General features: G+C 70.4%; 53 protein-coding genes, 1 tRNA gene and 1 pseudogene (1 of these 55 only partly in view). 25 read left to right on the top strand and 30 right to left on the bottom strand.

Annotated elements, in window-relative coordinates:
* Window positions 1–328, bottom strand: a pseudogene (locus CJZ98_RS02220) (hypothetical protein); the annotation flags it as partial.
* A gap of 69 nt (window positions 329–397) precedes the next feature.
* Between CJZ98_RS02220 and CJZ98_RS02225 the strand changes: the two are divergent.
* Together CJZ98_RS02225 and CJZ98_RS02230 are read left to right on the top strand one after the other, a co-directional pair.
* Window positions 398–1,393: a ribose-phosphate pyrophosphokinase gene (locus CJZ98_RS02225; RefSeq protein ID WP_094587933.1), complete on the top strand. Its 996-nt coding sequence runs from the start codon at window positions 398–400 to the stop codon at window positions 1,391–1,393.
* A 14-nt stretch (window positions 1,394–1,407) separates the two neighbouring features.
* On the top strand, window positions 1,408–2,619 hold the full coding sequence (locus tag CJZ98_RS02230; RefSeq protein WP_390625474.1) for a glycoside hydrolase family 10 protein: 1,212 nt from the start codon (window positions 1,408–1,410) through the stop codon (window positions 2,617–2,619).
* 39 nt (window positions 2,620–2,658) lie between these two features.
* On the opposite strand, the gene pepN is transcribed toward CJZ98_RS02230, so the two are convergent.
* The 4 genes from pepN to CJZ98_RS02250 form a co-directional block, all read right to left on the bottom strand.
* On the bottom strand, window positions 2,659–5,400 hold the full coding sequence (gene pepN, locus CJZ98_RS02235; RefSeq protein ID WP_094587935.1) for an aminopeptidase N: 2,742 nt from the start codon (window positions 5,398–5,400) through the stop codon (window positions 2,659–2,661).
* Between the two features lie 27 nt (window positions 5,401–5,427).
* Window positions 5,428–5,889 (bottom strand): glycine zipper 2TM domain-containing protein, encoded by a 462-nt coding sequence (locus CJZ98_RS02240; RefSeq protein ID WP_094587937.1) that lies wholly within the window; start codon window positions 5,887–5,889, stop codon window positions 5,428–5,430.
* A gap of 162 nt (window positions 5,890–6,051) precedes the next feature.
* On the bottom strand, window positions 6,052–6,639 hold the full coding sequence (locus tag CJZ98_RS02245; RefSeq protein WP_108723271.1) for a hypothetical protein: 588 nt from the start codon (window positions 6,637–6,639) through the stop codon (window positions 6,052–6,054).
* Window positions 6,640–6,686: 47 nt separating this feature from the next.
* Window positions 6,687–7,265 (bottom strand): hypothetical protein, encoded by a 579-nt coding sequence (locus CJZ98_RS02250; protein ID WP_198537433.1) that lies wholly within the window; start codon window positions 7,263–7,265, stop codon window positions 6,687–6,689.
* A gap of 181 nt (window positions 7,266–7,446) precedes the next feature.
* Here CJZ98_RS02250 and CJZ98_RS02255 point away from each other — a divergent pair, with 181 nt between their 5' ends.
* Together CJZ98_RS02255 and CJZ98_RS02260 are read left to right on the top strand one after the other, a co-directional pair.
* Complete coding sequence (locus CJZ98_RS02255; RefSeq protein WP_094587939.1) at window positions 7,447–8,628, top strand: histidine kinase; 1,182 nt, start codon at window positions 7,447–7,449, stop codon at window positions 8,626–8,628.
* Window positions 8,629–8,808: 180 nt separating this feature from the next.
* Window positions 8,809–8,881, top strand: a tRNA-Glu gene (locus CJZ98_RS02260).
* A 108-nt stretch (window positions 8,882–8,989) separates the two neighbouring features.
* Here the strand turns inward: CJZ98_RS02260 and CJZ98_RS02265 are convergent.
* The gene (locus CJZ98_RS02265) at window positions 8,990–9,550 is read right to left on the bottom strand and encodes an SRPBCC family protein (protein WP_232756121.1); all 561 of its coding nucleotides are present in this window, start codon (window positions 9,548–9,550) and stop codon (window positions 8,990–8,992) included.
* Between the two features lie 126 nt (window positions 9,551–9,676).
* Here CJZ98_RS02265 and CJZ98_RS02270 point away from each other — a divergent pair, with 126 nt between their 5' ends.
* From CJZ98_RS02270 to CJZ98_RS02295, 6 genes are all read left to right on the top strand, one after another.
* Entirely contained in the window at window positions 9,677–10,831 is a 1,155-nt protein-coding gene (locus CJZ98_RS02270) for an FAD-binding oxidoreductase (RefSeq protein WP_094587941.1), read from the top strand.
* Window positions 10,832–10,999: 168 nt separating this feature from the next.
* Window positions 11,000–12,523: a glucose-6-phosphate dehydrogenase gene (gene zwf, locus CJZ98_RS02275; protein ID WP_094587943.1), complete on the top strand. Its 1,524-nt coding sequence runs from the start codon at window positions 11,000–11,002 to the stop codon at window positions 12,521–12,523.
* 70 nt (window positions 12,524–12,593) lie between these two features.
* On the top strand, window positions 12,594–13,895 hold the full coding sequence (locus CJZ98_RS02280) for a glucose-6-phosphate dehydrogenase assembly protein OpcA (protein ID WP_094587945.1): 1,302 nt from the start codon (window positions 12,594–12,596) through the stop codon (window positions 13,893–13,895).
* Window positions 13,896–13,926: 31 nt separating this feature from the next.
* Complete coding sequence (locus tag CJZ98_RS02285) at window positions 13,927–15,537, top strand: cobyrinate a,c-diamide synthase (RefSeq protein WP_094587947.1); 1,611 nt, start codon at window positions 13,927–13,929, stop codon at window positions 15,535–15,537.
* Window positions 15,486–15,788: an acylphosphatase gene (locus CJZ98_RS02290; protein ID WP_094587949.1), complete on the top strand. Its 303-nt coding sequence runs from the start codon at window positions 15,486–15,488 to the stop codon at window positions 15,786–15,788. Before CJZ98_RS02285 ends, CJZ98_RS02290 begins: the two co-directional genes overlap by 52 nt.
* 83 nt (window positions 15,789–15,871) lie before the next feature.
* Window positions 15,872–16,558: a GAP family protein gene (locus CJZ98_RS02295; protein WP_094587951.1), complete on the top strand. Its 687-nt coding sequence runs from the start codon at window positions 15,872–15,874 to the stop codon at window positions 16,556–16,558.
* 40 nt (window positions 16,559–16,598) lie between these two features.
* Here CJZ98_RS02295 and CJZ98_RS02300 read toward each other — a convergent pair whose 3' ends face one another.
* From CJZ98_RS02300 to folD, 4 genes are all read right to left on the bottom strand, one after another.
* On the bottom strand, window positions 16,599–18,086 hold the full coding sequence (locus tag CJZ98_RS02300; RefSeq protein ID WP_094587953.1) for an AAA family ATPase: 1,488 nt from the start codon (window positions 18,084–18,086) through the stop codon (window positions 16,599–16,601).
* Window positions 18,087–18,090: 4 nt separating this feature from the next.
* Window positions 18,091–18,720: a divergent PAP2 family protein gene (locus tag CJZ98_RS02305; protein WP_094587955.1), complete on the bottom strand. Its 630-nt coding sequence runs from the start codon at window positions 18,718–18,720 to the stop codon at window positions 18,091–18,093.
* Window positions 18,717–19,685 carry a geranylgeranyl diphosphate synthase CrtE gene (crtE, locus tag CJZ98_RS02310; protein ID WP_198537435.1) on the bottom strand — a complete coding sequence of 323 codons (969 nt, stop codon included), beginning with the start codon at window positions 19,683–19,685 and terminating at the stop codon, window positions 18,717–18,719. Before crtE ends, CJZ98_RS02305 begins: the two co-directional genes overlap by 4 nt.
* A gap of 116 nt (window positions 19,686–19,801) precedes the next feature.
* Window positions 19,802–20,710 (bottom strand): bifunctional methylenetetrahydrofolate dehydrogenase/methenyltetrahydrofolate cyclohydrolase FolD, encoded by a 909-nt coding sequence (gene folD / locus CJZ98_RS02315; RefSeq protein ID WP_094588265.1) that lies wholly within the window; start codon window positions 20,708–20,710, stop codon window positions 19,802–19,804.
* A gap of 102 nt (window positions 20,711–20,812) precedes the next feature.
* Between folD and CJZ98_RS02320 the strand changes: the two genes are divergently transcribed.
* Together CJZ98_RS02320 and CJZ98_RS02325 are read left to right on the top strand one after the other, a co-directional pair.
* Entirely contained in the window at window positions 20,813–22,912 is a 2,100-nt protein-coding gene (locus tag CJZ98_RS02320) for an HDIG domain-containing metalloprotein (RefSeq protein ID WP_094587957.1), read from the top strand.
* A gap of 46 nt (window positions 22,913–22,958) precedes the next feature.
* A complete protein-coding gene (locus CJZ98_RS02325) occupies window positions 22,959–24,266 on the top strand; it encodes an aromatic ring-hydroxylating dioxygenase subunit alpha (protein WP_094587959.1) in 1,308 nt (435 codons plus the stop codon).
* 87 nt (window positions 24,267–24,353) lie between these two features.
* Here the strand turns inward: CJZ98_RS02325 and CJZ98_RS02330 are convergent, their stop codons facing one another.
* The 4 genes from CJZ98_RS02330 to CJZ98_RS02345 form a co-directional block, all read right to left on the bottom strand.
* A complete protein-coding gene (locus CJZ98_RS02330) occupies window positions 24,354–26,126 on the bottom strand; it encodes a DUF2207 domain-containing protein (protein WP_157910837.1) in 1,773 nt (590 codons plus the stop codon).
* 122 nt (window positions 26,127–26,248) lie between these two features.
* Complete coding sequence (locus tag CJZ98_RS02335) at window positions 26,249–26,797, bottom strand: LemA family protein (protein WP_094587963.1); 549 nt, start codon at window positions 26,795–26,797, stop codon at window positions 26,249–26,251.
* Window positions 26,798–26,895: 98 nt separating this feature from the next.
* Window positions 26,896–27,507 carry an RluA family pseudouridine synthase gene (locus tag CJZ98_RS02340; protein ID WP_232756122.1) on the bottom strand — a complete coding sequence of 204 codons (612 nt, stop codon included), beginning with the start codon at window positions 27,505–27,507 and terminating at the stop codon, window positions 26,896–26,898.
* A 23-nt stretch (window positions 27,508–27,530) separates the two neighbouring features.
* Complete coding sequence (locus CJZ98_RS02345) at window positions 27,531–28,526, bottom strand: GGDEF domain-containing protein (protein ID WP_094587965.1); 996 nt, start codon at window positions 28,524–28,526, stop codon at window positions 27,531–27,533.
* 102 nt (window positions 28,527–28,628) lie between these two features.
* Between CJZ98_RS02345 and CJZ98_RS02350 the strand changes: the two genes are divergently transcribed.
* A complete protein-coding gene (locus CJZ98_RS02350; protein ID WP_094587967.1) occupies window positions 28,629–29,006 on the top strand; it encodes a hypothetical protein in 378 nt (125 codons plus the stop codon).
* 14 nt (window positions 29,007–29,020) lie between these two features.
* On the opposite strand, the gene CJZ98_RS02355 is transcribed toward CJZ98_RS02350, so the two are convergent.
* On the bottom strand, window positions 29,021–30,472 hold the full coding sequence (locus tag CJZ98_RS02355) for a type I glutamate--ammonia ligase (RefSeq protein WP_232756123.1): 1,452 nt from the start codon (window positions 30,470–30,472) through the stop codon (window positions 29,021–29,023).
* A gap of 72 nt (window positions 30,473–30,544) precedes the next feature.
* Between CJZ98_RS02355 and CJZ98_RS02360 the strand changes: the two genes are divergently transcribed.
* Window positions 30,545–31,201 carry a cysteine hydrolase family protein gene (locus tag CJZ98_RS02360; RefSeq protein ID WP_094587971.1) on the top strand — a complete coding sequence of 219 codons (657 nt, stop codon included), beginning with the start codon at window positions 30,545–30,547 and terminating at the stop codon, window positions 31,199–31,201.
* On the opposite strand, the gene CJZ98_RS02365 is transcribed toward CJZ98_RS02360, so the two are convergent.
* Window positions 31,179–31,769 carry a hypothetical protein gene (locus CJZ98_RS02365; RefSeq protein WP_157910838.1) on the bottom strand — a complete coding sequence of 197 codons (591 nt, stop codon included), beginning with the start codon at window positions 31,767–31,769 and terminating at the stop codon, window positions 31,179–31,181. The genes CJZ98_RS02360 and CJZ98_RS02365 overlap by 23 nt on opposite strands.
* 224 nt (window positions 31,770–31,993) lie before the next feature.
* On the opposite strand from CJZ98_RS02365, the gene CJZ98_RS02370 reads away from it, so the two are divergent.
* From CJZ98_RS02370 to CJZ98_RS02385, 4 genes are all read left to right on the top strand, one after another.
* The gene (locus tag CJZ98_RS02370; protein ID WP_232756124.1) at window positions 31,994–33,103 is read left to right on the top strand and encodes an efflux RND transporter periplasmic adaptor subunit; all 1,110 of its coding nucleotides are present in this window, start codon (window positions 31,994–31,996) and stop codon (window positions 33,101–33,103) included.
* Between the two features lie 78 nt (window positions 33,104–33,181).
* Window positions 33,182–36,646, top strand: coding sequence for an efflux RND transporter permease subunit (locus tag CJZ98_RS02375; RefSeq protein ID WP_094587977.1), 3,465 nt, complete (start codon window positions 33,182–33,184; stop codon window positions 36,644–36,646).
* Window positions 36,643–36,906 (top strand): hypothetical protein, encoded by a 264-nt coding sequence (locus CJZ98_RS02380; RefSeq protein WP_094587979.1) that lies wholly within the window; start codon window positions 36,643–36,645, stop codon window positions 36,904–36,906. The genes CJZ98_RS02375 and CJZ98_RS02380 overlap by 4 nt, the downstream gene beginning before the upstream one ends.
* The gene (locus tag CJZ98_RS02385) at window positions 36,899–37,507 is read left to right on the top strand and encodes a GUN4 domain-containing protein (RefSeq protein WP_094587981.1); all 609 of its coding nucleotides are present in this window, start codon (window positions 36,899–36,901) and stop codon (window positions 37,505–37,507) included. The genes CJZ98_RS02380 and CJZ98_RS02385 overlap by 8 nt, the downstream gene beginning before the upstream one ends.
* Here the strand turns inward: CJZ98_RS02385 and sulP are convergent.
* The gene (sulP, locus tag CJZ98_RS02390) at window positions 37,458–39,182 is read right to left on the bottom strand and encodes a sulfate permease (RefSeq protein ID WP_094587983.1); all 1,725 of its coding nucleotides are present in this window, start codon (window positions 39,180–39,182) and stop codon (window positions 37,458–37,460) included. The genes CJZ98_RS02385 and sulP overlap by 50 nt on opposite strands.
* A gap of 236 nt (window positions 39,183–39,418) precedes the next feature.
* On the opposite strand from sulP, the gene CJZ98_RS02395 reads away from it, so the two are divergent.
* Window positions 39,419–40,324: a polyphosphate kinase 2 family protein gene (locus CJZ98_RS02395; protein WP_094587985.1), complete on the top strand. Its 906-nt coding sequence runs from the start codon at window positions 39,419–39,421 to the stop codon at window positions 40,322–40,324.
* Window positions 40,325–40,327: 3 nt separating this feature from the next.
* On the opposite strand, the gene CJZ98_RS02400 is transcribed toward CJZ98_RS02395, so the two are convergent.
* From CJZ98_RS02400 to CJZ98_RS02425, 6 genes are all read right to left on the bottom strand, one after another.
* Window positions 40,328–40,558: a hypothetical protein gene (locus CJZ98_RS02400; protein ID WP_094587987.1), complete on the bottom strand. Its 231-nt coding sequence runs from the start codon at window positions 40,556–40,558 to the stop codon at window positions 40,328–40,330.
* Entirely contained in the window at window positions 40,555–43,773 is a 3,219-nt protein-coding gene (locus CJZ98_RS02405; RefSeq protein WP_094587989.1) for an efflux RND transporter permease subunit, read from the bottom strand. Before CJZ98_RS02405 ends, CJZ98_RS02400 begins: the two co-directional genes overlap by 4 nt.
* 177 nt (window positions 43,774–43,950) lie before the next feature.
* Window positions 43,951–44,244 carry a hypothetical protein gene (locus CJZ98_RS02410; protein ID WP_094587991.1) on the bottom strand — a complete coding sequence of 98 codons (294 nt, stop codon included), beginning with the start codon at window positions 44,242–44,244 and terminating at the stop codon, window positions 43,951–43,953.
* Between the two features lie 50 nt (window positions 44,245–44,294).
* Window positions 44,295–44,597, bottom strand: a complete 303-nt coding sequence (locus tag CJZ98_RS02415) for a hypothetical protein (protein ID WP_094587993.1) — start codon at window positions 44,595–44,597, stop codon at window positions 44,295–44,297.
* An 82-nt stretch (window positions 44,598–44,679) separates the two neighbouring features.
* Window positions 44,680–44,931, bottom strand: a complete 252-nt coding sequence (locus CJZ98_RS02420) for a DUF3136 domain-containing protein (protein WP_094587995.1) — start codon at window positions 44,929–44,931, stop codon at window positions 44,680–44,682.
* A 158-nt stretch (window positions 44,932–45,089) separates the two neighbouring features.
* On the bottom strand, window positions 45,090–45,395 hold the full coding sequence (locus CJZ98_RS02425) for a hypothetical protein (RefSeq protein WP_094587997.1): 306 nt from the start codon (window positions 45,393–45,395) through the stop codon (window positions 45,090–45,092).
* A gap of 91 nt (window positions 45,396–45,486) precedes the next feature.
* On the opposite strand from CJZ98_RS02425, the gene CJZ98_RS02430 reads away from it, so the two are divergent.
* Window positions 45,487–45,819 (top strand): hypothetical protein, encoded by a 333-nt coding sequence (locus CJZ98_RS02430; RefSeq protein WP_198537439.1) that lies wholly within the window; start codon window positions 45,487–45,489, stop codon window positions 45,817–45,819.
* On the opposite strand, the gene feoB is transcribed toward CJZ98_RS02430, so the two are convergent.
* Genes feoB through CJZ98_RS02445 form a run of 3 tightly spaced genes read right to left on the bottom strand, consistent with a single transcriptional unit; the run spans window position 45,816 to window position 48,630 of the window.
* Window positions 45,816–47,696 (bottom strand): ferrous iron transport protein B, encoded by a 1,881-nt coding sequence (gene feoB / locus CJZ98_RS02435; RefSeq protein ID WP_255082249.1) that lies wholly within the window; start codon window positions 47,694–47,696, stop codon window positions 45,816–45,818. The two genes, CJZ98_RS02430 and feoB, sit on opposite strands and share 4 nt — an antisense overlap.
* Window positions 47,693–47,941, bottom strand: a complete 249-nt coding sequence (locus CJZ98_RS02440) for a FeoA family protein (protein ID WP_094588001.1) — start codon at window positions 47,939–47,941, stop codon at window positions 47,693–47,695. Before CJZ98_RS02440 ends, feoB begins: the two co-directional genes overlap by 4 nt.
* 59 nt (window positions 47,942–48,000) lie before the next feature.
* Window positions 48,001–48,630, bottom strand: coding sequence for a DUF3598 family protein (locus CJZ98_RS02445; RefSeq protein ID WP_094588003.1), 630 nt, complete (start codon window positions 48,628–48,630; stop codon window positions 48,001–48,003).
* Between the two features lie 47 nt (window positions 48,631–48,677).
* Here CJZ98_RS02445 and CJZ98_RS02450 point away from each other — a divergent pair, with 47 nt between their 5' ends.
* The 3 genes from CJZ98_RS02450 to CJZ98_RS02460 all read left to right on the top strand — a co-directional run bounded on the left by CJZ98_RS02450 (window position 48,678) and on the right by CJZ98_RS02460 (window position 49,963).
* Window positions 48,678–49,247, top strand: coding sequence for a rhomboid family intramembrane serine protease (locus CJZ98_RS02450; protein WP_232756146.1), 570 nt, complete (start codon window positions 48,678–48,680; stop codon window positions 49,245–49,247).
* Between the two features lie 89 nt (window positions 49,248–49,336).
* Entirely contained in the window at window positions 49,337–49,522 is a 186-nt protein-coding gene (locus tag CJZ98_RS02455) for a hypothetical protein (RefSeq protein WP_094588005.1), read from the top strand.
* Window positions 49,523–49,546: 24 nt separating this feature from the next.
* A complete protein-coding gene (locus CJZ98_RS02460) occupies window positions 49,547–49,963 on the top strand; it encodes a hypothetical protein (protein ID WP_094588007.1) in 417 nt (138 codons plus the stop codon).
* 65 nt (window positions 49,964–50,028) lie between these two features.
* Here the strand turns inward: CJZ98_RS02460 and CJZ98_RS18710 are convergent, their stop codons facing one another.
* Window positions 50,029–50,274: a Nif11-like leader peptide family RiPP precursor gene (locus tag CJZ98_RS18710; RefSeq protein ID WP_198537440.1), complete on the bottom strand. Its 246-nt coding sequence runs from the start codon at window positions 50,272–50,274 to the stop codon at window positions 50,029–50,031.
* 172 nt (window positions 50,275–50,446) lie between these two features.
* Here CJZ98_RS18710 and CJZ98_RS02470 point away from each other — a divergent pair, with 172 nt between their 5' ends.
* Window positions 50,447–50,905, top strand: coding sequence for a hypothetical protein (locus CJZ98_RS02470; RefSeq protein ID WP_094588011.1), 459 nt, complete (start codon window positions 50,447–50,449; stop codon window positions 50,903–50,905).
* Window positions 50,902–52,116 carry an aminotransferase class I/II-fold pyridoxal phosphate-dependent enzyme gene (locus CJZ98_RS02475; RefSeq protein WP_232756125.1) on the top strand — a complete coding sequence of 405 codons (1,215 nt, stop codon included), beginning with the start codon at window positions 50,902–50,904 and terminating at the stop codon, window positions 52,114–52,116. The genes CJZ98_RS02470 and CJZ98_RS02475 overlap by 4 nt, the downstream gene beginning before the upstream one ends.
* Before the next feature lie 140 nt (window positions 52,117–52,256).
* Here CJZ98_RS02475 and CJZ98_RS02480 read toward each other — a convergent pair whose 3' ends face one another.
* The 3 genes from CJZ98_RS02480 to CJZ98_RS02490 form a co-directional block, all read right to left on the bottom strand.
* Window positions 52,257–52,772, bottom strand: a complete 516-nt coding sequence (locus CJZ98_RS02480; RefSeq protein WP_094588013.1) for a hypothetical protein — start codon at window positions 52,770–52,772, stop codon at window positions 52,257–52,259.
* A gap of 221 nt (window positions 52,773–52,993) precedes the next feature.
* Window positions 52,994–53,833, bottom strand: coding sequence for a carbohydrate ABC transporter permease (locus CJZ98_RS02485; RefSeq protein ID WP_094588015.1), 840 nt, complete (start codon window positions 53,831–53,833; stop codon window positions 52,994–52,996).
* Window positions 53,830–55,116, bottom strand: the 3' portion of a protein-coding gene (locus CJZ98_RS02490; protein WP_094588017.1) for a 2-isopropylmalate synthase. 354 nt of this gene lie beyond the right edge of the window; the window shows 1,287 of its 1,641 coding nt (coding positions 355–1,641); the start codon falls outside the window, past its right edge — the gene reads right to left on this strand; its stop codon occupies window positions 53,830–53,832. The genes CJZ98_RS02485 and CJZ98_RS02490 overlap by 4 nt, the downstream gene beginning before the upstream one ends.

Below are 55,116 nucleotides of genomic sequence, written 5' to 3' on the forward strand. Positions count from 1 at the left end.
CCAGCAGGGCCCGGTAGGCCGCCGGCGGCCCCGCCAGGTCCGCTTCCGGCAGCAGCAGCAGGGTGGCCTGGCGCCAGGCCCCCAGGGCCTCGGCCCAGCTGCCGGCAGGCCCCAGCCAGGCGCCGGGATCGAGGGCCAGGGGCACCAGCCCGCCGGCCCCCTCCGCGTGGGCGGCCAGCACCGAAGCGGGATCGAGGGCGGGATCCGCCACTGCGGCCTGCAGGGGGAGGGACAGGGCGGCGGCCATGGCGGCGGCGGCCGGGGGAGTCACCCCGCCGGGGGCCGTGAGCACCAGGGTCGGGGCCCGGGGGCGGGGCGAAGGATTCATGGTTGTTTGCACTGCCTGGACCAGGCGGCTTCTACCATCGGGGCTCAAGAGATCACGCCAGCGCCCGCCGTGACCAGTTTTCTGACCGCTGAACGGGTCGAGCAGGCTGGCGTGGCCCACGACACTCGGCGATTGCGGCTGTTCAGCGGCACCGCCAACCCGGCCCTGGCCCGTGAGATCGGCGCCTACCTGGGCGTGCCCGACGGCCCTCGGGTGATCAAGCGCTTCGCCGACGGCGAGCTCTACATCCAGATCCAGGAATCGATCCGCGGCTGCGACGTGTTCCTGATCCAGCCCACCTGCGCTCCGGTGAACGATCACCTGATGGAGCTGCTGATCATGGTGGACGCCTGCAAGCGGGCCTCGGCCCGGCAGATCACCGCCGTGATCCCCTACTACGGCTACGCCCGCGCCGACCGCAAGACGGCGGGCCGCGAGTCGATCACGGCCAAGCTGGTGGCCAACCTGCTGGCCAAATCCGGCGTGGACCGGGTGCTGGCCATGGACCTGCACTCCGCCCAGATCCAGGGCTACTTCGACATCCCCTGCGACCACATCTACGGCTCGCCCGTGCTGGTTGACTACCTGCGGACCCGCGACCTGGGCGAAGTGGTGGTGGTGTCGCCGGATGTGGGCGGCGTGGCCCGGGCCAGGGCCTTCGCCAAGCAGATGAACGATGCGCCCCTGGCGATCATCGACAAGCGCCGCTCCGGCCACAACGTGGCCGAGAGCCTCACGGTGATCGGTGACGTGGCCGGTAAGACGGCGATCCTGATCGACGACATGATCGACACCGGCGGCACCATCTGCGCCGGGGCCCGGCTGCTGCGCGAGCGCGGCGCCACCCGCGTGCTGGCCTGTGCCACCCACGCCGTGTTCTCACCGCCGGCGGTGGAGCGGCTCTCGGAGCCAGGGCTGTTCGAGGAGGTGATCGTGACCAACAGCATCCCGCTCAACGATCAGCGTTGCTTCCCCCAGCTGCAGGTGCTCTCGGTGGCCAACATGCTCGGCGAGGCGATCTGGCGCATCCACGAGGAGAGCTCGGTGAGCTCGATGTTCCGCTGAACTCCCCGCACCGATTGAGATCCGCCCATCGGCTGGCCGGGCCCCTGCCGCGGCGGGTGCGGCTGAAGCGCGCCCTACCGGCCCTGCTCACCGGGCTGCTCACCGCCGGCCTGCAACTGGTCGGAGCCCTGGAGGCCCGCTCAGCGCCGCTGCGGGTGGGCGTGTGGCTCACCAACAGCCCCAGCCCCCTCTATTACGAGCCCGCGCGCATTGATCGGGCCATGGCGGAGCTGGCCGAGGCGGGCTTCAACACCGTGTATCCCAACGTCTGGAGCCGGGGCGCCACCTTCCACCGCAGTCGCTGGGCGCCGATGGAGCCGACCCTGGCCGAGCGCAATCCCAACCTCGACCCGATCTGCCGGATCAGCAAGGCCGCCCGTCGCCGCGGGCTCAAGGTGATCCCCTGGTTCGAATACGGCCTGATGGAGCCTGCCGGGGCGGCGGTGGTGCGCAACAACCCCGAGTGGGTGCTGCAGAAGGCCGATGGCAGCAGCACCGTGACCCTGCACGATCGCCCGATGGCGTGGCTGAACCCGGCCCACCCGGGGGTGCGCCAGCGCTTCATCGGCCTGATCAGCGAGATCGTGCAGCGCTGCGGCGTCGATGGCATCCAGCTCGACGACCACTTCGCCTGGCCGGTGGAACTGGGCTACGACCCCTACACCCGCGCCCTCTACCGCCAGGACACCGGCCGCGAGCCCCCCGCCAACACCACCGACCGGGCCTGGATGACCTGGCGGCGCCACCAGCTCACGGGCCTGCTGCGGGAGCTGCGCGAGACCCTCAAGGCCAAGGGCAATGGCAGCCCCTACGTGAGCCTCTCGCCCGGCCCCTTCCGCTTCGCCTACAACCACTGGCTGCAGGACTGGGAAATCTGGGCCCTTGGCGGCCTGATCGAGGAGCTGATCGTGCAGAACTACGCCTATTCGGTTGCCGGCTATGCGAAGGACCTCAACCAGCCCGCCCTGGTCAAGGCCCGCAGCTGGGGCATCCCGGTGGAGATCGGCCTGCTGGCCGGCTTCGGGGGCCGCACCACGCCGATGCCGGTGTTGACCCAGAAGGCGCGGCTCGCCGCCGAGCGGGGCCACGGCGTGATCTATTTCTACTGGGAGGGGCTGTGGGGCCAGTTCGCCGGTCCGGAGGGGGGCGAGGCCCGGCGGGCCGGGTTCCGCCGGCTGCACGAGGCGAGCTTCCCGGACCCCTACCCGCGACGCGGTCGGCCCTGAGGCCGCCGCCCCGCCAGGAGCGATCTCAGCCTGGCCGCCTCAGGCCTGGCCCAGGCACTGGCCCACCACCTCGGCGGTGTTGGCCGAGAGCGGGGCTGCCGCCAGCTGCTCCAGGGCCTCGCGCATGCGGGAGCCGCGATCGGGACCGTAGCTCTGCCAGCGGCTGAACACCTTGGCGAAGCGCGAGGCGGTGATCGGATTGCGCCCATCCACCAGGGCGATCTGCTCGGCCATGAAGCGATAGCCGCTGCCATCGGCGGCATGGAACACCGGCGCGTTGCCGGCCAGGCCACCGAGCACAGCCCGCAGCGAATTGGGGGCAGCCGGGTCGAAGCGGGGATGTTCCAGCAGGCCCCCCACCCGGGCCAGGCCATCGCCGAAGGGGGCCGAGGCCTCGAGGGCGAACCAGGCATCGAGGATCACGGGTCGCTCCTGCCAGCGCCCATAGAAGGCCGCCACGGCCTGGGCCCGCTCCGGAGTGTCGTGGCACTGCAGGGCCCGCAGGCCGGCGCGGGCCAGGGTCATCGAGGGGCCCACCACGGCCGCCGCGGCCTCGGCCCGCACCGCCGCGTCGCCGGCAGCGGCCCGCCAGGCCCAGATGGTGGCGGTGAGCAGGCGCTCGCCGTTGCCCTGGGGCCAGGCCAGACCCCACTGGGGCCGGCAGCGCGCCAGGGCCGCGGCCAGGGGCTGCTCCAGGGCCGCGCCGAAGCGGGCCTGCAGGGCCAGGAGGGCTGCGAACAGGGCCGGCGGATCCGGCTCGGCCTGGGCATCCTCCAACTCGGGCAGCCCCGGCAGGGCCAGCAGCAGGGCACGGTTGGCATCCCCGAGGGAGCCATCCGCCAGGATCCGCTCGAAGGCCGCGATCAGACCCTCCTCCAGCGCCTCGTCGGGCCGGCCGGCGGCCCGCTCCAGCACGGCCTGGCGCAGCAGGGTCTGGCCGGCATCCCAGCGGGCGAAGGGATCGGAATCCCAGGCCAGCAGATGCAGCAGCTCGGCGCCGGAGCGCTCGACCTGCAGCCGCACCGGCGCCGAGAAGCCGCGCAGCAGCGACAGGGCCGGCGGGTGACTGTGGGGCTCCAGACCCTCGAAGCGCAGGTGATGCTCGGGGCGGTCGATCACCAGCAGGCGGCTGGCCTGGCCCCAGCCGGGATCCAGGCTGGCGGCCGCCGCCTGGGCCGGGGACTCACCGGCCAGGCGCAGCGGCAGGGGGGCGCCGCCCTGGTTCACCAGGCCCAGGGCCAGGGGGATCACCAGGGGCTGCTTGTGGGGCTGGCCCGGCGTGGGCGGGGTGCTCTGGCGGATCGTGAGCTCAAGAACGCCGGCCTGCCCATCCCAGCGCCGGTCCACCTCCAACAGGGGGGTGCCGGCCTGGACGTACCAGCGGCGGAACTGGGCAAAGTCGAAGCGGGGGCGGGAGGCCACGACCCGGGTCTCGCCGACCTGCGCGTCCGCCGTTCGCCCTTCGGCGGCCCAGGCCTCGGTGGCGGCATCCTCCATGGCCTGCACGAAGTCGGCGCAGGTGGCGGCGGTGCCGTCGTGGCGCTGCACGTAGAGAGCCATGCCGCGCTGGAACGTGACCTCCCCCAGCAGGGTATGCAGGCAACGGATCACCTCCGCGCCCTTCTCGTAGATCGTGGTGGTGTAGAAGTTGTCGATCGCCTGGTAGTGATCCGGCTGGATCGGATGGGCGGTGGGTCCGGCATCTTCGCGGAACTGGGTGTTGCGCAGCAACGAAACATCCTCGATCCGCTTCACCGCCGGTGAATGCAGATCGGCCGTGAAGCTGGCGTCACGGAACACGGTGAGGCCCTCCTTGAGGGAGAGCTGAAACCAGTCGCGGCAGGTGATGCGGTTGCCGGTCCAGTTGTGGAAATACTCGTGGGCGATCACGCTCTCGATCCGCTCAAGCTCGCCATCGGTGGCGGTGGCGGCATCGGCGAGCACCAGCTTGGAGTTAAAGATGTTGAGGCTCTTGTTCTCCATCGCGCCCATGTTGAAATGGCGCACCGCCACGATGTTGAACTCATCGAGGTCGTACTCGAGGCCATACACACGCTCATCCCAGGCCATCGAGCGCTTCAGGGAGGCCATGGCGTGGGCCGTGTAGGGCAGATCCCCGGGCTCCACGTGGATGCGCAGGGCCACTTGGCGGCCGCTGGCGGTGGTGAATCGGTCCGTGGCCTCCTCCAGCCGGCCGGCCACCAGGGCAAACAGGTAAGAGGGCTTGGGGAAGGGGTCGTCCCAGACGGCGAAGTGGCGACTGGGATCACCCGCCAGTGGTCCGGCTTCGATGCAGTTGCCGTTGGAGAGCAGTACTGGACAGCTCTCCCGGTCTGCCTCGATCCGCACCCGGAAGCGGCTGAGCAGATCGGGGCGGTCGGGGTGGAAGGTGATGCGGCGGAAACCCTCGGCCTCGCACTGACTGGTGAACATCCCACCGCTCACGTAGAGCCCCTCGAGGCTCGTGTTGGTCTCGGGGTGGATGCGCACCCGGCTCTCCAGCCGGAAGGGGTGCCGGGGCGGATCGAGCAGCAGCAGCCTGCCGGGCTCGAGGCGGTAGGCCGCCGCCGCCAGGGGTTCCCCGTCGCAGCGCAGCTCCAGCAGCTCCAGCTCCTCGCCGCGCAACTCAAGCGGTTCGGCGTCCCCGGCCGCCGCCGGATTGGGGGTGAAGGCCAGGGTGGCCTCCACCAGCGTGTGGTCCGCGAACAGCTGGAACCGCAGGTCGGTGCGTTCCAGCAGGAACGGCGCCGGGCGGTAATCGGCAAGGCGGACGGTGCTCATCGGGCGGGACTCAGGGGGCAGGAGGGATCACCAGGGCACAGGACCGCGGCCGGCGGAGACGTTGCAGCCCACCTGGGTCCCCAGCAGGGCGCCGAGGGGCACGGCCCAGGCCCGCCCATCCTGGCGGGACATGGCGTAGCCGAGGCCGCCACCGACGATGCCACCCACCAGGCGGCCGGTCTGGCAGCGCTGGGCGATCTGCTCGGCGGTGAGCAGGGGGGTGGGGGCGCCGTAGGGCACGGCCGAGACCGGGGGCAGGGGCTGGACGCCGTCGCTGTAGGTATCGCCATAGGCCCAGGGGTTCTGGGGGCGGGCGTAGGGGTCCACGCCGACCGGCCGGGGTGCCGGAGCCCAGCCGTAGCGATCGCCCCAGGCCAGGGCGGGCAGGGGCACGAGGGTGGCCGCAGCGGCCAGGGCCGCGCCGCCGGCACTGGCCAGGGCCAGCAGGGCACGGCGCGGGGAGCGGAGCAGGGAGTTGGCGGTGGCCATGGCGGTGGAGGGTGTGAGGACATCCCCCGAAGGGGCTGACCACAGCAAAGCCAGCAGCTGCAACCGAATCCCAACTGGCCCGGGCCCCAGATGCGACCAACTGCAACAGGGCCCTCAGCCGGGCGCTCCGGATCCCGAAGCCCCAGGGCTGCGGGGGCCGGCTCAGGGGGCCTTGGTGGGAGCTTTGAGCACGTCCTGGGCCTTCTGCAACACGTCGGCGGGCACCTCCTTGGGGCAGACCTCCACGGCCCCGAGCACGGCGGAGTTGATCGAGCCCTTGCGCAGCTCATCCATGCTCAGGGCCTTCGTGCCCACCTGCTGGATCACGCCCCCATGCTGGCCCTGGATCACCTGGGCGATGGTCTCACCGGCAATGGCCACCGCCTTGCCGAACTCCACCCCACCAGAGCGGGCGATGCAGACGTTCAGGGCGGCGATGCGCGTGTAGAGGCCCATGTCTTCCTCACTGGCGCCGGCGCCGGCCTGGGCCGGCCGTGCCGTGGGGCGGGACGGGGCGGGGCGGGCCGTGGCGGGCCGTGCCGAGGCCGGGGCCGTCAAGGGGGCAGCGGATGGGGCCGGCGCAGAGGTGGCCGGCGCCGCTGGGGCCGCCGCGGGCAGCAGCAGCACCAGGGGAAGCAGCAGGGCGGCCGGCCTCAGCCAGCGCCTGCGGCTGAACGGGAGGCCCACGCAGATCGAGAACACACGGATCGTGCAGCAGTGCCAATCCTGCAGCAGCCACTCCTGGAGCAACCGCGCCTGCAGGAGCCGATGCGGAGACCCGCAGGCCTGGAGGCCAGTCAGGAGGGGGGGATCGGGACGCCGGCGCCCTCGACACGGATCTCGTGATGGGTCTCCACCAGCTCCAGGTTGCCCTCGCGCCAGGAGTAGATCGAGCGGGCGCGGTAGCGGTCCTGGTCCACCAGGCGGATGTGCTCGAGGATGTCCCATTCCAGGTAGTGGGATTCGAACACCATCTCGTGTTCATCCACCTGGCGGATCTGGCTGTGGGAGGGCGTGCCGCAGAGGTAGCTCCGGCTGCGGCGCAGCTGGTGCCCGCACAGGGACGCCTCCATCGTGCCGTCGCGCACGTAGCGGGGTTTGCGCTCGAAGAAGTCGAATTCCTGCTCAGGCCACCAGGTGAAGCGGTAGTCGTATTCGCCCTGGAGCGACTCGCTAAAGGTCTCCACCCGCAGCAGCATGTCGACCCGCAGCACCTCGTCGTCGGCGAAGAAATACTGGCGGCGGGAGCGCCACAGCCCCAGGTTGCGGTTGAACCATCGCCGCAGGTTGCTGTCCAGACGGATCCGGCTGGTGGGATCGGCCGAGGCGTTGGCCACTGGCGGCACCCGGATCGCCAGCGGATGGGGATGGAGCATGGGGCGCATCCCAGGGACGACCGGTCAAACTCGTCATAGCCCCATGGGCCAGGCCCGCCCGAAAACCATAGGCTGGCTTCGTATTTCCAGTCCGCGCGCCTCGGTGTCCGCTGCAGGGGAGTTCCCCATCCCCGACCCCTCCCTCTCCATTGCCCCCGATGCGTCCGGGCCGCCGCGGCCCATGGGCGCCGTTCAGGAGCCGATCGCGCCGGATCCTGCCCTGGAGGACGTAAGGCGCCACAAGGCCAGCCTGCGCGATGGCGCCGAGCAGCAACTCCGCAGCCTGCGGCTACTGCTGCTGGCCTCCCCCCACCAGCAGGCCACCGCTGACCTGCGCCAGCTGGTGGCGCTGCTGGAGGGCGAGAACTTCGGCTTCGAGGTGAAGCTGGAGGTGGTGGACCCGGCCCAGCAGCCCGAACTGCTGGAGCTGCACCGGCTGGTGGCGACGCCGGCCCTGGTGAAGCTGGAGCCGGCCCCCAGGCAGGTGTTCGCCGGCAGCACCGTGACCCAGCAGCTGCGCAGCTGGCTGCCCCGCTGGCAGCAGCTGGATGTGGTGAGCGGCCTGGGGCTGAGCCTGCGCCCGCCGGAGCCGGACGGCAGCCGCAGCCCCCGGGAACTGCAGCTGGAGGACCAGCTGCTGGTGCTGCGCCAGGAGAACGAGACCCTGATCGAGCGGGTGAGGGTGCAGGAGCGACTGCTGCGAATGGTGGCCCACGAGCTGCGCACGCCGCTCACCGCCGCCAAGCTCGCCCTGCAGAGCCGCAACCTGGGCCAGATCGACCAGGAGCGCTGCTACGACGTGCTCAACCGGCGGCTCGACGACATCGAGCAGCTCTCCAAGGACCTGCTGGAGGTGGGCACCACCCGCTGGGAGGCCCTGTTCAATCCCCAGCGCCTGGCCCTGGGGCCGGTGGCGGCCGAGGCGATCCTCGAACTGGAGAAGCTGTGGGTGGGCCGCGGGCTGGGACTGGTCACCGACATCCCCACGGACCTGCCGGACGTCTATGCCGACCAGCGGCGCATGCGCCAGGTGCTGCTCAACCTGCTGGAGAACGCCTTCAAGTACACCCCCGACGGCGGCAGCGTCAGCCTGACGATCCTGCACCGCACCAGCCAGTGGTTGCAGGTGAGCGTCTGCGACTCGGGCCCCGGCATCCCCCGCAGCGAGCAGGACCGGATCTTCCAGGAGCGGGTGCGCCTGCCCCAGACCTCCCAGACCACCTCCGGTTTCGGCGTGGGCCTGTCGGTATGCCGGCGCATCACCGAGGTGCACGGCGGCCGCATCTGGGTGGTGTCGGATCCCGGGGAGGGGGCCTGCTTCCACTTCACCGTGCCCGTCTGGGACGACCAGGGCATCAGCTGAGGCCCATGGGTCTGGCCAGGCGGCCGGTGCGGCTGGCCAGGGCCTGGCCTGCCGTTCCTTGACGAAGGGGACCTCCGCCCCGTAACTTCATTCCATCGGTGGCGGACCGGCCAAAAGCCAGGCGAGCCAAGGGAAGTCAACCCGCTATCTGCGGTGAAACACTGACCAGACCGAGTCCTAGCCCCCATCGTCTAGAGGCCTAGGACACCTCCCTTTCACGGAGGCGACAGGGGTTCGAATCCCCTTGGGGGTATATCAAATCAAAGCGGCTCCTTGAGCCGCTTTTTTACTAGCTGATTCCCTCTCAAGCCTGATCTCTCCTCGGCCAGCCGGTGGGGCGAGGAGAGGGGCCGGGGCGGGCTCAGGCCAAGCTGGCTCGCCGCTGGGCCTCCAGCTGCACGGCCCGCAGGTTGGCGGCCAGATCCTCACGCAGCCGCTGCTCGATCAGGCCGATCGGCATGCCCACGCAGCCCTGCACAGTCAGGTCGTAGAGGAGGGTGGTGTCGCCTTCATGGCGACCGATCCACCAATTGCCCTCAAAGCGGCGGAAATCGCCCTTGGTCATCACGAAGCTGAGGCGCCGCTCGGCCCAGTGCTCGGTGAGCTCGAGCTCCACCCGGGCCCGGAAGCGCAGACCAATGAACTGTTGAGAGCCCTCCTGGGCCAGGGCGACGACGTTGTCGCGGCGCCAGAGCAGGCGCGAGCTCAGCAGGTTGGGGATGAACTCGCTGAGGCGGTCGTAGTCGGTGAGGGCCTCCCAGAGCCAGCGGGGATCGAGCCCCAGGCGCAGCTGCACCGCCAGGCGGCGACAGCCATTGGGAAGCCGTTCCATCTCCTGCTGGATCGTGTCCAGGGCGCAGAGATCCTGGGTGGGCGCTAGGGCCTGGGGGCCGGCGCTGAGAAGAGCCGAGAGCTGCGCCAAGGTCGTCGGGTCTGGGCAATGCGGTCCTGGAGCGCCAACCTAGCCCCGATTCCTGCAACTGGGGGGGACTCGCGGCTCGGGGTGTTCCCTATGATCGCGCGACCCTTTAATCGCGGCTTCCGATCCATGCGCGTCTCGACCGCCACCTCCAGCCGCAGCGATTCCCGCGTGTTCACGGTGGTGGTCCAGGGCTACGGGGTCGGCAAGCAACGCCAGGCTGCCCGGGAGATCAACGTCCCCTTCAACCGCCTGCAGGCCCTGGTCCAGTCCATCGCCCTGCTGGGTGGCCAGATCCTGTCGGTGACTCCCGCCGGTGAAGCTCCGGCCAGCCCGGCCGCCGCCACGCCCGCCCCTGCCGCCGCAGCCCCCTCGAAACCCGCCCCCGTGTCCCACGCTGACGTTCCCGTCAACCTCTACAAGCCCAAGAACCCGTTCCTGGGCACCGTCACCGAGAACTACAGCCTTCTCGGTGAGGGCGCCATCGGTCGGGTGAACCACATCACCTTTGACCTCTCCGGCGGCGACCCCCAGCTCCACTACGTGGAGGGCCAGAGCATCGGCATCATCCCGGACGGTGAGGATGCGAACGGCAAGCCCCACAAGCTGCGCCTTTATTCGATTGCCAGCACCCGCCACGGCGACAACCTCCAGGGCAACACCGTGTCCCTCTGTGTGCGCCAGCTCCAATACGAGAAGGATGGCGAGACGATCAACGGCGTCTGCTCCACCTTCCTCTGCGACATCGATCCCGGCGCCAAGGTGAGGATCACCGGCCCCGTGGGCAAGGAGATGCTCCTTCCCGACGACGAGGAAGCGAACATCATCATGCTGGCCACCGGCACCGGCATCGCGCCGATGCGCACCTACCTGCGCCGCATGTTCGAGCCCACCGAGCGCGAGAAGAACGGCTGGAACTTCCGCGGCAAGGCCTGGCTGTTCATGGGAGCCCCCACCACTGCCAACCTCCTCTACGACGCGGACTTCAACCACTACCAGAGCCAGTTTCCCGACAACTTCCGCTACACCAAGGCGATCAGCCGCGAACAGAAGAACGCCAAGGGCGGTCGCATGTACATCCAGGATCGCGTCAGTGAGCACGCCGAAGAGATCTTCGCCCTGATCGAGGATTCCAAGACCCACGTCTACATGTGCGGCCTGCGCGGCATGGAACCCGGCATCGACGAGGCGATGAGTGCCGCCGCCGAGGCCAAGGGTCTGAACTGGGCCGAGCTGCGGCCTCAGCTCAAGAAAGCCGAGTGCTGGCACGTCGAGACCTACTGAACGGCAACCGGCTCCAGCAACCGCTTCTCCAGGCCCGCCACCGGCGGGCCTTTTTGCTGCGCCCCAGGCCCCGCGTTTGGCCAAACCCTCACAAAGGCGCCGCGTTGGTCACCACGGCTGGAGGCGCGCCGCTTTTGTGGGTAGACCAGAAGCACTGCCGCACTCCCCATGGGCGCCACCCTCACGAATCCGCTCCGGGTCGGGCTGCGCCAGGAGCGGGTGATCCCGCCCCAGTGCCTGGTGATCTTCGGGGCCAGCGGTGACCTCACCCACCGCAAGCTGATCCCGGCCCTGTTCGAGCTGTTCCGCCAGCGGCGCCTGCCCAGTGAGTTCGCGGTTCTGGGCTGTGCGCGCCGTCCCTGGAGCGACGAGGAGTTCCGCAGCCGCATGGCCGAGGCCCTGGCCCCGGAGGTGAAACGCCATCAGAGCGCCTGGGACCAGTTCGCGGCCTGCCTCTTCTACGAACCGGTGGACCTGCAGCAACCCGCCGACGCGGTGCGGCTGGGCACCCGCCTGGAAGCCATCGACAAGCTCAAGGCCACCCGCGGCAACCGCACCTTCTACCTATCGGTGTCACCGGCCTTCTACGGCAGCGGCTGTCGCTCCCTGGCGGCCGCCGGCCTGCTCAAGGACCCGAGCCGTAGCCGGGTGGTGATCGAGAAACCCTTCGGCACCGACTACGCCAGCGCCGAGCAGCTCAACCGCGTGGTGCAAAGCTGCGGCCAGGAGCAGCAGATCTTCCGCATCGACCACTACCTGGGCAAGGAGACCGTCCAGAACATCCTGGTACTGCGGTTCGCGAACACGATCTTCGAGCCGATCTGGAACCGCAACTACATCGCCAACGTGCAGATCACGGCCGCCGAAACCGTGGGGGTGGAAGAGCGGGCCGGCTACTACGAAAGCAGCGGCGCCCTGCGGGACATGGTGCAGAACCACCTCACCCAGATGCTGGCCCTCACAACCATGGAGGCCCCGGGCCGCTTCGACCCCGAGGCGATCCGCAACGAAAAGGCCAAGGTGCTGCAGGCGGCGCGGCTGGCCAACGAGGAAGAACCGTGGAAGTGCTGCGTGCGCGGCCAGTACAGCCAGGGGGGCAGCCGCGTCAATCCGGTGGCGGGTTACCGCCAGGAACCGGGGGTGAACGCCAACAGCACCACGGAAACCTATGTGGCGATGAAGCTGTTCATCGACAACTGGCGCTGGCAAGGGGTGCCCTTCTATCTGCGTACCGGCAAGCGTCTGCCCAAGCGCCTCAGTGAGGTGGTGCTCACCTTCCACGAGGCGCCGGTGCACCTATTTGATGCCGCCGGCGGCAGTCCCACCGCCAACCAGCTGATCCTGCGCATCCAGCCCGACGAGGGGGCCGGCTTCGTGTTTGAGGTGAAGGCGCCGGGCTCCGGCATGCGCAGCCGCCCGGTGGACATGCACTTCAGCTACGACGAGAGCTTCGGAGAACCCAGCGACGAGGGCTACGTGCGCCTGCTGGCCGACGCCATGCTCGGCGATCCCACCCTGTTCACCCGCAGCGACGAGGTGGAAGCGGCCTGGCGCCTCTACACCCCCCTGCTGGAGCTGATCGAGGACGCCCCCTGGCAGCTGCCGATCCACCCCTACGAGGCCGGCACCTGGGGGCCCGGCGCCGCCGACAACCTGCTGGCCGAGGAGGGCCTGATGTGGCGACGGCCCTGACGGCCGGCCCCAAACACCCCGCCCACACGTCCGAATTTCAGCCCCCGCTCCCCTCGCCCCGCCTCGTGCCATGGCTCCCCAGCTCACCCTCCAGGCCCCGCTAGAACTGCCACCTGACCAGGTGCCGGCCTACCTGGAGACCCTCTGGAGTCAGGGGCTGAAGGGGTCCACCGGCGCCGCCACCTTCAGCCTGGTGGTGTGGGAACCCTCGTGGCTGCAGCAGCAACTGGTGCGCACCGGCCGGCTGGATGGTCCGATCAGCGGCCTGCTCTCGGAGGAACTGCTGGAGGCCGCCCGCAGTGCCGTGACCGACTGCGGCCTGCCCCCAAGCACGGCCCCCAGCGCCCCGGAACTGGCCTGGGCCCTGGGCCAGCAGGAGGGCCACCACAGCGCCCCGGACCTGCGCGGCCAGTTTGTGGACCGCGCCATCAGCGCCCACCGGCCGCGGCGGCTGATCACCCTGGCCCCCACCCTGACGGCGGACACCCCCCTGGAAACCCTGGTGGCGGCCTACTGCCCCCTGCCTGAGGAGCGCGGCAGCGGCGAGGACGCCTGCGGCGACGTGGTGGTGCTGCGCGGCGGCATGGGGGCCATCCAGCAGGGCCTGGCAATCCTGCAGCCCCTGATCGAGCCGGACCTGCCCTGCTGGGTGTGGTGGAACGGCTCGCTGGATGAATCCCCCGAGGTGCTGGAGGCGCTGGCCACGCCACCGCGGCGCCTGGTGCTGGACAGTTCGATCGGCTCCCCCCGCCGCTGCCTGGACCAGCTGGTGGAGCGCATCGCCACCGGCCAGGCCGTCAACGACCTCAACTGGCTGCGGCTGCGCAGCTGGCGCGAGTCGCTGGCCATGGTGTTCGACCCGCCCAGCCGCCAGGGGGCCCTGCAGCACGTGGTGCAGCTCGACATCGACGTGGAGGGGCACCACCCCGTGAAGGGGCTGCTGCTGGCGGCCTGGATCGCCGACCGTCTCGGCTGGCACCTGGAGACCAGCTACCAGCTGCCCACCAACGGCGATGGCGAGGGCATCGGCGCCGAGTTCCAGCGCGGCGATGGCGAGAGCGTGCAATTCCGGCTGATGCCGGTGCCGGTGGGCCTGGCCAAGACCCACCCGGGCGCCCTGGTGGGTCTGCGCCTGATCTGCGCGCCCCACGGCCAGGCGCCCCTGTGCGTGATCCTCTGCTCAGAATCCGGCGGGTGCATGCGGCTGGAGGCCGGCGGCGTTGCCTCGATGGAGCTGGCAGAGGAGGTGGTGCCCATGCCCAACGAGAGCGAGGAGATGGAACTGGCCCGGCTCCTGGGCGGCGGCCACGACACGACCAACCCGCTGCTGGCCGCCGCGGCCCCCCTGGCTGCCAAGCTGCTGCCCGAGTAAGGCCCGCGTCAGGCCAGCCAGCCGCCCCCCCATGGCCTGCGTTCTCACAGCCCCCAGCAGCGGCAGCGGCAAGACCCTGGTGAGCCTGGCCCTGGCGGCCCTGGCCCGCCGCCGCGGCGCCACCATCCAGACCTTCAAGGTGGGGCCCGACTACTTGGACCCCCAGCTGCTGAGCGCGGTGAGCGGCCGGTCGTGCCGCAACCTGGACCCGCTGCTCTGCGGCGAGGCCTGGGTGGAGCGCAGCTTCCAGGGCTTCGGCAGCGGAGCCGAGCTGGCGCTGGTGGAGGGGGTGATGGGCCTGTTCGACGGCCGCGGCCCCAGCAGCGCCGGCAGCACGGCGGCGGTGGCCGGCCAGCTGGGCCTGCCACTGGTGCTTGTGGTGGAGGCCAGCCGCCAGGCGGGCTCGGTGGCGGCCCTGGTGCGGGGCTTCCGCGACCACGACCCCAGGCTGCGCCTGGCCGGGGTGGTGCTCAACGGCGTGGGCAGCGAGCGGCACCGGGCCCTGCTGGCCGAAGCCCTGGAGGCGATCGCCATGCCCCTGCTGGGGGCCCTGCCTCGCCACGACAGCCTGCACCTGCCCTCGCGCCACCTGGGTCTGCTGCCGGCCCACGAGCTGGCGGATCTGGAGCAGCGCCAGGGGGCCTGGGCCGACCTGGCCGAGCGCCACCTGGACCTCGAGCGGCTCTGGCCGCTGCTCGCGGCGCCAGCACCCCCCGCCGACGGCCTGGATCCCATCCAGTGGTGCCTGGCCCAGGAGCGGGGGGCGGCCGGCGGGAAGCCTGGGGCCCCGGCGGCTGGAGCCGATCTCGCCCGTGCCCATGGCGGTGCCGTGCAGCCCGGTGCCGCGTCGCTGGCCAGCCCCGCACCGCTGCCCGTGGCGATCGCCAGCGATGCCGCCTTCCACTTCCGCTACCCGGAGGCGACCGAACTGCTGCGGGCCCGCGGGATGGAGGTGGTGCCCTGGTCGCCGCTGGCGGATGAGCCGCTGCCAGCCCGGTGCCACGCCCTGATCCTGCCGGGTGGCTATCCGGAGCTGCAGGCAGGCCACCTGGCCCGCAGCCGCCGCAGCCTCACGGAGCTGCGAACCGCCGCCGCCGCCGGCCTGCCGATCTACGCCGAATGCGGCGGCCTGCTGCTGCTTGGCGGCGAACTCTGCGATCCGGGCGGCACCCCCCACGCCATGGCCGGTGTGCTGCCGTTCCGGGCCCGCCGCGGCCCGCTCAGCCTCGGCTACCGCGACGCCAGCGTCTGCGCCGATGGCCTGGTGCTGCGGCTGGGCGAGCGGGTCTGCGGCCACGAGTTCCACCGCTGGCAACTGGAGCCCCTCGCGGCTGGCGACGGGGTTGGCGATGGGGCCTGTGACGGGGCGGAGTCGCCGACCTGGGGCGAGGCGCCAATCTGGGGTGAGACGGCGGCCAACCTCGCGCCGCTGTGGCAACTTGAAGGCTGGGGTAGCCCAAGCCGGAGGGAAGGATGGAGCCGCAGGACCCTGCACGCCAGTTGGCTGCATCTCCACTGGACTGGCTGTTCGGCGATCTCCCGTCGGCTGCGCAACGCAGCCGCGCGGCACGCATCCGCGAATGGCACCGGGTGGAACGCGGCGAACCCCGCAGCAGCCACGCCGTCGAGCGTTGGCGCCTGACCGTGCGGGGCCGGGTCCAGGGGGTGGGATTCCGGGCCGCGTGCCAGCAGCTGGCCCGCCAGCTCAGCCTCAGCGGCTGGGTGCGCAACAGCCGCGATGGCACGGTGGAGGTGGAGGCGGAGGGGCCGGCCCACGCACTCACCGAACTGCGGCTGTGGTGTGAGCGGGGGCCGAGCGGCGCGGCGGTGCATGGCGTGACCACCGTCCAGCTCCCCGCCACCCACGAGGACTGGTTCGAGATCCGCCGCTGAGGCACCAGCCCCCGCCGCGGGACGCGCCATGGGCGCAGGTGGTGGGTTGGAATGGCGCCACGCCTCCACGCCCCGCCCCCCGCATGCCCCCCGCGACCCTCTGGGCCGAGCTGCTGGCCTACGGCAGCGCCGTGAGCCTCAGCCCGATCCACATCGGCCTGCTGCTGCTGCTGCTGCTCGGCCCCGACCCGCTGCGGCGCGGTGGCTGGTTCGTGCTGAGCTGGGTGCTCACGATCGCCGGGGTTGTGACCGTGATGCTCACGGTGGGCCACAGCCTGCTGCTGACGATGGAGCACGGCAGTCCCCACCGCACCGGCCTGGACCTGCTGGCGGCAGGAGCCCTGCTGGGGCTGGGGCTCAAGGAACTGCTGGAGCGCCGCGAGGAGGGCGATGAGCCGCCCGGCTGGACCCGCCAGCTGGATCGCTTCAGCACCCTGCCGCTGCCGCTGTTGATCGCGGCGGGGGTGGGGATCGAACTGGCCAGCCCGGACGACCTGTTCCTGTTCGCCCGCTCGGCCGGGGTGATGCTGGCCTCGGAGCTGAGCAACAGCCAGGAGGTGCTCTGCACCGCGGTGTTCACCCTGGCGGCGAGCCTGGCGCTGCTACTGCCGCTGCTGGCCCTGGCCCTGGGCCGCGAGCAGGTGGTGCCGCTGCTGGAGCGGGGCAAGCAGCTGCTGTTCCGGCGCGGCGACGTGGTGGTGGCGGGCCTCAGCCTGGCCCTGGCTGGCTATCTGGGCTGGGAAGGGCTCCTGGGGCTGGGGCTGGTCTGACTGAGCCGGGACGCCAGCCCCCCAAGCCCTGGGGAATCCTTCAGGCGCCCTGGCGCAGCCAGCTCTCCCAGCGCTGCCGCTCACCGGCTGCCGGCGCCGCGCCCCCGCCCGCCACCAGCCACACCGCCTGGCTGGCGCGGCTCACCGCCACATAGACGAGCTGGCGGCGCAGCACCTCGTCACTGGGCCAGAACACATCGCCGGCGATGAACACCTCGCTGAAGGTGCTGCCCTGGCTGCGGTGCACCGTGAGCACGGCGGCCGGTCCCAGCGAGGCGAAGGCATCCCGCACCAGGAAGTAGCGGCGCCAGAGGCCTCGCCCCTCCGTCTTCCCCGCCTCGCGGGCCTGTTGGCGCAGCCGGGCCAGCACGGCATCCAGAACCCGGCGCGGCTCGCTGCCGGCGGGGGGCAGCAGCCGCAGGACCAGGCGCGTTTCACCCGCCTCCACCTCGGCCGTGAGGGTGTCGATCACGGCTGGGGAACAGCCATCGCCACTGCCCACCCCGAAGTCGGCCAGGTCGCAGCGCTCGGGCGTCACGTCGCGCACCACCAGCTCGCGGTTGGAGCCCAGCACCATGTCGGGCTCCTCGGCCGCCTCCTCGCCGGAGCGGCAGGCAGGGGCCATCACGGCCGAACGGGTGATCAGCACCTCGCCGGGCAGCACCGGCAACTGGTCGGCCATGGCGCCGTGGATGGCGCGGCGGGCCAGGGGCACCAGCCGCTCCAGGGCCCGATTGGTGTAGCAGAGGATGCGGGCGTGGTCGGGGTTGTCCAGCTCGACGGCGCGGCACAGGGCGGCCTGGGCCGCCGCCAACCACTCGGCCTGGGGCACGGCCGCCACCAGCCCCTGGGGCTCGCGCACCGGCGCCAGGACCGGCGGCTGGCGGCAGGGCAGCTGGCCGTTGCGCAGTCCCGTGGCGAGCTGCAGCACCGGCCCCTGGTGGCGCACCACCTCCGTCAGGCCCGCTCCGGCACAGCGGCCCATCCCAAAAACCGGGCTCTCGGGCTCCCCCACCGGCGGCAGCTGGGCCGGATCACCCACGAACACCAGCCGGGTGCGGAAGGGATGGGCACAGCGCAGGGCGATCTCCAGCAGGGAGGAATCGACCATCGAGGCCTCATCCACCAGCACCAGGCCCAGGTGTTCGAGGGCGCCGGCGGTCTGCTCGGTCTCCTCACAGCGCTCCAGATCGCCCTGGCGCCTGAGCTTGAGCCGAAGCAACCGGTGGATGGTGGAGGGAAACCAGGTGGGCGAGAGGCCCGCCAGGGCCAGCTGCTGGCGGATCACGCCCACGGCCTTGTGGGTGGGGGCCACCACGGTCCAGCAGAGGCCGCTGCGCTCCACCAGGGCCAGCAGGTCGCGGGCGAGGTAGGTCTTGCCGGTGCCCGCGAAGCCACTCAGCACGAACGGCTGGCCGTCGTAGGGGGCTGCCAGCCAGGCGGCAAAGGCCTCAGCAGCAGCAGCCTGGCCTGGGGTGAGGCCGGAGCGGGGCGCGCCGGGTGGGCCTGGATCCGACGCGGCGGTCACCGGCTCAGCCGATCGGCAGCAGGCCCCAGTGCTGGGCCAGCTCCAGGGGGGTGCCGACAAGCACCAGGCCCGGCAGGGCGATGGCGGGGCCCAGCAGGCTGCCGATCAGCACCTCCAGGCGGGTGTGGCCCAGGTTTTCCTTCAGGGGGCTGAGCAGGGGCTCCGGAGCGGCCTGGGCTTCAGCTCCGGCCGCAAATGGGTCGCCCAGCGCAGCAGCTGGTTGCTGCGTAGCCGGTGGGGCCTCGGCCGGCGCCTGCCAGAGGCCATCGGGCAGGCCATTGACCCGCCGGGCCGTGAGGCCAGCGGCGCGGCGCACCCCGGCCGCGTCGTAGAGCACCACAAAGCACATCGCGGCCGCCAGGGCGAACAGCGGATCGGCGAAGCCCTGCTGCCAGCCGATCGCGGCGGCGGTTCCCGTCAGCAGGGCGGAGTGGCTGGAGGGCATGCCGCCGGTCTCGAACAGCACCGCCGGCCGCCAGCGGCGGTGCAGCACCACCTCGATCGCGAGCTTGGAGAGCTGGGCCAGTCCACAGGCCGCCAGTCCCCACCAGAGGGGGCCGTTGTCGAGCAGGCTGCCTAGCAGGTTGGCATCGTGGGGCAGAGCGGAGAGGGCCACCGCAAGGGCGGCACTCATCGGTCGCGGCTCGTGATGTAGTCCGCCAGGGCCAGCAGCGGGGCGGCCTTGCCCCCGGCGTCGCCGGCGCTCCAGGGGGCGAGCACGGCCTTGGCCTCAGCCACCAGCGCCTCGGCCCGCTGGCGCGACTCCTCCAGCCCCAGCAGCTTGGGATAGGTGGTCTTGTCGGCGGTGAGATCCTTGCCGGCGGTCTTGCCCAGCACCTCGCTGCTGGCGGTCACATCGAGGATGTCGTCGATGATCTGGAAGGCGAGGCCGATGCCGCGGGCGTAGGTGCGCAGGGCCTCGAGCAGCGACTCGGAGGCCCCGGCGATCTGGGCACCCGTGAGCACGCAGGCCCGCAGCAAGGCACCGGTCTTGTGCAGGTGGATGTATTCGAGGGTGTCGAGGTCCACGTCCTTGCCCTCGCACTCCAGGTCCACCACCTGGCCGCCCACCAGGCCAGGGGCGCCGGAGGCCAGGGAGAGCTCGCCCACCACCTTGAGCAATCGCTCGGCGGGCACGTCGGGGCTGCGCAGGGCCACCATCTCGAAGGCGCGGGTCAGCAGGGCGTCGCCGGCCAGGATCGCGTTGGCCTCGCCATACACCTTGTGGTTGGTGGGCCGACCGCGGCGCAGGTCGTCGTTGTCCATGGCCGGCAGATCGTCATGGATCAGCGACATGGTGTGGATCATCTCCAGGGCCACCGCCGTGGGCATCGCCAGGGCGCTGTCGCCGCCGGCCATCTCGCAGGCCGCCAGACAGAGGATCGGCCGCAGCCGCTTCCCCCCCGCCAGCAGCGAGTAGCGCATGGCCTCACGCAGGCTCTCGGGCCGCTCCGGGCCCAGGGAGCCGTCCAGGGCCAGCTCCACCTTCAGGCGGGCCGCCTCCAGGTAGGCGGAGAAGTCGAACCCCGCGGGGGGGACGCCAGTGGGGGGGACGCCACCGCTGGCGCTGTCTGTGCTGGTGGTCACCGCCGCGGTCATGGAGGGGTCGGGTCTGGGCGGGATTCTCTCAGGCCAGGGCCGCGCCACAGCCCCGAGCAAGTGGCGCCGCAACACTGCGTCTGCGGCGGGTGCGTGCCGAGGCGTGGGGACTGGCCTCAGGGCAGCAGGTCCGCCAGGGGCTCATCGAGGCCGCAGCGGCGGCACCAGCTGGCCACGGTGTTCACCAGCAGCAGCGTCACCGTCATCGGCCCGACCCCCCCCGGCACCGGCGTGATGGCGCTGGCGATGGGCTCCACCTCCTCGTAGCGCACATCGCCGCAGAGCCTGGCCTTGGCGCCGGGGCCGGCGGCCGGATCGGGATCGAGCCGGTGAATGCCCACATCCACCACCACCGCCCCGGGCTTCACGTGCTCCGCCCCGACCATGCGCGGCCGGCCGGCCGCCACCACCAGCACATCCGCTTCGCGGGTGAGGGCGGAGAGGTCACGGGTGCGGGAGTGGGCCACGCTCACGGTGGCGTTGGCGGCCTGGAGCATCAGGGCCATGGGCTGGCCCACCAGGATGCTGCGGCCCACCACCACGGCCCGCTTGCCCGCCAGCTCGATGCCGGCATGGGCCAGCAGGGCCATCACCCCGGCGGGGGTGCAGCTGCGGGGGCCGGGCTCGCCCTTGAGCAGACGGCCGAGGTTGAGGGTGTGCAGGCCGTCGGCATCCTTCTCTGGATCGATCGCAGCCAGCAGCGGCGCCTCATCGAGGCCGGCGGGCAGGGGCAGCTGCAGCAGGATCCCGTCCACCATGGGGTCGGCATTGAGCCGCTGGATCGCCTCCAGCACCTCCGCGGGCGGGGTGGCCGCGGGCAGGTGGGCCCCGTGATTGGTCACACCGATGCGCGTGCAGGCCTTCTCCTTGTTGGCCACATAGACGCCACTGGCGGGGTCGTCCCCCACCCGCAGCACCGCCAGGCCAGGGGGACGGCCGGCCCGCTCCAGACGTTCGGCGATGACGGTCTGGAGCCGTTGCTCAAGTTCGGCCGCCAGCTGGCGACCATCCAGACGCGTGGCCATGGCGCGGGATCGGATGACGGCCACCAGCATGCAGGCCCGGGCCGGCAGCGGCAGCGTGGCTAGCGTGGGTCTTTCCACGGTGGCAGCTCCTCGGTGGCAGCGTTGACCCGCCCGGGCCCCGCCCCGCTTCGCCCCCTCCACAGGCTCTGGCAACAGCTCCTGCGGCTGGAGCTGCCTCGCCAGGCCCTGGCGCCCTGGCGTTGGCGTGACCGCACCGGGGTCCTGCTGGCCTGCGTGCTGGTGGCACTGGTATCGAGCTGGCCCTGGCTGGTGGAGCCCAGCCTGAGGCCCGGCATCCCTGCCCCGTTCACGGCCCGAGCCCCGAAGGCCGCCCGCGTGGTGGATTCCGACGCCCTTGAGCAGCGCCGCTCCCAGCTGGGCCCGCGCACCCACGTGCAGGTGGTGGATCCACGCCTGAGCCGCGAGTTGGAACAGCGGCTGGAACGGCAGCTGCGCGAGGTGAGCCAGACCGTGGCAGCGCCGCTGCGGCGAGTGACTCCCCTGGACCTGAGCCCGGCGGAGCGCAGCTGGATCACGGACCTCACGCCGGCGGAACTGGCCCAGTGGCAGCAGCAGCTGCGCCTGGTGCAGCGGCGCATGCTGCACCAGGGCCTGGTGACCAACGTGGCCGAGCGGCAGCTGCAGCAGGCGGCCTCCATGCAACTGGAGGGGGAGCCGGAGCTGGCCCGCAGCCTCGGCAGCCGCCTGATCGCCAGCTCCCTGCAGGGGCGCAGCAACCTGCGCATCGATGCGGCCCTCAGCCAGCGGTTGATTGAAGACCTGCTCACCCAGCAGGGCATCCCCTCGATCAACGTGCGCCCCGGCGACGTGATCACCCGCCAGGGGGAGCCGATCAGTCCCCAGGCCTTTGCGGTGCTCGACTACTTCGGGTTGGTGAACCGGCGGCCCCTGGTGGGGGCCTGGCTGGGCCACTTCAGCGAAGCCCTGGGGGCCTGCATCGTGATGCTGCTGCTGGCGCGGCGCTGGCGGCCGAGCCTGGAGCCCCGCCAGGCCCTGCTCGCCCTGGCAATGCTGCTGGTGGTGCAGGGCTGCAAGCTCTGGTTCGGCGGCGGCGCCATTCCCCTGGCCCTTCTGGTGCCGCCCACGCTGCTGCTCACCCAGGGACTGGGCACCCCGGCGGGCCTGGGCTGGCTGGCGGTGGCGAGTCTGCTGTGGCCCGAGCCACTCGATCCCTTCGCCAACCAGCGGGTGCTGGTGGCGGCGGCGGTGGCGGCGGTGGCGGCGGTACTGGCGGGCCGGCAGCGCACCCGGGCCCAGCTGCTGCAGCTGGCCGTGCTGCTGCCGGTGGCGGCCCTGGTGGCGGAGTGGCTGCTGCTGCAGGTGGTGTCCGCCACGGGCGGCGGCGATGGCCGCCTGCCCAGCGGCAGCGACCTACCCGGCGAGGCCCTGTTGATGGGCGGCCTGCTGCTGGCGGGGCTGCTGCTGAGCCCACTGGTGGAGAGCTCCTTCGACCTGCTGACCCGGGCGCGGCTGCTGGAGCTGGCGGACCTGGAGCGGCCGCTGCTGCGGCGCCTTTCCTGCGAGGCGCCGGGCACCTTCGAGCACACCCTGATGATCTGCGGCCTGGCCGAGGAGGGGGCCCGCGCCATCCAGGCGGACGTGGACCTGATCCGAACCGGGGCGCTGTACCACGACGTGGGCAAGCTGCACGGCCCCCAGTGGTTCATCGAGAACCAGGAGAGCGGCGTCAACCCCCACGAGACCCTCGACGATCCGGCCACCAGCGCCGCGATCCTGCAGGCCCACGTGGATGAGGGCCTGCGGCTGGCCCGCCGCTACCGGCTGCCGCGCCCCCTGGCGGACTTCATCCCAGAACACCAGGGCACCCTCAAGATGGGCTACTTCCTGCACGAGGCGCGCCGCCGCGATCCCTCCGTGCCGGAGAGCGCCTACCGCTACCGCGGCCCCAATCCCCGCAGCCGCGAGACGGCGGTGCTGATGCTGGCCGATGGCTGTGAGGCGGCCCTGCGTTCCCTGCCGCCGGACACCAGCGAGGACCAGGCCCGCACCATGGTGCGCCGCATCCTCGATGCCCGCTGGCAGGACGGCCAGCTGGCCGAGAGCGGGCTGGGCCTGGCGGAACTGGAACTGCTGGTTCGTGCCTTCGTGCGGGTGTGGCGGCGCATGCGCCACCGGCGCATCCCCTACCCGATCCCGGCGCGGCGCGGCTACAGCGCCTGAGGGCGTGCCGGAACTGCCAGCATCGCTGCCCACACGGCTGCGATCGATGGACTGGAGCCCGCACTGGTATCCGGTGGCCTACCTCAAGGACCTGGACCGCTCCCGGCCCACCCCCTTCACCCTGCTGGAGCAGGACCTGGTGCTGTGGTGGGATCGCCATCAGCATCGGTGGCGGGCCTTCGCGGATGTCTGCCCGCACCGGCTCGTGCCCCTGTCGGAGGGGCGGCTCAATGCCAGCGGCGAGCTGGAATGCCCCTACCACGGCTGGACCTTCAACGGCGACGGGCGCTGCACCGCCATCCCCCAGGCCGCCCCGGGCACCAATCCCAGTGAACGCCGCAGCCAGTGCCGCAACTACGCCACCGCCGAGGGCCAGGGGCTGCTGTTCGTCTTCGCGGGAGAGCCGGAGCGGGCGGATCAGGTGCCATTGCCCCTGGTTCCCGTGCTGGACGATCCGGCCCAGGCCAGCTCCTGGACGGTGCAGGACACCTTCCGGGATCTGCCGATGGACGCCCTGACCCTGCTGGAGAACGTGCTCGATGTGAGCCACGTGCCCTTCACCCACCACGCCACCGTGGGGCGCCGGGAGAACGCCGGCCCGGTGGCCCTGCAGCTGGAGAGCTTCGGGCCCGAGGGCTTCACGGGGGTGTGGGAGGAGGGTCCACGGCGGGGCAAGCTCGGCCGCCAGCACACGCGATTCGTGGCACCGTGCCTGATGTGGCACGACCTCACCGCCAGGGGGTTCGCCCGCATTCTCACGGTGGTCTACGCCACGCCGATCCGCCGGGGCGAGTGCCGTCTCTTCGCCCGCTTTCCCTTCCAGTTCGCGTCGCCCTGGCCGGGCAGGCTGCTGAAGCTGCGGCCCGAGTGGCTGCAGCACCTCGGCAACCACACGGTGCTGGAGGACGACCAGCTCTTCCTGCACTGGCAGGAGCGGGCCCTCGAGGCCAGGGGCGGCAGTCCGGCCGCCGCCCGCGCCTTCCACCTGGCCAGCGACGCCGATCTCTATGTGAAGGCCCTGCACGACTGGATCAACACCACAGGGGGTGAGCCGTTCAGCGGCACAAGGCTCCCCGCGCGCCTGGGACTGGAGGCCCTGATGGACCGGGAGCACACCCACACACGCCACTGCCGCAGCTGCCGCACCGCCCAACGGCGGCTGCGGCTGGGGCGCCAGCTGGGCTGGGGTGTGCTGCTGGCGGGCCTGGGGGCGGCGGCCTGGCTGGGGGCCAGCCCCGGCGGCGCCGTGGCCCTAGGGGTGATGGCGCTGGTGGCGCTGGCCCAGGTGCAGGCCGGGCGGTGGCTGGGGCAGCTGCAGCGGGGCACGGGCCAGCCACCGCGCAATCGAAGCTGAACCGGGCGACTGCGGCAGCCGGCTCTGCGGCAGCTGTGTCTGCGGCAGCTCTCTCTGCGGCAGGCACTCCTACGGCAGGCCCTGGCTTCAGAAGCCGCCGCCGCCGCCGCCGCCATCGCCACCCCCCGAGCTGCCGCCGCCTGAGCTGCCACCCGAGCTGGAGCTGCTAGGGGAGGTGTGCATCGAGCTGCTGGCACTGCGGCAGCAATCGCTGAGGCTGTGGCCGAAATCGGTGGCATTGAAGCTGTCGCCGCTGAAGCCCGGACCGCCGGCTCCCGAGCTGTCGTCGTACCAGCTGGGTGGCGCCACGAGGATGCCTTTGAAAGCCGCGCTCCAGGCCAGGGCCTGGCCGGCGGCGATGGCGTAGGGCAGGTAGCGCTCGAACAGCTCCGGCGTGAGCGGCAGCCGCTGGAAGCGGGGCGCCTCCACCCGGCCCAGGAACTCGTGGAAGCCCAGGGTCTGGCGCAACAGCACGGTGCCCCGGGTGGTGCGGCTGGGCATGATCCAGGTGAAGAGCAGGATCAGCACCAGGCTGAGCAGCAGGGCCACCCCGATCCACCAGGGATCGGCCTGGCCCTGGAGGGCCACGATCTCGGGCGGCAGCACCAGCCGCAGCAGCAGCGCCAGCACGAGCACCGCGGCGATCGAGCCGAAGAAGGTGGCCGCCCGCACCGCACTGGGCCAGGCCCGGTAGACCTTCTGGGCCAGCAGGGCCTCGCGCACCAGCTTCTCGAAGCCGGGCACATGCACGTAGTAGGTGTTGCGCAGGGCGTCGGTGTCGGTGCTCGCACCGGGTTCCTCGCTGGGGAAGAGGGTGGAGAGCAGGTAGCGCTCGTGGGGCTGGAGCTGCCGCTGGCGCTCGCGATCACTCAGCAGCGTGAAGCGGTAGAGCTTGGAGCTGAAGAGCAGCAGCACCGCCCGCGTCTGGGCCTCGATGCGCAGGTGGCCCTTCACCGCCAGATCCACCAGCGTGGCCCCCAGGGCTTCAGGACTCACCCCCTCGGCCACCAGGCTGGCCAGCAGCGCCGGCGCCAGGCTTTCGGGGGGCTCGTAGGTGACCGGGACCGGGCCAAGGCGAGGATCGCGGCCAACGCGATACCAGAGCAGACCGAGCGGCAGGCCAACCAGAAGCGGCAGCAGCAGCACCAGCCGCGCCTGCAGCCAGCGCAGGGCCCATTGCAGCGGCGTGGGTTCCGCCACCAGCCCCTTGGCAAAGCCCACCGCCAGGGTGAGTCCCTCCCCGGGCTCCAGCCCCCGGGTGGAGCTGGCCGTGATCCCATCCGGGCCGATCTGCAGGCGGGCCTCGCTGGCGGTGGAGCCGGCCACGCCGGTGTACACCGAGGCCCTGAGATTGCTTGCCCCCTCAGGCAGGCGCACCCGGGCTGTGACCCGCTCGATCGGAATCCGCCAGCCGTTGCCGGTGACGTTCCAATAGAGCTCGTCGTGGCTGGGGTAGAAGCGAATGCCGTTCCTGACCCGGTAGCGAATCACGGCGCGGCGGGTGGCGTCGCGGGCCTCCGGGATGAAGATCTTCAGCTGGCGCTGAGCGCCCTGGATGCTGGTTTCGTAGCGATACGGGTGACCCTCGCCATCGCTGACCGACAGCAGCCGCCAGCCCAGCGGCTCGGGGCCCTGGGGTCGGCGGGCCACCAGGGGAATCTCGCGGACCAGGCCGTTCCAGGAACCCTGGAATCGGGCCGTGAGCGTCTCTGTCACCTCCACCGAGCCGGTGCGATCCACCAGCGCCTGCATCTGGAAGTTGGTGAGCTGCAGCTGGCGGCCGGAGGCCTGGGCCTGGGCCGGGTGCCCCGGCGGCCAGGCCACCAGCAGGAAGCTCAGCAGGGCGCCAAGCAGGCCCATCAGCCGCCAGGGGCGGGGGAGGCTCCCGGCGGGCCTGCCGGCGGGGCGCGACCCAGCGAGGCCATGGCCAGAGCGAGGCCCAGCGGCGCCAGCCCTGGAGCCAGGCCGACCTGCGCCCGCCATCAGAAACGGACCTGGGGTGCGGCGGCTTCGCTCGGATCCTCCAGCTCAAAGAACAGGCGACGCCGAAACCCGAAGGACGAAGCGATCAGATTGGAGGGAAACTGCACGATCGCCGTGTTCAGATCCCGCACCACGGCGTTGTAGTAGCGGCGGGCGCTCTGCAGCGCCTCCTCGATCGAGCCCAGGCTGGCCTGCAGGGTCTGGAAGCTCTCCACGGCCCGCAGGGCGGGGTAGGCCTCGGCCAGGGCGAACAGCTGGCGCAGGCTGGAGCCGAGGCGCTGCTCGGCCTGTTGCTGCTCGGCGATTCCCGTGGCCGCCACAGCCGCGTTGCGGGCCTCGATCACGGCCTTGAAGGTGGACTGTTCGTGGCTGGCGTAGCCGCGCACCGTCTCGACGAGGTTGGGCACCAGATCGTGGCGCCGCTTCAGCTGCACGGCGATGTCGGCCTCGGCGTTGTCGGCCAGCACGCCGAGCTGGGCCAGCCGGTTGTAGAGCAGCACCACCACCAGGGCGCCCCCGGCGACGAGCCCCAGCACGAGCAGCGACATGGCCGGTTCCCCGGAGCTCCGAAAAGCGTAGGGGCAATCCCCAGAGGGGCAAGCCGACCCATACCGGCCGGAGCGGCGGCGAGCCCAGCTGGCCGATTTCAGAACGGGCAGGGACTGAGGAACTGCAGCGGCTCGCCGCTGCGGGGATCGGGGAAGGCCAGCTGGGTGGCGTGCAGCCGCAGCCGCGGGGCCGGGCCCTGGCCATCGGGCGGCAGACCGTAGAGGGGATCTCCGAGGATCGGATGGCCGATCGCCGCCAGGTGCACCCGCAGCTGGTGGGAGCGGCCGGTGTGGGGCCGCAGCTCCAGCCGGCTCCAGCCGCCATGGGCGCTGAGCAGGCGCCAGTCGCTGCGGCAGGGCTTGCCGGCCGGATCGGGGCCGTAGAGCGGTGGCCGCTGGCAGCGCTTGGCCAGGGGCAGGCGGATCGAGCCCTCGGCCGCCGCCGGCACCCCCCGTACGTCGGCGCGGTAGTGCTTGAGCACCTTCCGCTCGGCGAACAGGCGGCTCAAGCCACGGTGCAGATCAGGCTCCGTGGCCAGCAGCAGCAGGCCGGAAGTGTCGCGATCGAGGCGGTGCACCAGCTGCGCCGAGGGCCAGCGCCGCCGCAGCCGGGTCAGCAGCGAATCGGCCAGCGCCGGCCCCAGCCCCGGCTGGCAGAGCAGACCCGCCGGCTTCTCCACCACGAGCAGGCCACCGCCGTGATGCCACACAGGCGGATCGGCCAGCGGCGCGGTCAGGAACCCAGCACGGTGGCGATCTGATCGCGGCCGTTGCCCTTGGCGAGATAGAGGGCCTGATCGGCCCGATAGAAGAGGTCGGCGAAGTTGCGGTCGGAGGGGGCCAGGCTCGAGAGGCCGCCGCTGATGTGGGGCTGATAGCCGGAATGGTTGAACACCCCGCCCATGGCGGAGATCTCCACGCGGATCGCCTCGGCCAGGCCGATGGCTTCACTGCTGTCCCGGCCCACGAGCAGCAGGGCGAACTCCTCGTCGCCGATGCGCCCGAACAGGTCCGCCTCCCCCAGCCGGGCCCGGCACATCCGGCAGACGTCGAGCAGCACCCGATCACCGGCCTCGTGGCCCCAGCGGTTGTTGATCTGGCGGAAGTCGTCGATATCGATATTGAGTAGCGAGAGGGGCCGCCCCTCCTGGCGGGCCCTCTCCACCTCCCGCTCGCAGAGGCGGAAAAAGGCACCGCGGTTGTAGAGCCCCGTCACGGGGCAGATGCTGGTGAGCCGCCGCAGCTCCAGCTCCCGCACCACCAGCTCCGCCAGGTTGTGCAGCACCTGCACCTGCTCGGGGCTGAACTGGCGGGGTTGCCGATCGATCACGCAGAGGGTGCCGAGGTTGTGGCCCTCGGGCGACCGCAGCGGTGCACCGGCGTAGAAACGCACCCGGGGCTCCCCGAGCACCAGCGGGTTGTTGCGGAAGCGCTCGTCCTCCAGGGCATCGGGCACCACCAGCACCGTGTCACCGGCGATGGCGTGGGCGCAGAAGGCCATCTCCCGCGGCGTCTGGTGGGCCTCCAGGCCCTGGCGAGACAGGAACCACTGGCGGTCGCGATCCACCAGCGACACCAGGGCGATCGGAGCCCCCAGCACGGCGCTGGTCAGGTGCACGATCCGATCAATGTGCTCATCCGGCGGGCTGTCGAGCACGCCGTGGCGCTCGAGGTCGCGCAAGCGCTGTTCCTCATCCGCCGGGATCGGGTAGTCGGGGAAGGGCGACATCCAAAACTCCCATCCGCTGCATTGAGCCTAGGAGTGCTGGGCGGGGATGCGGCGGGGGCGGGTCGGCGTCGCCACACTGCGGGCAACAGCGCGAGGCAGCCCATGGCCCTGGATCGCTTCAAACAGGCCCTGGCCGCCCTGCTGGAGCAGGCCCCGGAAGATCCCCTGGCCCGCGACGAATACCTGGAGCTCCAACCCCTGCCGAGCGAGGGCGCCAACGACTTCGCCGTCTACCTGTGCGACGAGGAGCACGAGCTGTTCGCCCTCGTGTACCAGGAGCGGCTGTTCCAGGAGGGCGAGGCCGGCCAGGAGGCGGTGCAGGAGCTGGTGGGGCCCTACCTGGAACGCACCTACGGCCTGGGAGCAGGCGACTGGAGCGCGGTGGCCCCCTTCGATCTGGGCTGGCGCAGCCGCGAGTTCCACTGGTTCATCGAGTTCAGCGTGCCGGGCCTCATCCCCAACTGCCGCTTCGACGCCTGATCCGGCCCCTCGCTTCAACCGGAGCTGGGGTCGCCCCCCAGGGGCAGCCAGCGAGTGGAGGCCACAAGGGCCTCAGCGTCCAGACCGGCGCAACGGCGCAGTTCCGCCTGCTGGCTGTCCACCAGGGTGTCGTGCAGCACGGCACCCATGGCCTGGCGCAGCAGCGGACTGGCGGCAAAGGCAGCACTGGCGGCACCCAGATCCTCGGGCAGCCGCGCCGGCGCGGCGCTGCCGAGCGCGGCGGGATCGCCCCGCACCGGATCGGGCAGCGGCCGGGGGTGCGCCAGGCCATCGCCGATCACCGCCTGCAGGGCACCGAGCAGCAGGTAGGGGTTGGCGGCCAGATCGGCCACCTTCAACTCCAGGTGGGCCGCCGCCCCATCCCCACCCGTCGGAATCAGCCGCAGGGCCGCCTCCCGGTTCTCCACCCCCCAGGCCTGGAACGGCGCCGACCAACGGCCGGGCCCCAGCCGCCGGTACGACACCCCCAAGGGGCAGGCCAGCGGCAGCAGCGCCGGCAGCTGCTCCAGCAGGGCACCCAGGACACCGGCCCCGGCGGCCGTGAGACCGGCCGGGCCGTCGCCGCCCTGGAGCAGGGGCAGCCCAGCGCAGCGCACACTCACATGCACGTGGCCGCCGTTGCCCACCCGCTCGGCGGCCGGCAGCGGGCTAAAGCTGCAGCGCCAGCCGAAGCGGGCGGTGACCCGCTGGATCAACAGCCTGGCGGCCACCAGCTGGTCGGCGGCCGCGAGCGGATCGCCCGGCGCCAGGGAGAGTTCGAACTGGCCGGCGCCGTACTCGGGATGGAACTGCAGCCAGGGCAGGTCCGCCGCGTCGAGGGCGTCGGTGATGGCTGCGGCGTAGTCGAGGGCGGCCACCAGGCGGTCGGCGCCGTAGGGCCCGCCGGCCATCGCCGGGTGCGCCTCGCCCCTGGGCCCGGGGTTGGCCACCAGCCACTCCAGCTCGAAGCCCGCCCGCAGCTCCACCCCCTGGGCGGCCAGGGCCTGCTGCTGGCGGCGGCAGAAGCTGCGCTGGTCAGCCGGGTAGGGCTGACCGTCGCGGTCGTGGCGATCGCCCGGCGCCCAGGCCCAACCGCTGGCTGGCTCCAGCGGCCGCAGGGCCGCCAGATCGGGCAGCAGCCGCAGGTCACCATCGGGGCGGGCCAGGCGCTGGCCTGGGTCGATCACCCCATCAATGCGAAAGGCGTCGGACACCGGCGAGAAACCCACCCCCCAGCGGCCCGCGACCTGCAGCTGGGTCACCGGCACCACCTTCACCAGCGGCAGGCCGGCATGGGTCACGAAGGTGATCGCCAGACGGCGCAGGCCCTGATCGAGCAACGCCTGCTGCAGCTCCGCCAGCTGCGGGGCGCTTGGCGGTCCAGGTCGGGAATCAGCGAGCGGATCAGCTGGCCGCTCGGGAGGGGGTTGGGGCGGCAGTTCGGGCGGGAGTTCGGCAGTGCTCAAGCCAGGCCTCCGGCGCAGACCGGAACGGGCAACCAGCCCCATGATTGCCGCGATTCCGCTCCCGCGCCGCCCATGGATCCGCGCCGCACGGCCCTGCTGCTGGTGGATCTGCAGGAGGGCACCTGCGGGGCGGAGCAGGCCAGCCAGAGGCCTGGCTTCCACGGGCTGTTCCGCCAACGGACCCTGCCGGCCCTGCAACGGGCCCTTGCCCTGGCCCGGCGCCAGGGTTTCGAGGTGATCCACACCGTGATCGCCAACCTCACCGCCGATGGCCGCGACCGCAGCCTCGACTACAAGCGCTGCGGCATGGGTTTCCCGCCAGGCTCAGCGCAAACCCGGGTGATCGCCGAGCTGGCGCCGCTGGCGGATGAGCTGGTGCTGCCCAAGAGCTCCTCCTCGCCCTTCAACTCCACGGCGCTCGACTACCTGCTGCGCAACATCGGCATCGAGAGGCTGATCGTGGCCGGCATCCTCACGGATCAATGCATCGATCACACCGTGAAGGATGCCGCCGACCGGGGCTATCGGGTGATCTGCCTCACCGATGCCTGCATGGCAGAGAGCCTGGAGCGCCATCAAGCCGCCCTCGACTGCTTCCGGGGCTACGGCGAGCTGATCGCGGTGGCGGAGCTGGCGGAGCGCCTGGGCCGTCGCGGGAACCTCGATGGCGCCGCCCAGCGTGACGCAGTCGCTCCCCAGCCATCCCTCAATCAGGACGCGGACGCTTGAACGTGATCCGGTAGGACTCCCGGAGCACCCCCGGGGGGTCCGCGGAGGGGATGTCCACGCCAGCCTGGCCGCTGGCAGCTCCGCTGGGGGCCTGGCTGACCGTGGCCATCACCAGCTCCCAGCCCCGATCGCCCAGCAGGTCGAGCAGCTCATGGAACTGGTGGGCCCGCACGCCGTCCGGCGCCCCCAGCTCGAAAGGCAGTCCGTTGATCCGCACCCGCTCCAGCTCGGTGGATCTGCCGTCGTCGAGGAGATCCAGGCGCAGCACCAGATATTGCCAGCGCGGTCCGCTGGCCCGACCCACCACCTCCTCAATGCTCAGGGGCTGGGCCCCAGGGGCCGGGGCCGCATGGGAGGGGATCCAACTGCGCAGGGCCTCCGGCGACACCAGGGCCAGGCGGTCGCCCTGGGCATCGACGAGGGCATAGCCCTCAGGCTGCAGGTGGCTGCGCGCCTCATCGGGACGCTGGTCGGCGGAGAGGAGCCGAAGACCGCGGGCCACGGCCACGGCCGTATCGAATTCGGAGAGCATCGCCAGGGCAGCGGGCCATGGTTGAACCGTAGGCACGGCGACAGGCCTCCACCAGGGCGTCTGCACGGGGCATCCCCAGGGCCCACCGCCCACTACGGATGCGCCAGGGGCAGGCGACAAGCCCCGGCTGAGCCATCACAATGCGCCCAACCTCAGCCCCAGCGCTCCTGATGGCTTCAGGCCCGCCGCCCCAGCAGACATCAGCCGCGGCCCGGCTCGACGGGAGGCCGGGGCTGGGCCGGGGTGTCTGGCGCAGCGGCTTGGGGCCAAGCCATCTCTGGCCAGGCAGCGGAGCGGTGCTGGCCCTGCTGCTGGCGGCCGGCTGCAGCAAGCCAGCGCCCCCACCCCGGCCGCCCCTGGCGGTGCGCAGCGAGCCGGCCAGGCCGGCGGTGTTCCGCCAGGAGGTGGGCACGGTCAGCACCCTGGAGGCGCCGGATGAGGTGAACCTGGCGGCCCAGGCCGGCGGCCGGATCGAGCAGCTGCGGGTGCGCCAGGGAGACCAGGTCAAGCGCGGGCAGCTCCTGGTGGTGCTCGACCAGACCCAGCTCCAAGCCGAGGTGGTGGCCCTGCAGGGCCAGCGCAACGAGAGCCTGCTCAACTACCGGCGCTTCGAGTTTCTGGCCCGCACCGGCGCCGCCAGCGTGATCCAGCGCGATGCGCTGCGCCAGAACTGGATCGCGGCCGAGTCGGCCCTCAAGGCCAAGCAGGCGGACCTGGCCTACCGCGACCTGCGCTCCCCCGTGGATGGCTACGTGAGCGACGTGCGGGTGAATCCCGGCGATGTGATCAAGGCGGGAGATCCCTTCACCACGATCCAGCGCAATAACCGGCTTCTGGCCCGCGTCGAGGTGCCGGCCCGCTACGGCCCCCAGCTGCGCAACGGCCAGGCCGTGATCCTGCAGGACCCGCTGGCCGACCGCACGATCGCCGAGGGCCAGGTGCGCTCGATCGACCCGCGCGTGAGCAGCGGCACCCAGGGGCTGCTGGTGAAGGCCGAACTCGACAACCCAGACGGCAGCCTGCGCACCGGCCAGCGGCTGCGCACCCGGCTGGTGCTTGGCAGCAGCGAGCAGCTGTCGGTGCCATTCGCCGCCGTGACCCAGACCTCGGGCCAGAACTTCGTGTTCGTGGTGGGCAGCCTGGAGCAGCTGGAACGGCAACCCGGGCGGATCTCCAAGGAGCAGCTGCAAGCCCTGCGCCAGCGGGTCAGCGCCGAACCCCAACTGCGCTTCGCCCTGCAGACCCCCGTGCAGTTGGGGCCCCTGCAGAGCAAGCGCTACCCGGTGCTGCGGGGCCTCAGCTCCGGCCAACAGGTGATCGTCACCAACCTGCTGAGCCTGCGCCACGGCGCGCCGGTGCAGGTGAACTGAGTCGCCCCTGATCCGCCACCGTCCCGCACCACAGTCCCGCGACCAGCCGCTGAACCTCCGCGCTGAACTTCCGCACCGATGTCCCCCTCCAACAACTTCATCGTCCGGCCGGTGCTCACGGCGGTGTGCAGTGTGCTGATCGTGCTGGCCGGCCTGATCGCGATCCCGCTGCTGCCGATTGAAAACCTGCCCGACATTGCCCCGCCCACGGTGAAGGTGAATGCCCGCTATGTGGGCGCCGACGCGGTGAGCGTGGAGGAGGGCGTGACGAGCGTATTGGAGCAGCAGATCAACGGCGTTCAGAACATGGAGTTCATCAGCTCCAGCAGCGCCGCCGATGGCACCAGCTCGATCACGGTCTCGTTCGCCAGCGGCACCGATGGTGACATCAACCAGGTGAATGTGCAGAACCGGGTGTCGCTGGCCGAACCGCAGCTGCCGGCGGAGGTTCGGGCTTCCGGCGTGACGGTGAACAAGGCCTCCAACTCAATCCTGCTGCTCTACAACATCACCAGCGACGATCCGGCCAATCCCTACAGCGTCGAGACGATCAGCGGCCTGCTCGACCAATACCTCACCGACCAGATCCGGCGTGTGCGGGGTGTCGGTGATCTGGCGTATTTCGGCAACCGCAAACTGGCGATACGCCTCTGGCTCGACCCCGACCGCCTCAGCGCCTTCAACCTCGATGCCACAAGGGTGGTGGCGGCCCTGCAGAGCCAGAACCGGCTGGTGCCGGCCGGCCAGATCGGCGGTGCGCCTGCCCCGAGCGGCCAGCCCAACACCTTCACGGTGCAGCTGCCCGGTCGCCTGGTGGACCTGGAGGACTTCGAGAACCTGATCCTCAAGCGCACCGACAACGGCGCCCTGGTGCGGCTGCGGGATGTGGGTCGGGTGAGCCTGGGAGGTGAGAGCTCGGATGTGAGCACCACCGACCTGCGCGAAGTGCCGTCGGTGGGCATGGCCGTGTATCAGCTGAGCGGCAGCAACGCCCTGCAGGTGTCCCAGGGGGTGGAGCAGGTGCTGGAGGAGTTCGCCGCCCAGCTGCCCCCAGGGATACGGATCGAGAAGATCTACGACATCACCGACTTCATCAATGCCTCGATCGAGGGGGTCACCGGATCGCTCCGGGATGCGGTGGTGCTGGTGGTGCTCATCCTGTTTCTGTTCCTGCAGGACTGGAAGGCCACCCTGGTGCCCGCGATCGCCATTCCGGTGGCCTTGATCGGCACCTTCGCGTTCGTGAAGGCCTTCGGCTTCTCGCTCAACCAGCTCACCCTGTTCGGCCTGGTGCTGGCCACCGGCCTGGTGGTGGATGACGCCATCACCGTGATCGAGGACACCACCACCAAGAAACGCGAGGGCCTCAGCGCCATCGGAGCCGCCAGGGCCACGATGGATGAACTGTTCGCCGCCGTGATCGCCACCTCGCTGGTGCTGTTCGCGGTGTTCCTGCCGGTGCTGTTCTTCCCCGGCGCCACCGGCACGATCTACAAGCAGTTCGCCGCCACGATCCTGTTTTCGATCGCGGTTTCCACCTTCAACGCCCTCACCTTCTCGCCGATGCTCTCGGCCCTGCTGCTGGCGCAGGAAGGCTCTCCGCCGGGCCGTCGCACCTACGCCATCGCCGGCTGCAGCATCGGCTTTGTCTACGGCCTGCTGGCCTCAGGAGGCGGCGCCCTGCCCGCCCTGGTGGCCGCGGTGGTGGGCACCCTGGTGGGCTACGGCCTGCTGCTGGCCACGGGCCTGCCGCTGCGACTGCCGTTCGCGGCCGGTGGCGCCGTGGCCGGGGTGCTGCTGGGTGGGGTGGAGCAGCCGCTGAAGGTGCTGATCTTCGCCGGCCTCGGGCTGCTGGTGGGCTGGTTCACGCCGGTGATCTTTAAGGGCTTCAACCGCTTCTACGCTGGCTTCGAGCAGCGCTACCGCGACGCCCTGGGCTGGGTGCTGGGCCGCCGGAAGCTGGTGATGGCCCTGCTGGCGGGGGGCATCGCCCTGACGGCCGTGGCCTTCAACGCCATCCCGTCGGGCTTCGTGCCAGTGGAGGACCAGGGCTACCTGATCGGCTTCGTGCAGGCGCCCGATGGCGTGTCTAACCAGACCACCAGCGCCATCAACCGGCAGGTGGCCCAGATCCTGCGGGAGGAGAGCGATCTCGGCAGGGGCTCCGGCGGCAACGAACCCAATGGCTCAGCCAGTGTGGCCAGCGCGGCCATCTTTAGTGGCTTCAGCCTCGATGGCAACGCCCCCAACAAGGGCCTGTTCTTCGTGGGCCTCAAGAACTGGGACGACCGCCCCAACCCCGACCAGGCCTCCAGCGCCCTGGTGGAGCGGCTGAACCGGCGCATGGCCGCGATCGACGGCGCCCGCATCGTGGTGGTGGAGCCGCCGGCGATCCCCGGCTACGGCATGTCGGGGGGCTTCGAGTTCCAGCTGCTCGACCGCAGCGGCGGCGCCCTGAGCCTGCCCCAGTTCTTCGACGCCGCCAACAGGCTGCTGGACCAGGCCCGCGCCAACCCGGTGTTTGCGCGCGTGTTCACCCAGTTCAGCCCGGAGGCGCCCCAGCTGGCCATCCGGGTGAACCGGGAGGCGATGGCCTCGCTCGGGGTGGATTTCGGCCAGGCGATGCAGGCCTTCAGCGTGAACTTCGGCGGCGCCTACATCAATGACACCTTCCAGGAGGGCAAGGTGCGGCGGGTGTACGTGCAGGCCGACGACGGCTTCCGCGCCACCGCCGACCGGCTGCGCAGCCTGGAGGTGCCCAACGCCGAGGGCAAGCCGATCTCCCTGGCCGAGTTCTTCACGGTGGAGCCCAGCACCGGCCCCAGCGTGATCCCCCGCTTCAACCTGTTCCGCTCGATCAAGCTGGAGGGCACCGCCGCCGAAGGCCGCAGCTCCGGCGAGGCGATCAAGGCGATGCAGACCAGCTTCCGCGACCTGGACGTCAACGGCCTGGGCTTCGACTGGACCGGCCTCTCGCGCGAGGAGGTGAAGGCCGGCGCCCTGGCGGCGGTGATCTTCGCCTTCGGCATCCTGGTGGTGTATCTGGTGCTGGCGGCCCAGTACGAGAGCACCAGCGATCCGCTGATCATCCTGATGACGGTGCCCACCGCCATGCTCGGCGCCCTGGTGTTTCTCGCGGCCCGCGGCGAGGTGCTGAACATCTACGCCCAGGTGGGCCTGGTGATGCTGATCGGCCTGGCGGCCAAGAACGGCATCCTGATCGTGGACCTGGCGAACCAGCGCATGGCCGCCGGCGCCACGGCGCTGCAGGCGGCCCAGGAGGCCGCGGAATCGCGCCTGCGGCCGATCATCATGACGGCCATCTCCTCCCTGTTCGGCTTCCTGCCGCTGGTGCTGGCCAGCGGCGCCGGCGCCCGCAGCCAGGCTTCGTTGGGCACCGTGGTGTTCGGCGGCCTGCTGGTGGCCACCGTGCTCTCACTGCTGGTGGTGCCGGTGTTCTACGTGGTGATGAAGCAGTGGCTGGCGCCACCGGCGCCGCCCGCCGAGCAGCCCCCCGTGCTCACGGCGGAGACCACCCCGTGACGCGGCTGCGGGGCCGGGCGGTGGTGCGCACGGGCCTGCTGGGGGCAGGCGTCGGTCTGACGGTGGCCCTGCTGCTGAGGGCCGTGATCCGCCAGAGCACGGTGGAGATGGGCACCACCAGCCAGTTCTGGCTGCTGGTGCTGCTGGTGGCGGGCTTTGCCACGGCCGGAATGGCCCTGGCGGCGGTGCAGCAACTGCAGGAGGGCAGCCCCGATCCTGCCTACCGCCAGCGGCGGGGCCGGAGCGAGCGCCATGACTGATGACACCCCAACGACCAGCCCCGGTGGCGCCAGCAGCCGCGCAGGCGGACTGGAGGACCGGTTGCAGCGCCTGGAGGTCGCCATCGAGGCCCTCAGCACGCGGCTTGGCGCCGTGGAGGCCAGCCTGGAGCTGGTGCAGGACATCAAGCGCTTCCGCCCGCTGCAGCAGCTGCTGGCGGCCGGCGATCTGGAGGCCGCGGACCGGGAGACGGCGCGGCTGCTGCCGGAGCTGCTGGGGCGCAGCGCCGAGGCCGTGAAGCCCGACGACCTGGAACAGTTCCCGATCCCACCGCTGCGGATCATCGACCAGCTGTGGAGCCAGGCCAGCGGCGGCCGCTTCGGCTTCGCCACCCAGGCCCGGCTCTACCGGGATCTGGGGGGTTCCGTGGAGTCGCTGAGCGCCCTGGATGAGGCGCTGTTCAACCGCTTCCGCGCGCGGGTGGGCTGGCAGGGCGGCCGGGCCTTCGCCCTGCTGGAGGAGCCGCCAGCGCTGGGGCAGACCACGCCCGAAGGCCATCTGCCCCTGCGCTGCTGGTACACGGCCTATGGCCTCAAGGCTGCGAACCTGCTGATGGCGCGGTTGATCGAGGGCGGGCTCTGAAGGCCTCGATCGCCTCGGCCAGGGTGGGGAAGAACCACTGGCTGCCGAGCTGATCCGGAAAGCCCGTGCGCCGCAGGGTGCCGAACAGATCCTGCTTCACCCGCGCGAGGGCGAAGACGATGCCCCGATCGGTCAGCTCCCGAAGCAACTCAGCGAGCATGTCGGCGGCGGTGATGTCGATCTCGACGATCGCCTCGGCGCTGAGCACGAACCACTCCACCGGCAGCGGCTCCGCCTCGATTGCTTCGACCACCCGACGGCGGAAGTGCTCGGCGTTGGCGAAGCACAAGGGGGCGTCGTAACGGAAGATCAACAGCCCAGGGATCGTGCTGGCGCCCTCCCAGTCGGCCACATCATGTAGGCCCGCCAGGCCAGGCACCTCACCCAGCACGGCGTCGTTGGGACGCACCAGCCGGGCGAACAGATCGATCACGGACAGCCCCACCGCCAGGGCCACACCGATCAGGATGTCGGTGACCAGAACCCCCAGCAGGGTGACCAGGGCCAGGCGGAATTCACTGCGCTTGAAGGCACGCATCCGCAGAAACTCCGGGATGTCGATCAGGCGCAGGGCCGCGTAGATCACGATCGCCCCCAGGGCAGCCTTGGGGAACAGCACCAGCAGCGGCCGCAGGAACAGCAGCACCAGCACCACGCTCACGAAGGCCACCAGGGAATAGAGCTGGGAGCGGTTGCCCAGGGAATCGGCGATGGCCGTGCGGCTACCGCTGCTGCTCACCGGGAAGCCCTGCAGTAGGCCGTTGCCCAGGTTCACCGCGCCGAGGGCCAGCAGTTCCTGGTTGGCGTCAATGCGATAACCGTTACGGGTGGCGAAGGAACGGGCGGTGAGTACGTTGTCGGAGTAACCCACCAGGGCGATGCCCAGAGCGCTGGCGACCAGGGTGCGCAGCTGACCCGGCTGCGGGAGCGCCGGCCAGCTCAGCTGGGGCAGGCCGGCGGGGATCTCGCCGATCACCGCCACGCCGCGCTGGTCCAGGTGAAACAGCCCCACCACCCCCGTGGCCAGCAGCACCGCCAGCAGGGGCCCCGGCGCCTTGGGCCAGTGGCGCTGGATCCACAGCAGCAGAACCAGCACCGCCGCCGCCAGCAGCAGCGTGGGCAGATGGATGGTGCCCGGCCGCTGCAGCAGCTCCCGCAGCTGGCCGAGCAGCGTCTCCGACTTCAGGGCCGCCCCCGTGATCTTGCCGATCTGGCCGGTGATCATGATCACCGCCACCCCGGCCATGTAGCCCACCAGGATCGGCTTGGAGAGCAGGTCTGCCAGAAAGCCCAGGCGCCCCCAGGCACCGAGGCAACAGAACAGGCCCACCAGCAGGGCGAGCAGGCTGGCCAGGCCGGCGGTGCTGGCTGGGTTACCGGCGGCCAGGGGCGCCACGGCCGCAGCGGTCATCACGGCCGTGGTGGATTCGGGCCCCACCGACAGCTGGGGCGAGGAGCCCGCCAGGGCATAGAGCAGCAGCGGCGCCAGAATCGCCCACAGGCCCGCGATCGGGGGCAGACCCGCCAGCTCGGCGTAGGCCATGCACTGGGGAATCAGGTAGGCCGCCACCGTGATGCCGGCCAGCAGGTCCGCCCGCAGCCAGGGGCGCCGGTAGGCCCGCAGGCTTGCAAGGCCCGGCAGGACTCCGGCAAGGGCCTTTAGGGGGCGGGGCATGGCACGGGCCGCCGGCGGGAGCACTGGTCTCCATGCTGGCAACACCAGCCAGAGGGAGCCATGGCTGGTTTCGGCACTCTCAGAGCTGCCCGGTGCGATCGCCGCTCTCCGATGCACGCTGGCTTGGGCATGGGCGCGGCGTGGGAGCTGGCGGCAGGCCAACAGCGCATGCTCGCCAAGGGTGTGGCGCCCTGCAGCGGTCGTGCCTTGGATGGGGGCCGGAGTCCCCAGGTGCCATGCGCAGAAAGGAACTGATCCAGCGGGCCCGGGAACTGTCGAAGCCGTTCCGGGTGGAGAAGGGGGAGGCATTCCGGCTCAAGCACGTGGATCCCGGCGACACCCTGGAGTTCTCGGCGGAGGACAAGCCCCGGGCCAAGGAGGCGCTGGCCCTGGGGGTGGAGCTGCTGGCGGACTTTCAGGACCTGCTCTACGCCCAGGACCGCTGGGCCCTGCTGCTGATCTTCCAGGCCATGGATGCGGCCGGCAAGGACGGCACGATCAAGCACGTGATGAGCGGGGTGAATCCCCAGGGCTGCCAGGTGTCATCGTTCAAGGCCCCCTCCTCCGTGGATCTCGACCACGACTTTCTCTGGCGCAGCAATCAGGCGCTGCCGGAGCGGGGGCGGATCGGCATCTTCAACCGCAGCTACTACGAGGAGACGCTGGTGGTGCGGGTGCACCCGGAGCTACTGGAGCGCCAAAGCCTGCCCTCCCAGCTCAAGGGCAAAGACATCTGGCAGCACCGCTTCCAGGACATCCGCCACTACGAACGCTACCTGGCCCGCAACGGCATCGCGCCGCTGAAATTCTTCCTGCACGTCTCGAAGAAGGAGCAGAAGAAACGCTTTCTCGAACGGCTGGAGACGCCAGAGAAGAACTGGAAGTTCTCCGCCGCCGACATCCGCGAACGCGCCCACTGGGACGACTACATGGAGGCCTACGAGGACACGATTCGCCACACGGCCACCCCGGAGGCGCCCTGGTATGTGGTGCCGGCCGACAACAAGTGGTTCACCCGCATCGTGGTGGCGGCGGCGATCATTGACGCCCTGGACCAGCTTGATCTGGCCTATCCGGTGGTGAGTGAGGAGGCGCGGCAGCGGCTGCAGGACGCCCACCAGGCGCTGCTGGCGGAGAACTAGCCGCTAGCGCTGGCGATCTCGGCTGGCATGGCCGATGGCGGCGAAACCCAGGCCCGCCAGGGCACCGGCCCCGGCCCCGATCCAGGGGTAGTGGCGCCGCAGGGCGCTGTAGAAGGCGCTCTCGAAACGCGGCCGGCCCGTGGGTCCCACGGCCAACTGCCGCACGGCTACGCCGAACAGGCCCCCGAGCAGGGCACCGAGAATCGCCACCACGAGCAGCTTGCGCGGTGTCATGGAGCTCCAGGGGCGGCCGCCGCGGGCGGCCGCCCCTGCAGATAACGCCGCTCCAGGCCCTTAATCACGATGAACAGCACCGGCGCCACCCCCAGGCTGAGCACCGTGGCGATCAGGTAGCCGCCGAAGCTCACGGTGCCGATCGACCAGCGGCTGATGGCGCCCGCACCGGCCGCGGTCATCAGCGGGATGTAGCCCACCAGACCCGAGGCGGCCGTCATCACGATCGGCTGGAAGCGCGATTTGGAGGCCGCTATCGCCGCCTGCTGCAGGCCCATGCCGAGGCGGAGGAACTCATTGGCCTGCTCCACGATCAGGATCGCGTTCTTACTGGCCATGCCGATCAGCATCAGCAGGCCCACCTGGGCAAAGATGTCGTTGCTGATCACGGGCCAAAAGCTGCCCTGCTGCAACAGATTGGCCCGGAGCCAGATCGCCGCGAGGGCCCCCAGGGCCGCCAGGGGCACCGTGAGCAGAATGATCAATGGATCCACATAGCTGCCGTACTGGGCGGCCATGATCAGGAACACCAGCACGAAGGCCAGGGCGAAGATCGCCGTAGTGGCGCCGCCGGCGCTGGTCTCCTCCAGGGCCAGGCCTGTCCACTCGTAGCCGAAGCCAGGGTCGAGCACCTGGGCGGCCAACTCCTCCATCACCGCGATCGCCTGGCCGGTGCTGTAGCCGGGCGCCGGGGACCCCTGCACCTTGATCGCCTCATAGACATTGTAGCCCGTGAGGGTGGGCGGGGCCTGGAACGGCTCCAGGGTCACCACGTTGCGCAGTTGCACGAGCTTGCCGCTGCGATTGCGAACGAAGTACGACCCGATGCTCTCGGGATCGGCGCGATCGATGCCCTCGGCCTGAATGTAGACCCGGTACTGATTCGAGCCCAGCACGAAGTCGTTGACATATTTGCCGCCCATGTAGGACTGCACCGTGCCGAAGGCCTCATTGACATCCACATCGAGGCTCTTGAGCAGCTCGCGATCAATTCCCACGGAGATCTGCTCGGAGGCCGGGGTGAAAGTGGTGGTGACCCGCTGCAGCTCGGGCCGCTCCCGGGCCGCAGCGATCAGGCGATTGACGTTGCTCAGCAGGGCCTCGGTGGGCAGGCTGGCCCGGTTCTGCAGCTGAAACTCGAAGCCACCGGTGGCACCCACCCCATCGATCGGCGGCACGTTGGTGGCAAAGGCCAGCGAGCCACTCACCTCCTTCTGCAGGCGGCCGTTGAGGTCCTGGAGCAGGCTGAACACCGACTGGTCAGCGTTGGGGCGATCCCCCCAGGCCTTGAGGCGGATGAAGAACAGATACTTGTTGTAGCCGTTGCCCTCCAGGCCGAAGCCCGCGGCCCCGAGGTAGCTCTCGATGTCGGGGAAGTCGTCGAGGATCTGGCCCACCTGCTTCACCTGGCCTTCGGTGTAGGGGAGGGCGACGCTGGGCGGCGCCTCACCGATCAGGATCATCAGCCCCTGGTCTTCCTCGGGGATGAACCCCACCGGCACCAGCCTGAGCATCAGCACCGTGGCCACCAGGCCGCCCACGAACAGGGCCAGCACCGGATAGCGGAACCGCACCAGGGTTTCGATCGTGCGTCCATACCAGGCCACCACGGCGCCGAAGCCCCGATTGAACAGGCGAAACAGCCAGCCCAGGCTCCAGTCCAGGAGGCGGTCGAGACGATCAGGCTTGGAGCCCTCGGGCCGCAGGAACAGGGCACCGATCGTGGGCGAGAAGGAGAGGGCGTTGAAGGTGGAGAACACGATCGCGGCCGCCAGGGTGACGGCGAACTGGCGGTAGACGATGCCGGTGGTGCCCGGAAAGAAGCACACCGGGATGAACACCGCCAGCTGCACCAGAGCCGCCGTGATCGTGGGGGACGCCAGCTCATTCATGGCATCGAGGGCCGCCTGAACCGGACGCATCCCCTGGCCGAGCTTGGCCTTGATCGCCTCCACGATCACCACGGCATCGTCGGTGACCGTGCCAATCGCCAGAATGATGCCGAACATCGTGAGCTGGTTGATGCTGAAGCCCAGCCCCAGCAGCACCGCCATCGCCCCCACCATCGCCACGGGCATCGCCAGGGCCGGCACAATCGTGGAGCGCCAGTCCTGCAGGAAGAGCAGGATCGTGAGCACCGCCATCACGATCGCCTGGAACAGGTTCGAGGTCACATCCTGCAGGGACGTGATCACAAACAGGGTCGAGTCGTAGGGTATCTCATAGTTCAGTCCCGGCGGAAAACTGGCCGCCAGTTCCTCCACCTTCGCCTTGATCCGATTACCCGTATCGAGGGCATTGGCGCCAGGCAGGGCATAGAGCGCCAGACCAGCCGAGGGCTTGCCGGTGATGGTGGTCACCATGTCGTAGTTCTCGGCGCCGAGCTCGGCCCGCCCCACATCCCCCAGCCTGACGATCGTGCCCTCGGCATCCGACTTCAGGATCAGGTTTTCGGCATCGGCGGGCGAACGGAAGCGGCTTTCCGCCTTGAGGGGAATCGTGACCTGCTGGCCCGCCGCACTGGGCTCCTGGCCCACCTTGCCGGCGCCCACCTGCAGGTTCTGCTCCTTGAGGGCCCGCTCCACATCCATGGGCGTGAGGTCATGGAAGGCGAGCCTGGCCGGATCCAGCCACAGCCGCAGGGCATACTTGCGCTCCCCGAGAATCGTGGCGTTGCCGATTCCCGGCACCCGCGTGATCTCATCGAGCATGTATTGGTCGATGTAGTTACTGATGAACAGGGGGTCGTAGAGGGGCTGCCCCTGGGCATCGAGCTCTGAATAAAAGCCGTAGGCCAGCAAGAGGCTGGGGGAGGCCGCCTCCACCGTCACACCCGTCTGCTTCACCACATCGGGCAGTGCCGGGGTGGCCTGACTCACCCGGTTCTGCACATTCACCTGAGCGATCTTGCGGTCCACCTCCACCGGGAACGACACGGTGATGTTGCTCACCCCCGCCGAGGATGTGTTCGAGGCCATGTACTTCATGGACTCGACCCCGTTGATCTCCTTTTCGATCACCCGCGTCACCGTGTCGGTGGTGGTGCGGGCATCGGCACCGATGTTGGTGGCCGACACCTTGATCTGGGTGGGGGCCATCTGCGGCAGCTTCTCCAGCGGCAGCAGCGGAATCGCCACGGCCCCCAGGATCAGGATCACCAGCGAGCACACCGTGGTGAGCACGGGGCTGCGGATGAACCGATCGGACAGACTCATCGCCTTCTGCTCTCGGCACGGCCGCCTTGGGCGCCGGGCAATGGACGAAGGCTAGGAACGGAGGAGAGCCTTGGTCCAGGCACAACACCAAGACCCTCACGCAGGGTCATCACCTCCAGCCATCACACGGCCCCGATCACACCCAACCGCCCGTTCTGCGAACAGGGCCGTCCACCGTCACTTCACGGTGAACTTGGCAGCAGCCCGGGTTCTGCAGGTTTCGCGGGCCTGATCGAGGCTGGCATTGTTGCTCACCTGCTCCAGGAAGCACTTGCAGGTGAAGTCGCCCATGCCCGGAGGGGCCGTCTTGCGGGCCGCCGCCATGGCGGCATTGAAGCCCGCCAGGCAAAGCCCGGTCACCCGATCGCTGTCGATGGAGGCCCGGGCCGGGGCGGCACCAACCAGCAGCGATCCGGCGGCCGCCAGGGCCAGGGCCGCCACGCCGGAAAGAGAGCGAGCAGGGATCGCCATGGGGAGTGCGGAAAGATGCCGGCCAGGCTAGGAGCCACGCCAGGACATCCTCAGCCCTGCCACTGCAGCAACTGGATGGCGGCCTGGCGGCGACTGAACAGCAGCACCACCCCAGGAGCCTCCGGCACCGGTAGGCCCGTCGCGACCCGCAGCTGCTGGCGCTGCACGAGGGCGATGCCACAGGTCTCCACCAGCAGCATCGGCAGGGTGCCGTCCGTGCCGTGCATCGCCTGCAGGTCCAGGGCCTGGCGCGCCGCCCGGGCTCCCCGTTCCAGCCCCAGGCACTCGACCAGGCCGGACCAGAGGTCGTTCACCGGGCTGGCCGCCGCCAGATCGATCTCGTTGACCTGCATCGCGCCAGAAGCATGCCCCTCCACTCTGGCCGACCGCCGTTCAGCAACCGGCGACCGCCGACGCGCCCCGGCAGGGAGCCCGTCAGCCGACGGCCTGGCTGGCCCCTTCGGCCTGCTCGGTGATCTCGCGGCGCAGCAGGGCGGCCAGATAGTCGGGGGCGCGGTAGCGGTTGGGCAGGCAGCTGTGCAGGATCTCCAGCCGCTCCCAGCAGACGGTGCGCTGGATGCGGGTGAGACTGCGACCCTCGAGGAGCAGCAACTTGAGGGCCTTGCAATAGAGGGAGTAGTTGGCCTCCAGTTCACCGATGGTCAGGCCCGGATTCGCTGATGTCATCGCTGAGATCCCATCGAATGTCTGGCCCCACACGGCAGGCATCGGCCGGAGGTGACCGCATGTCCAGCGGCGCCCTTGCCGGGACGACCGCCACGGCTCGAGTCTTACAAGTGGACCATCCCGTAACAGGTGCCACCCGACACCCCTCGGGGAGTTATTCACGCAACGGGGTCGTCGGTCTCCGGAGTAGCGGAATCTGCCGAGACGGTGTCTGTCGTGGACTCCGGTGCCGCCGCCTCCAGCATCTCCAGGGACGGCAAGATGGTCTCCACTTCGTCCTCGTTGTCGAGAAAGGCCTCGAAGGAGCGGTAGCGGCGAATCGTGGGGGCGTAGCGGGGATCCGCGCACACCTGCTGCCAGCTCAGATCCTTGGGCTTGAGTTCCTGAAAAAAGGCGAGAGCTTCGGCAAGATCAGCAGCATCGCCACAGCCTTCCCCCTCCCAGAGCAGCTCGTAGAAGGTCATGGTGCCTCCGGCAGCCCCCCCAATCTATGGACCCCGGGTCGTCCTCCAGCGCCGCTGGGGCCGCCGGCCGGGCTGCGCTGCCGCCATCGCCGTGGCTGTTCTGGCACCCAGCAGCCTGACGTCCTGGGGGGTCATCGGCGCTGCCAGGGCCCAGGTGGAGCCTCCACCGCCGCCAGCGGCCACAAGCGAGCTGGCCAAGCGCACCCTGGCGGCCGGCCAGGCCATGGAGCGCAGCGGCATGGAGCTCTCCCGCCAGCAGGGTCCCCAGAACCGGCAGCGGGCCTGCAGCGTCTTCTATCTCGCCCAGGTGGCCTACGCCCGGGCCGTGGAGCTGGGCATCGACAGCGCCGAGGCCGAGATCGACCGGCTGGAGATCCTGAAGCAGAGCGTGGGTTGCGGTCCCAGCGTGGGCGGAGGCCCCTAGCCGAGCACCCCCAGCTGCTGCAGCAGGCTCGCGCCCTGGAAGAAGCCAAAGCTCACCAGCCAGGCCAGCAAGAACGACCAGACCACGCTGAACACCGTGAAGCCCAGCCGCTTCGACTCGCTGCGGATCACGGCCACCGTGGAGAGGCAGGGCGTGTAGAGCAGGGTGAACAGCATGAAGCTCACGGCCTGGGTCCAGCTCACATCGGCCGCCACAGCGCGGCCCAGGGCCGCCGGATCGGCCTGGCCGTAGATCACTGCCAGGCCACCGAGCACGATCTCCTTGGCGATGAAGCCGAACACCAGCGCCACGGTGAGCTTGGGGTTGATGCCGATCGGGCCGAGCAGGGGCTGCAGCAGCTCACCCAGCTGGCCGGAGAGTGAGGCATCCGAGGCCGGCGCCACCCCCAGCGGCAGGTTGTTGAGCAGCCACACCGCCACCACCCCGAAGACGATGAAGCGGCGCGCCCAGAACCAGAAATGGCGTACCTCCGCCCAGGCGCGGTTGAGCATCTGGCGCAGGGTGGGGAAGCGATAGGGAGGCAACTCCAGCACCAACGGCTCACTGCTGTTGAAGCGCCCCTTGAACAGCAACGCCGTGACGATGGCCGCCGCAAAGCTCATCAGATAGAGCCCGAAGATCACCAGGCCGCCCTGACGCGCCGGGAAGAAGGCCGCCGCCATGAACAGGAACACGTTCAGGCGGGCCGAGCAGAGCGAGAAGGGAATGATCAACATCGAGAGCAGCCGCAGGCCGCTGCTGCGCATCACCCGGGTGCCCAGGATCGCCGGCACGTTGCAGCCAAACCCCATCAGCGCCAGCACGAAGCTGCGGCCATCGAGCCCGAGCCGCTCCATGAAGGCATCCATCAGATAGGCGGCCCGCGAGAGATAGCCGCTGTCCTCCACCACGCCCATGGCCAGGAAGAACAGGAAGATCACCGGCAGGAACGCCGTGACCGTGCCAAGGCCCTGATAGAGGCCATCGAGCAGGAAGCCCTTCAGGAATGGCGGCAGACCGGAGAGCAGCGGCGTCAGCACGCCCTTGCCGAAGGCATCGAGCAGGGCCCCGAGGGCCTCCTGCAGCGGCACGCCGATGGCGTAGATGACCTGGAACATCAGGGCCATCGCCAGGAAGAACAGCGGCAACCCCAGCCACGGGTGCAGCAGCAGCCCATCGAGCCGGCGGGTGAGGCGATCGCGCCACTGGGGCGGCAGGCTCACCGCCGCGGCCAACAGGGCCGCCATGCGCCCGGGAAGTTCGGGCTCACCGGCCTCCAGCAACGGCTCCAGCAGCGGGATGGCCGCAGGTGGAGCCGCAACCCCAGGCGCGGCCGGACCGGATGCGCCGCCCAGCTGGCGCACCATGGCCTGGCGAGCCTGGGCCAGGCCGCGCCGGTACTTGGCGCTCACCAGCAGCACCGGCAGACCCAGTTCGGCCCCCAGGTGCTCGGCATCGATCACGACCCCGAAGCGGCGGGCCTCATCGGCCATGTTGAGCAGCAGCAGGGCCGGCAGCCCCAGCTGTCGCACCTGCAGCGCCAGGCGCAGCTGGCGATCGATCTGACTGGCATTGAGGATCACCACCACCAGGTCGATCGGGGTGGATTCCAGGAAGCGGCGCACCACGGCCTCGTCCTCGGAGTGGCCGCGCAGGTCGTAGATGCCGGGTAGATCCACCAGCTGGGCGGGGCGGCCCTCCAGGTCGAGGTCGGCCTGCAGCAGGTCCACGGTGAGGCCGGGCCAGTTGCCGATATGGGCGTGGCTGCCGGTGAGCTGGCTGAAGAAGGTGGACTTGCCGGTGTTCGGCATCCCCAGCACGGCGACGGTGGCCTGGCCGGCGGGGGCGCTCCAGATGGGGCTCTGGCAGTGGCTCACGCGGCCCCACCCAGGGCGGTGATGCCCACCCGGGCCGCGTCGCGGCGGCGCAGCATCAGTTCGGTCATGCCGACGCGCAGGTGCAGGGGCCCGCCCCAGCTGGCCCGGCGCAGCAGCTCAACGCGCTGGCCGGGGCGCAGGCCCAGGGCGGCGAGGCGCTGACCCAGGCCGGAGTCGGCCGCCAGGGAGGCGATGGTGGCGGACTGGCCGGGGACCAGGTCGGCGAGCAGGGGGACCGTTCGCATCGACTCCGCTTATTGCAAGTGAGTTGCAATATCCTATGCCTGGCCTCGCGTCCACGCCGCTACGGAGCCAGGGGTTCCAGTAGCCCACTGGCGCCGTAGCGGCGACAGATCTCGAGCACCACCCCGGGCTCCGGACTCCAGCGCAGGCAGGTGCCCACCGGATCCCCCAGGCTGCGGCCGCTCGCTGTCTCGATCTCCAGCCCCGGCTCCGGGCTCCAGCGGCCCGGGCCCAGCCGCGCAGCCGCCAAGGGCGCCGCCGGCGCTGGATCCTCCACGCCCGGCCGCGCCTCCACCACCACCACCAGGCTCTCGGGATGCTCGCTGCCATGGCGCAGCACCACGCGCCGGCGGCGATCGCCATGCACCAGGCACAGCTCCGCGAAGAACGGCCAGGGCCCGATCCGATCCGGCCCCAGGCTCCAGTGGCCCGCGGGGCTGATCTGCATCTCCGGCGGCGGCTCGGCGAAGCGCATGCTGCGCACCTGGCCGGTGTGGACATAGGTGAGGGAGGCGTCGATCTCGCCGTTCTGCTCCTGCACCGCCAGTTGGGTGGGAAACCGCTCCTGCTCCACCCCATCGGCACCACAGCGGATGAAGGAGCCATGCCAGGCGCCGGCGTTGGGCCCCAGCAGCCACTGGCGGCGCTGCTGGGGGCTGGGCTGGGACACGAGCACGGGGGATGGCGGCATGACAGGGCCGATGCTGGCAGGCTGGATCCCCCTGCTTCACCGTGGTGATCACCCGCCGCCTGCGCACCGGCTTCCAGCTGTCGCTCCTGCTGGTGGGTGTGGCCTGGGCCCAGGAGCTGGTGGACCAGTTGCTGTTCGGCGGCCGCTGGAACCTGCCGATGCTGCCCGCCGCCGCGGGCGGCAGCCTGCTGGGCGTGTTCACCGCGCCCTTCAGCCACAGCGGCTTCGGCCATCTGCTCAGCAACACGCTGCTGTTTCTGCCGCTGTCCTGGCTGGTGCTGGCCAAGGGCCGGCGCGACTACCTGGCGGTGTGGATCGGCGTCTACGCCACCGCCATCCCGGTGTGGCTGCTCTGGCCCAACGGCAGCCACGGCCTCTCGGGCGTGGTCTATGGACTGCTCGGCTATCTGATGGTGATCGGCTTTCTGGAGAAGCACCCGCTCAGCCTGCTGCTGTCGGTGTTCTGCCTGGTGACCTGGGGCGGCATCCTGCCAAGCCTGCTGCCCTTCGCCTCGCCGCCGGGGGTGAGCTGGATCGGCCACGTGGCGGGCTTCGCCGGCGGCGTGCTGGCCGCCTTCGCGATCCACCGGGAGCCGGCCGGTCGCCCTTCCCGCTGAGCCACCTACCGCCGCTGCGGTAACAAGTGATTGCACCCCCTGGCCTCAGCGGGCCGCCCCGATAGCGTCGTCCCACCGCCAGTGGAGCCATGATCGTCGGGGAGATCTACCTGGAGAGCGTCGCCACCGGCGTGATCACCGCCGAGGAGATTGCCTGGATCACCAGCCACCAGGCCAGCTTCGACCGTCAGGAAGAGGCCTTCGCCCTCAAGCTGGGCCGGCTGCTGGATGAGGGCACCATCCAGATCGGCTGCCGCCTGCTGGGCAAGGCCTGAGTTCCGGGCCGGCAGGATGGAGGCATGAGCAGCCACCCGGAAACCAAGGATCCCAGCGCCTTCGAGACGGCCTTCGTGGCGCTGTTGCGGCAGGCGCCTGGACCGATCTTTCCCCGGGCCCGCCAGCTCTATTTCCTCAAGTACGCCCTGGAGGGCCAGGGCCAGGGCCAGGACGGCCCCTTCCGCACCCATCTGCTGGCCGAACAGGTGGAGGAGGCCGATGGGCTGGAGGGGGCCGGCCATCTGGTGCGGGCCGTGAGTTTCGCGGTCGTCTACTGGGATGGCACCCCCGCCAGCAGCGAGCCCGACTTCGCCGGCTACCTGAGCGAGCGCTGGGCCCTGGAGGCCCCCGACCTCACCCCCGAGCCAGAGTTCTGGTTCCGCGGCGAAGGCCACTACGCCCGCTTCAGCGCTCCGGCGCTCTACAGGAGCGCCTCCTGAGCTGGACCCGCCGGATCAGGGGCAGGCCGCCGGCCCCTGGATCGGGACAGTCCCCCGATCCAGCCTCAGCCGGGGATGAAGGTGCGCAGCTTGCGGGCGTCCTGGCCAGCGCGGCGCTGGAGCTCCTCATCGCTGAGGCTCTCCTCCTCACGGGCCTGGGCCGCGATCACATCCGCCTCGCTCACCAGAAAGCCCTCGGCGGCCGCCAGGGCCAGCAGGGCCTCAAGCTCCAGGGGCTGCTGCAGCTGCTCACTCAGGCTGGAGCTGCTGCGGGCGTGGGCCAGGAAGGCGTCGAGTTGATCGAGGGACAAGGGACCGCAGCGCAATGGCCCTGTCCTAGCGACCGCTAGGCCCACCTGGCAGCTGAGGCGTGGGGACGCCGCCGCCCAGGCTCGCCACCGCAGCCCGAGCCGCTCGCCAGCGGCGCAACCAGCCCCCAGACTTGGCCTGCCAGCCCTCGGGCCCGCCACCAGCGCCTCTCGCATGTCCGCCAGTCCCAGTCCGCCGCCCGCCGCCGCCCGGTCCCTGGACCCCAGCCCCCTGCCCCCCTGGATGCGCTGGCTGGGCACGGGGCTCACGGCGATGGTGGCGGTGCTGTTCCTGGTGCTGCTGCAGCAGGTGCGCCAGCAGGCCGGCCGACTGGAGGCCCTGCAGGGACGGGTGCAGTCGTTGGAGAACTCCCGCGACCTGGAGCGCACCAACGCCCTGGAGGAGCAACTGCGCTCCACGGTGCAGCGGCTGCATCGCTTCGATGGACTGGAGGGCGCCGTGGAGGAGCTGCGGGCCCAACAGGAGAGCCTGCGCCAGCAGCTGCGGCAGCGACCGGCAACGGCGGCCCCGCAAGCCACACCGCTGCTGCCCCGCGAGGACCTGGGCGGCGGCCTGACGCCCCAGCCCTCCAGCCCGTCCCCGGCGCGGCCGGCGGCGCCGACCCAGCCGTGAGCGGCACCAGCGGCCGGGGTGCCTGTCCGGCCCAGCGCCTGGCCTCGGTGCAGACCCCGGTGATTCCGGTGATGGGCGCCCTGATCCGGGACAGCCCCGGCACCCTCTCCCTGGGCCAGGGCATGGTGAACTGGGGGCCGCCGCCTGCGGTGCAGATCGCCCTGCGCGAGGCGCTGCTGGTCGACACGCCAGGCAACGCCCCCGCACGGAACCATCCCGATCTCAACGCCTATGGGCCGGTGGAGGGGGAGCCCGAGCTGCGCGCCGCCATCGCCCGCCACCTGGGCCAGGAGCACAACCTCGACCTCAGCGAGAGCACCCTGCTGGTGACCGCCGGCAGCAACATGGCCTTCAACGCCGTGGTGCAGGTGCTGTGCGACCCAGGCGATGAGCTGATCCTGTCGGTGCCCTACTACTTCAACCACGCCATGGCGATCCAGCTGGCGGGCGGGGTGCCGGTGGCGGTGGAGGCGGGCGTAGTTCCGGATCCGGAGCGGCTGGCGGCGGCGATCACGCCCCGCACCCGGGCGATCGTGACCGTGTCGCCCAACAACCCCAGCGGGGCGGTGCTGCCACGGACGGTGCTGGAGGCGATCAACCGGCTCTGCGCCGAGAGGGGCCTGCTGCACCTGCACGACGAGGCCTATGCCCTGTTCGGTTACGGCGGGGCCCAACCCTGGAGCCCGGCCAGCCAGCCGGGCAGCGGCGCCCACACCGTGAGCTTCGGCTCCCTGTCCAAGAGCCACGGCATGGCGGGGTGGCGCCTGGGCTGGGCCGTGGTGCCCGAGGCCCTGATGCCGGCGCTGGCCAAGGTGCAGGACACGGTGCTGATCTGCGCGCCGCGGCTGGTGCAGCACGCGGCCGTGGCAGCCCTGGAGGCCGGTGGCGACTGGTGCCGCGACCGGATCGCGACCCTGGCAGACCGGCGCCAGCAGGTGCTGGAGGCCCTGGCCATCCCCGGCGCGCCCTGGCGCCTGATGGTGCAGCCCGAGGGCGCCTTCTACGCCCTGCTGGAGCTGGACTCACCGCTCCCCGCAGACACGGCGATGGAGCGCCTGATCCGCGAGCACGGGGTGGCACTGGTGAGCGGCAGCAGCTTCGGGCTGACGGGCTGCTGTCTGCGGCTGAGCTACGGGATGCTGGGGGAAGCTGATCTGGCGGAGGCCCTGACCCGGCTGACCCGGGGCCTGGAGCAGCTGGCCGCGGGCTGAGCAGCCACTCCGCTGGCAGAAGGCCCTGCGGTCAGGAGGCTGGGCTCCCGGCCGAGCATCCGGCCCCGCGCCGGGCTCAGAGCCCCTGCTCCCGGAAGTAGCGCTTGACAGCCTCCTCGGCAGCCAGAACCCTGGCGGCGTCACCAATAGGCCCGGCAACTGCCCTCGAATGTCACCTGGTCGTTACCGAGCGGCAGCCGGACCAATTCGGGAGGCTTGGCCGTGGATGTCCCGCAGCCTGGAACGGAGCTGCCCTTGCCGGCGTTGACACCCCGCTTGTAGGGAGCCGGATCCCAGAAGACAACGATCGACTGGGTCGCCAGCCGGTACACATGGCCGCGCTTAGCGTCCAGGATCTCGCGCCTGGCGGGTTCACCCTGGGAATCGAAGAAGGCGTTGGACGTGCTCCCGTTCGGCTTGCGCTCGATGGTTTGACCGTTCTTGAGTCGGATGGTCACATAGCCCTGCCGCTGGGAGAAGGTACACAACCCCGAGGATGGGGCCCGATCCTTTCCGGCAGGAAAGAGATCACAGCGGGCATCCACGGTATCGGCGAGCAGCGGGAAGGAAATCATCAGGGCGCCAAAACTGAGCAGGGAGACGGCAAGACCGGAGAGCAACTTAATCACCAACCTCATCACTAACTTCATCACCAACTGACATCTTCAACTGACATCGCGCACTCTGTTGCTAGGCCTGGCTGCTAGCGGAAATCAGGCTCGCCGCATGAGCAACACACTCGCAACATAGATCACCCCAAGAGAGGTGATCACTCAGCTGGTGATACACCGCAGCAGAGGCATCTCACCGGTTCGAATGGGAACAGCGGAGGAGAGCGGTGCCTCGCCGAAGGGAAAAGGCGGTTCCGCCTGCGAACTCAGCCCTTGACCGCATCTCCAGTGGCACTGGGTAGGATGTAGCGCTGCAGGCCAATGAACAGACCCAGCACCGGCAGAATCGACACCACCGCACCGGCCGCCACCAGGCGCCAATCCAGCGAAAAACTGGTGGCGAGCTGCTGCAGGCCCAGGGGCAGGGTGTAGAGCTTGGGGTCGTCGAGGATCACCAGCGGCCAGAGGAAATCACTCCAGGTGCCGATGAACACGAACATCGCCAGGGTGATCAGATCAGCCCGCGCCGCCGGGATCATCACGTTCCACCACTCCCCCAGGGGCGTGCAGCCGTCGATGCGGGCCGCTTCCTCCAGCTCCACCGGCACCCCGGCGAAGCTCTGGCGCAGCAGAAAGATGCCGAAGGCCGTGGCGGCCTGGGGCAGGATCAGGGCCCAGAGGGTGTTGCGCAGCCCCAGCTGCACCATCAGCAGGTAGAGCGGGATCATCACCACCTGGAAGGGGATCAGAATCGTGGCCACCACCAGGGCCAGCACCAGGCCCCGACCGGCGAAGCGCATCCGCGCCAGCGGATAGGCGGCCAGGGAACAGAACAACAGGTTGGCGACCACCGCCAGCCCACTGACGATCGTGCTGTTGAGAATGTAGGCGCCGATCGGGTTTTCGCCGAACAGCCGGCCATAGGCCTCCAGACTGGGCTGGGCCGGCAGCAGGGCCGGCGGCATCGTGAAGATGTCCTCGGCCGGGCCCTTGAGCGAGGTGCTCACCAACCAGAACAGGGGCACCAGCATGGCGATGGCCAGCAGCAGCAGCAGGGCCAGCTGCAGGGCGCGCACCAGCACGCCCCGGGGTCGCGCGCTCGTCACACCCGCGGCCGATCGGCCAGGGGCAGATCGCCCACCGGCAATGGCGCCTTCTGGGGATGGAGCGGGCTGCGCTGGGTGCCGGCCACCAGGCGGTTGAGGGCGTTGACGAAGGCCTGGGCCGCCGCCACCACGATGTCGGTGTCGGCGGCATGGCCGGAGTATAGCACGCCATTCTGGCGCAGGCGGATCGTCACCTCGCCCATGGCATCAATCCCCTCGGTGACCGACTTCACCGAGAACTCCACCAGTTCGTTGGGCACCTGGGCCAGGCGGTTGAGGGCCTGACACACGGCATCCACCGGTCCTGTGCCGATGGATGCCTCGGTGAGGTCGGCGCCATCGGCGCTGGTGAGGGTCACGGTGGCCGTGGGCAACAGGCCTGTGCCGCAACTCACCTGCACCGACTTGAGGGCGTAGCGGGCCTCATCCTGCTGCTGCACCTGCTCGCTCACGATCGCCTCCAGGTCGCGGTCGGTGATCTCACGCTTGCGATCAGCCAGCTCCTTGAAGCGGGCGAAGGCGTCGTCGAGATCCTCGCGATCGAGGTTGTAGCCGAGCTCCTCCAGGCGGGCACGGAAGGCGCTGCGGCCGGAGAGCTTGCCCAGGGAGATGCGGTTGTCGGCCAGGCCGATGGTGCGGGCGTCGATGATCTCGTAGGTGAGGCGGTTCTTGAGAACGCCGTCCTGGTGGATGCCCGATTCGTGGGCAAAGGCATTGGCCCCCACGATCGCCTTGTTGGGCTGCACAGCCATGCCGGTGAGGTTGCTCACCAGCCGCGAGGTCTTGTAGATCTCCTCGGTGCGGATGCCCGTGAGCGGCTCGGTGCTCTCCACCGGCCGGCCCAGGAAAGGGTTGAAGTAGCTGCGGCGAACGTGCAGCGCCATCACCAGCTCCTCGAGCGAGGCGTTGCCGGCCCGCTCGCCGATGCCGTTGATCGTGCACTCCAGCTGGCGGGCGCCGGTCTTCACGGCCTCCAGGAAGTTGGCCACGGCCAGGCCCAGGTCGTTGTGGCCATGCACGGAGATCACCGCCTGATCGATGTTGGGCACATGGCGATTGATCCCATCGATGAGGGCACCGAATTCAGCCGGGGTGGTGTATCCCACGGTATCGGGGATGTTCACCGTGGTGGCACCGGCAGCGATCGCCGCCTCAATCACTTGATAGAGGAATTCGGGGTCGGAGCGGCCAGCGTCCTCGCAGGAGAACTCCACGTCGTCCACGAGGGAGCGGGCGTAATCCACCATCTCCGCGGCGATCTGCAGCACCTCGGCGCGGCTCTT

The sequence above is a fragment of the Vulcanococcus limneticus LL genome, assembly GCF_002252705.1.
GTDB lineage: Bacteria > Cyanobacteriota > Cyanobacteriia > PCC-6307 > Cyanobiaceae > Vulcanococcus > Vulcanococcus limneticus.

What these genes read in the sequence shown, in the direction of transcription:
- CJZ98_RS02330 (WP_157910837.1), bottom strand. Translation starts at nt 26,126, where the DNA reads ATGGGCCTGCTTGGCGCCCTGCTGAGCTTCCTGCTGGTGGCCTGGCCG.
- CJZ98_RS02325 (WP_094587959.1), top strand. Translation starts at nt 22,959, where the DNA reads ATGGACTGGAGCCCGCACTGGTATCCGGTGGCCTACCTCAAGGACCTG.
- CJZ98_RS02375 (WP_094587977.1), top strand. Translation starts at nt 33,182, where the DNA reads ATGTCCCCCTCCAACAACTTCATCGTCCGGCCGGTGCTCACGGCGGTG.
- CJZ98_RS02410 (WP_094587991.1), bottom strand. Translation starts at nt 44,244, where the DNA reads ATGGCGATCCCTGCTCGCTCTCTTTCCGGCGTGGCGGCCCTGGCCCTG.
- zwf (WP_094587943.1), top strand. Translation starts at nt 11,000, where the DNA reads ATGGGCGCCACCCTCACGAATCCGCTCCGGGTCGGGCTGCGCCAGGAG.
- CJZ98_RS02305 (WP_094587955.1), bottom strand. Translation starts at nt 18,720, where the DNA reads ATGAGTGCCGCCCTTGCGGTGGCCCTCTCCGCTCTGCCCCACGATGCC.
- CJZ98_RS02255 (WP_094587939.1), top strand. Translation starts at nt 7,447, where the DNA reads ATGGGCGCCGTTCAGGAGCCGATCGCGCCGGATCCTGCCCTGGAGGAC.
- CJZ98_RS02345 (WP_094587965.1), bottom strand. Translation starts at nt 28,526, where the DNA reads ATGTCGCCCTTCCCCGACTACCCGATCCCGGCGGATGAGGAACAGCGC.
- CJZ98_RS02360 (WP_094587971.1), top strand. Translation starts at nt 30,545, where the DNA reads ATGGATCCGCGCCGCACGGCCCTGCTGCTGGTGGATCTGCAGGAGGGC.
- CJZ98_RS02415 (WP_094587993.1), bottom strand. Translation starts at nt 44,597, where the DNA reads ATGCAGGTCAACGAGATCGATCTGGCGGCGGCCAGCCCGGTGAACGAC.
- CJZ98_RS02240 (WP_094587937.1), bottom strand. Translation starts at nt 5,889, where the DNA reads ATGGCCACCGCCAACTCCCTGCTCCGCTCCCCGCGCCGTGCCCTGCTG.
- CJZ98_RS02395 (WP_094587985.1), top strand. Translation starts at nt 39,419, where the DNA reads ATGCGCAGAAAGGAACTGATCCAGCGGGCCCGGGAACTGTCGAAGCCG.
- CJZ98_RS02445 (WP_094588003.1), bottom strand. Translation starts at nt 48,630, where the DNA reads ATGCCGCCATCCCCCGTGCTCGTGTCCCAGCCCAGCCCCCAGCAGCGC.
- folD (WP_094588265.1), bottom strand. Translation starts at nt 20,710, where the DNA reads ATGGCCACGCGTCTGGATGGTCGCCAGCTGGCGGCCGAACTTGAGCAA.
- CJZ98_RS02460 (WP_094588007.1), top strand. Translation starts at nt 49,547, where the DNA reads ATGAGCAGCCACCCGGAAACCAAGGATCCCAGCGCCTTCGAGACGGCC.
- CJZ98_RS02440 (WP_094588001.1), bottom strand. Translation starts at nt 47,941, where the DNA reads ATGCGAACGGTCCCCCTGCTCGCCGACCTGGTCCCCGGCCAGTCCGCC.
- crtE (WP_198537435.1), bottom strand. Translation starts at nt 19,685, where the DNA reads ATGACCGCGGCGGTGACCACCAGCACAGACAGCGCCAGCGGTGGCGTC.
- CJZ98_RS02295 (WP_094587951.1), top strand. Translation starts at nt 15,872, where the DNA reads ATGCCCCCCGCGACCCTCTGGGCCGAGCTGCTGGCCTACGGCAGCGCC.
- CJZ98_RS02400 (WP_094587987.1), bottom strand. Translation starts at nt 40,558, where the DNA reads ATGACACCGCGCAAGCTGCTCGTGGTGGCGATTCTCGGTGCCCTGCTC.
- CJZ98_RS02425 (WP_094587997.1), bottom strand. Translation starts at nt 45,395, where the DNA reads ATGACCTTCTACGAGCTGCTCTGGGAGGGGGAAGGCTGTGGCGATGCT.
- CJZ98_RS02385 (WP_094587981.1), top strand. Translation starts at nt 36,899, where the DNA reads ATGACTGATGACACCCCAACGACCAGCCCCGGTGGCGCCAGCAGCCGC.
- pepN (WP_094587935.1), bottom strand. Translation starts at nt 5,400, where the DNA reads ATGAGCACCGTCCGCCTTGCCGATTACCGCCCGGCGCCGTTCCTGCTG.
- CJZ98_RS02285 (WP_094587947.1), top strand. Translation starts at nt 13,927, where the DNA reads ATGGCCTGCGTTCTCACAGCCCCCAGCAGCGGCAGCGGCAAGACCCTG.
- sulP (WP_094587983.1), bottom strand. Translation starts at nt 39,182, where the DNA reads ATGCCCCGCCCCCTAAAGGCCCTTGCCGGAGTCCTGCCGGGCCTTGCA.
- CJZ98_RS02470 (WP_094588011.1), top strand. Translation starts at nt 50,447, where the DNA reads ATGTCCGCCAGTCCCAGTCCGCCGCCCGCCGCCGCCCGGTCCCTGGAC.
- CJZ98_RS02250 (WP_198537433.1), bottom strand. Translation starts at nt 7,265, where the DNA reads ATGCTCCATCCCCATCCGCTGGCGATCCGGGTGCCGCCAGTGGCCAAC.
- CJZ98_RS02405 (WP_094587989.1), bottom strand. Translation starts at nt 43,773, where the DNA reads ATGAGTCTGTCCGATCGGTTCATCCGCAGCCCCGTGCTCACCACGGTG.
- CJZ98_RS02280 (WP_094587945.1), top strand. Translation starts at nt 12,594, where the DNA reads ATGGCTCCCCAGCTCACCCTCCAGGCCCCGCTAGAACTGCCACCTGAC.
- CJZ98_RS02335 (WP_094587963.1), bottom strand. Translation starts at nt 26,797, where the DNA reads ATGTCGCTGCTCGTGCTGGGGCTCGTCGCCGGGGGCGCCCTGGTGGTG.
- CJZ98_RS02420 (WP_094587995.1), bottom strand. Translation starts at nt 44,931, where the DNA reads ATGACATCAGCGAATCCGGGCCTGACCATCGGTGAACTGGAGGCCAAC.
- CJZ98_RS02270 (WP_094587941.1), top strand. Translation starts at nt 9,677, where the DNA reads ATGCGCGTCTCGACCGCCACCTCCAGCCGCAGCGATTCCCGCGTGTTC.
- CJZ98_RS02455 (WP_094588005.1), top strand. Translation starts at nt 49,337, where the DNA reads ATGATCGTCGGGGAGATCTACCTGGAGAGCGTCGCCACCGGCGTGATC.
- CJZ98_RS02350 (WP_094587967.1), top strand. Translation starts at nt 28,629, where the DNA reads ATGGCCCTGGATCGCTTCAAACAGGCCCTGGCCGCCCTGCTGGAGCAG.